This is a genomic window from Nocardia sp. NPDC055321 (assembly GCF_053645575.1).
On sequence record NZ_JBSHMS010000011.1, the window covers coordinates 191739 to 249057 of the forward strand.

The window sequence follows — 57319 nt, forward strand, 5'->3', positions numbered from 1 at the left end:
CGCTACACTTCCCCCCTGGTTTGGTTTCGGCCCGCCCGGTCTTGGGCGGGGCGGGCCGCTCCCACGCCGCCGGGACCCGCGCTGCCTGGGGGAAAACGATGTGAAGTGGGCTGAGTACAACGACTACGATTCGACCAGCAAGAATGGGGGCGGCAAACCGCCCGACCCGTACCAGCCAGGGGAGTGACGAACCATCGTGGCCGACGACATCGACCGTGCCGAGCAGAGTGTGGCGTTGACCGAGGAATCCCTCGCCGCCGCCGCGGAGGCCGCTGAGAAGGCGTTCGCCGCTGCCGCCGACCTGGAGGCGCTCGCGAGCGCCAAGACCGAGCACATGGGCGGCAAGTCGCCGATCTCGCTGGCGCAGCGCTCGCTGGGCACGCTGCCCAAGGACCAGAAGGCCGACGCGGGCAAGCTCGTCAACGTCGCCCGTCAGCGGGTGTCGCAGGCGTATGAGGGCCGCAACGCCGAGCTGCTCGCCGAACGCGACGCCGCCGTGCTGGTCGCCGAGGCCATCGACGTGACCGTGACCGCCCGCCGCGCCGCGCCCGGCGCGCGCCACCCCATCGCCGTGCTCTCCGAGCGCGTGGCCGACGTCTTCGTCGGTATGGGCTGGGAGGTCGCCGAGGGTCCCGAGGTCGAGACCGAGCACTTCAACTTCGACGCCCTGAACTTCCTGCCCGACCACCCCGCGCGCACGATGCAGGACACCTTCCACATCGCGCCCGAGGGCTCGCGGCAGGTGCTGCGCACCCACACCTCCCCGGTGCAGGTGCGGTCCATGCTCACGCGCGAGCTGCCGATCTACGTGGTCTGCCCGGGCCGGACCTTCCGCACCGACGAGCTCGACGCCACCCACACCCCGGTCTTCTCGCAGATCGAGGGTCTGGCCATAGACAAGGGCCTGACCATGGCGCACCTCAAGGGCACCCTGGACTCCTTCGCCCGCTCGCTCTTCGGCCCGAACACCACCACCCGCATGCGGCCGAGCTTCTTCCCCTTCACCGAGCCCTCGGCCGAGGTCGACGTGTGGTTCGAGGACAAGAAGGGCGGCCCGGGCTGGGTCGAGTGGGGCGGCTGCGGCATGGTCAACCCGAAGGTGCTCATCGCCAGTGGGATCGATCCGGAGGAGTACTCCGGATTCGCGTTCGGCATGGGTCTGGAGCGCACCCTGCAGTTCCGCAACGGACTGCCGGACATGCGCGACATCGTCGAGGGCGACGTGCGCTTCACGCTGCCCTTCGGCATCCAGTCCTGAGCCCACCATCCCATCCCCTGAACACGGAAAGCGAAACGTCAAGTGCGAGTAGCGCAGTCCTGGCTGACGGAAATCCTGCAGCGCACCACCCCCGAGTGGTCGGTGACGCCGGACGAGCTCGACGCGGGTTTCGTCCGGGTCGGCCTGGAGGTCGAGGAGGTCGCCGCGCTCGAGCGGATCGGCGGCGACATCGAGCGCCCGCTGGTGGTGGGCCGGGTCGCCGAGATCACCGAGCTGACCGAGTTCAAGAAGCCGATCCGTTTCTGCAAGGTCGACGTCGGCAATCCGGAGCTCCAGGAGATCGTCTGCGGCGCAAGTAATTTCGCGGTCGGCGATCTGGTCGTGGTGATCCTGCCGGGTGGCGTGCTGCCCGGCGGTTTCAAGATCACTTCCCGGAAGACCTACGGGCACACCAGCAACGGCATGATCTGCTCGGTCGCCGAACTCGGCATCGGCAAGGACGCCAACGGCATCCTCGTGCTGCGCCCCGGCACCGCCGAACCCGGCGCCGACGCCAACGTGTTGCTGGGCCTGGACGACACCGTCATCGAACTGGCCATCACCCCGGACCGCGGCTACGCCTTCTCCGCGCGCGGTCTCGCCCGGGAACTGGCCTGCGGATTCGATCTGGAGTACGGCGATCCGGCCGTGCGCCTGCTGCCGGACTCCGAGGACCCGGCCTGGCCCGTCACGCTCGAGCCCGAGTCGCTGTGCACCCGTTTCGCGGTGCGCCGGGTGACCGGCGTCGACCCGAAGGCGTTGAGCCCGTGGTGGTTGCAGCGCCGGCTGCTGCTCTCGGGCGTGCGCCCGATCTCCCCGGCGGTCGACGTCACCAACTACGTCATGCTCGAACTGGGCCAGCCGCTGCACGCGTTCGACGCCGCCAAGGTGTCGGGCGGACTCGTGGTTCGCCGTGCCCGCACGGGCGAGACCCTGCGCACCCTGGACGAGGTCGAGCGCACCCTCGACGCCGAGGACGTGGTGATCGCCGACGAGTCCGGCGTCATCTCCCTCGCCGGGATCATGGGCGGCGCGAGCACCGAGGTCGGCGCGGAATCGGTCGACATCGTGCTCGAGGCCGCCACCTGGAACCCGATCGCCGTGGCCCGCACCGCGCGCCGGCACAAGCTGGGCTCGGAGGCGAGCCGTCGCTTCGAGCGCGTGGTCGACCCCGAGATCAACATCGTCGCGCTCGACCGCGCCGCCACCCTGCTCGCCGAGATCGCCGGTGGCACGGTCGAATCCGTGCTCACCGATGTGCGGGTGCCGGTTCCGGCCGCGCCGGTCATCACCATGGACATCGACCTGGCCGACCGCGTCGCGGGCGTGCACTACGAGCCGGGCGCCGCCCTGCGCCGTCTGCAGCAGGTGGGCTGCGCGGTCGAGGTCGGGGTCAGCGACGCCGGCCACCCGCAGCTGGCGGTGACCCCGCCGAGCTGGCGGCCCGACCTCACCCAGCCCGCCGACCTGGTGGAGGAGGTGCTGCGCCTGGAGGGCCTGGACAAGATCCCGTCGGTGCTGCCCGCCGCCCCGGCCGGTCGCGGCCTCACCGCCGAGCAGCGCCGCCGCCGCGCGGTGAGCCGGGCCCTCGCGTTCGAGGGCTGCGTCGAGGTGCCGCCGCCGGTCTTCATGTCCCGCGAGGTCTTCGACACCTGGGGGCTGCCGCAGGACGACGTGCGCCGCCGGACCCTGCGCGTGCTCAACCCGCTGGACGCGGATCGCCCCGAGCTGGCCTCCACCCTGCTGCCCGGACTGCTGGAAGTGGCCGCCCGCAACATCTCTCGCGGTGAGCGCGACCTCGCCATCTACGGCATCGCACAGGTCGTGCGGGCCACGCCGAAGACCGCGCCGGTCGGGCTGCTGCCGGTGGACCGGCGGCCCACCGAGGCGGAGATCGCCGTCCTGGAGGAGTCGCTGCCGCAGCAGCCGGTGCAGATCGCGGTGGTGCTGACCGGCCGCCGGGAGGCGAAGGGCCCGTGGGGTCCGGGCCGGGCCGTCGAGGCGAGCGACGCGTTCGCGCTCGTGGACGCTGTCGCCGACGCCGCCAACGTGGTCATCGAGCGCCGGGCCGCGGCGTACCTGCCCTGGCATCCGGGCCGCTGCGCGGAACTGCTCGTGGACGGCGTCGTGGTCGGTCACGCCGGCGAGCTGCACCCGGCGGTGCTCGAGCGTTCGGGCCTGCCGCCGCGCACCTGCGCCGTGGAGATCGACCTGGACGCCCTGCCGGTGCGCGAATTGCGCCCGGCCCCCGTGGTTTCCGCCTTCCCGGCGGTGCTGCAGGACGTGTCGGTGAGCGTCGCGAAGTCGGTTCCGGCCGCGTCGGTGGAGTCGGCGCTGCGCACCGGCGCGGGCGAGCTGCTCGAGAAGATCTCGCTCTTCGACGTGTACGAGGGCGCGCAGGCCGGTGAGGGCCGCAAGTCCCTGACCTACGCGCTGCGCTTCCGGGCCGGTGACCGGACCCTGACCGAGGACGAGGCCAGCGCGGCCCGCGACGCCGCGGTCGCCGCCGCGGCCGACGCGGTGGGCGCGGTGCTGCGCGGATAGCGTGCCGCGCGGATAGTTCGAACCCGGGCGATGGCCCGTCGCGAGCGCCTTCGGGTGTCGCGGCGGGCCATCACCGTTCGGCGAGGTAGGAAGAGACATGCGACATCCGGCGACCCCCGTGCTCAACGCGCTGACCTATCACCCCGACCGTCGGGTGCTCCTGACGCCCGAGCGGTTCGGGCTGGCGTACGAGGACCTGTACCTGCCGACCGCGGACGGGGAGACGGTCAACGCCTGGTTCGTGCGCGCGGCCGGAGAACCGCTGGGGCACCTGCTGTTCGCGCACGGCAACGCGGGCAACATCGGGGACCGGTCACCGATCCTGGCGATGTTGTCGGCGGCGGGGTTCGACGTGCTGGTGTTCGACTATCGCGGATTCGGGCGCAGCACCGGTCGGCCCGGGGAACGGGGTACGTACCTCGACGCCCGCGCCGCCCGCGAAGCGCTGCTGGCCCGGCCGGGCGTCGATCCCGAAAGGGTTGTGTACCTGGGGAAGTCGCTCGGTGGGGGAGTGCTCCTGGAGTTGGCCACGGCCCATCAGCCCGCCGCCATGGTGCTGATGTCCACCTTCACCGGACTGCGCGACGCCGCCGGGGCGGTGTACCCGTTCCTGCCGAAGATGTTCGTGCCCAACGCCTATCCCAGCATCGAGCGCATCCGCCGGCTGCGCTGTCCGGTGCTGGTCATGCACGGCGACGCCGATGACCTGCTGCCGGTGCGGATGGGGCACGCGCTGTACGCCGCGGCCCCGGAACCCAAGGAGCTCATCATCTATCCGGGCGGCGGCCACAACGACCTGGTCGCGATTCCCGGCTGGTCGGGAGCGTTGGCGCGGTGGGTGCGCGCCACGCTCGGTGCGGCGTAACGGCGTGTGAAGTTCGGCTCGGTTCGTCGGTGCCCGGCATGACACCGCGCCGGGAATCGCGCCCGAAAAGCACCCTGCCGCACTGAATCCCGCGCGATCACGGTGTCGGTTCAGTGGTGGGCGGGATCCACGATCGGCAGCAGATAACGCCGCGCGAACTCCGTGATCTGTTCGCGGCTGTCCAGCGCGATCGTGGCGTGGGGCAGCAGGATCAGCGAATGCACCAGGCGGCACACGATTTCCGCGCGCGTGGTCAGATCGTCGGCGGGGGCGAGCAGTCCGCGTTCCACCGCGTTCTCCAGCAGCGCGGCGGTGGCGCTCACGGCGAGGGTGAACACCTCGCTGCCCTCGACGCTGAGCTTGGTCAGCACGCGGTCGGGTTCGAGGGCGAGCATGCGGGTGGCCACCGGGTGTTCGCGCCAGTGCGTCAGCACCCCGAGGAACAGCTCGACGAGCATCCCGTCGAGGGTGTCGTGGAGTTCGGGGATCCGCGCCAGGTCGGTGAGCACCAGGCCCACCTCGCGATTGAACACCGCCTGCACGAGGTCGTCGCGCGAGCCGATGCGGCGGTAGACCGTCACCCGATCGACGCCGGCTTCGCGGGCGACGTCTTCCAGGGTCGTCTTCTTGACCCCGACGCGTTCGAATTGGCGCAGCGCGGCGTCCAGGATCAGGGTCCGGTCATCGTCCGTAATGCGGCTCGCGGGGGTGTTCGAGGCGTTCGGCACGGTTCAACGCTAGCAAAACCGGGGCGAACTGCAACAATTTGAGGCAATCTGTTGCTGCAACATTGCAATAGAAATTGTTGCACTGTACGGTTCGACACATGGTCGATCAGGACGGCGCGACGAGGCGCCAGTACCGCGACGAAGCACACGCCATCGCCCCGCGAGACGTGCACTTCGACTTCGAATCCGTTCCCATGCACTACATTCCGGGCGAGGCCCTGGCCACGCACATCGTCAATGTGATGCACCTGGTGCTGCCGGAAGGGGAGCGCGCCATGGCCGCCGCGCTCGCCGAAGCACTGCCGTACATCGACGACGAGCGCTTGCGGGAGGAGGTCACCGGGTTCGTCGGCCAGGAATCCATGCACGCCAGTTCGCACGAGGCCGCGCGCAATCACCTGCGTGACATCGGCCTCGACGTCGATACCTACGTCGACGCCATCGCCTGGCTGGTGGACCGGATCCTCGGCGACCACGGACTCGCCGGGCGGGCCAAGCAGGAATGGCTCAAGGAACGGCTCGGGCTGTTCGCCGGCATGGAGCACTACACCGCCGTGCTCGGCGAATGGCTCCTGGAAGCCGACATCCTCGAGGCCAAGGGCATGCACCCGGCCATGCTCGATCTGGTGCGCTGGCACGGCGCGGAAGAGGTCGAGCACCGCAGCGTCGTCTACGACGCCTTCATGCACGTGGACGGGAGTTACGCGCGCAAGGCGCGCACCGCCGTCCTGGCCAGCGCGACCCTGCTGCCGCTGTTCATCGTCTCCGCGGGCTACCTGTACCGCAAGGACCCGACCCCGGACAAGGGCCGCTCCTGGGCCCGGCAGTTCCTCGACGCCACCAAGCGCGGCGTAATCCCCAGCTGGACAGTCTTTTTCACCGAGCTGCCCCGCTACCTCCGCCCCGGCTTCCACCCTTCGCAGCTGGGCCCGATGGACAACGCGCTGCGCTACCTCGCCCACTCGCCCGCGGCCCGGGCGGCCCGGTGATGGCGGGCGCACCCGCGGAGCACGGACTCGACGGTGCGGCCGGGACGGGCGCGAGCGGCGTCGCGACACCGCGAGGCGGTCGCGTGGATGCGATGCGGGGCAGGACCGCGGTCGGTCCCCACGTTCCTGCCGCGGACGGAAGTTGCGGGGCGGCGACGCCGGGTGCGAGCCGTTCCGCGGCGCCTGCCGGATCCGGGCCGGCGGCGCCGAGAACGACGGGTCCGGGGGCCGGGCTCCGGCTGCTCGGCTCGGTGATGGACGCGTACCTGAAGGTCTTCGTCTCCGGCCCCGCCGCCCCCGTGCTCTCGCGCTCGAATCCGGTGCGGCGCGGCGGATTCGACCTGGACATGGTCGTCGGCGCGCGCACGATCGAGGCGGACGGGGTGGTGAGTCTGTCGCTCTACGCCGCCGATCGCCGGCCGCTGCCGAGTTGGCGGCCCGGCGCGCACCTGGATGTCTTTCTGCCCTCGGGTAAGCAGCGGCAGTACTCGCTGTGCGGTGATCCGGCAGACCGCTACCGGTATCGCATCGCGGTGCGGCGGATTCCGGACGGCAGCGGCTCGGCCGAGATCCACGACGCGCTGTGGGTGGGGGACCGGCTGCGAATTCGCGGGCCGCGCAACGCCTTCACCCTCGTGGACGCGCCGTCCTACCTGTTCCTGGCGGGTGGCATCGGTATCACGCCGATCCTGCCGATGGCGCTCGCGGCCGGATCACGGGGGCGGTTGGTCTACACCGGGCGCTCGCTCGACTCCATGCCGTTCCGGGATCTCGTCCCGGACGCGCTGGTGCTCGCGGACGAGGAGCACGGTCCGCCGGACGTGGCCGCCCTGATCGCCACGGCCGCGCCGGGGGCGGCCGTGTACGTGTGCGGACCGCCGCCCATGCTGGCCGCCGCCCAGGCGTGCATGTTCGAACTCAATCCCACCGGTTCGCTGCACACCGAACGCTTTTCGGCGCTCCCGGTGGTCGGCGGCCGGGAATTCGATCTCACCCTGCGTCGCAGCGGGCGGACCCTGCGGGTGGGCGCGGACGAGACCGCGCTGAGCGCGGTCCGGCGGCAGCTGCCCGATGTGGCCTACTCCTGCCAGCAGGGCTTCTGCGGCTCGTGCGAGGTCGGGGTGCTCGCCGGGGCGATCGATCATCGCGATCGGCTGCTCCCGGAATCGGCACGGGCGCGGCGCATGCTGCTGTGCGTCTCGCGCGCGGCCGGCGACGAACTGGTGGTCGATCTGTGAGCGAAGGGAACTCCAAGGCGATGACCTCCACGGTCGAACACACGCCCATCGTCATCATCGGCGCCGGGTTCGGCGGCATCGGGCTGTCGATCAAGCTGCGCGAGGCGGGATTCGAGGATCTGGTGATCCTCGAGCGGGCCGATGACCTCGGTGGCACCTGGCAGGCCAACACCTATCCGGGCGCGGCCTGCGACGTGCCGTCGCACCTGTACAGCTACTCGTTCGCGCCGAACCCCAAGTGGTCGCGCACCTACGGGCAGCAGCGCGAGATCCTGGAGTACCTGCGGGCGGTGGCGACCGAGCACGATGTGCTGCGGCACATGCGCTTCGGCGTCGAGCTGTTGCACGCGCGCTGGGACGAGGACGAGTGCCACTGGCACCTGGCCACCAGTCACGGCCCGCTCACCGCGGACTTCCTGCTCTCGGCCACCGGCATCTTCGCCGAGGCCAAGTACCCCGCGCTGCCGGGCCTGGAGACGTTCGAGGGCAAGGCTTTCCACTCCCTGCACTGGGACCACGACCACGACCTGACCGGCGAGCGGGTCGCGGTCATCGGCACCGGCGCGTCCGCGGTGCAGTTCGTGCCGGAGATCCAGCCCCGCGTGCGTGAGCTGCTGCTGTTCCAGCGGTCCGCGCCCTGGATCGTGCCGCGCATGGACCGGCACACCTCGGGCCTCGAGCGCCTGCTGCTCGAACGTGTTCCGCTGGCCCAGCGCCTGATTCGCGGTGGCTTCTATTCCGCCATCGAGACCTTCGGGCTCATCTCCCTGGTCGATCAGCGGTTCCGTCACCCCTACGAGGCGCTGGGCCGCTGGCAGCTGCAACGCCAGGTCCGCGATCGGGCCCTGCGCGCGAAACTGCTGCCCGACTACGTCATCGGCTGCAAGCGCGCCATATTCTCCGACGCCTACTTCCCGGCCCTGGACCAGCCCAACGTGGAGGTGATCACCACCGGCATCGCCGAGGTGCGCCCGCACTCCATCGTGCTGCGCGACGGCACCGAACACGAGGTCGACACGATCGTGTTCGGCACCGGATTCACCTCCATCCCCACCGCGTACGACAGCTACATCGGAACCGACGGCCGCAGCCTGGCCCAGCTCTACGACAAGCAGCCGCAGAGCTACCTGGGTGTGGCGGTCGCCGGATTCCCGAACTTCTTCTGCACGCTCGGCCCGTTCGGGGCGGCGGGCAACCAGTCCGCCATCTTCATGATCGAGTCCCAGATCGCCTACATCGTCGACGCTCTGAAGCAGTTGCGCGCCACCGGAGCCCGTCGCGTGGAGGTCCGTCCCCGGGTGCAGCAGGCGTTCCTGGCGGAGATGGCGCGCCGCAGCACCGCCACGGTCTGGCTCACCGGCGGCTGCCAGAGCTACTACACCACCGCCGACGGACTCAATGCCGGGCTCTACCCCAACTGGAGCTTCCAATATCGTCGTCGCACAGCCGCATTCGACAGTGAATCCTACGAGGTGAGCACGTGATGTTGTCATTGCTGGGACTGCTGTCCCCCAATTCGCCCGCCGCGAATCGGGTCAACGGGCAGACGGTGCTCATCACCGGGGCGGGCCAGGGCATCGGGCACGACCTGGCCCTGCTGCTGCACGAGCGCGGCGCGCGCGTGGTGCTGGTGGACATCGACCGGCACGCCGTCGATGCCATGGCGCACCGGCTCGGCAAGCGCGCCCTGGCGGTCGCCGCCGACGTGGTTGATCGAGATGCCATGCGCCAGGCCGTGATTCGCGCCGTCGAACACTTCGGCACCCTGGACGTGGTGGTCGCCAACGCCGGCGTGGTGCCGCGCCCGGCCACCCTGCGCACCATGGACGGCGCGGAATTCGATCGGGTGCTCGGGGTGAATCTCACCGGTGTGTTCAACACCGTGCGCCCGGCGCTGGACCACATCGTGAACGCGCGCGGGCACGTGGTGGTGGTGTCCTCGTGCGCCGCCTTCGCCCCCGGCATGGCCGGTGCGCCGTACATGATCAGCAAGGCGGCGGTGGAGCAACTCGGGCGCGCGCTGCGGGTCGAACTCGCGCCCTTCGGCGCGACCGCGGGCATCGCCTACTTCGGCATCGTGCAGACCGAGATGACCCGGGCCACCCTCGATCGCGACGAACTCGGCGCCGAGCTGGACGATCTGCTGCCCTGGCCGCTGAGCGTGCGGATCAGCTCCGAACGCGCGGCCGAGATCATCGCCGACGGCATCGAGAGCCGGGCCCCGCGCACCATCGCGCCGCTGGGCTGGATGCCGTACGCGATGCTGCGCGGCCTGGTGAACGTGGCCCTGGATCGGGCGCTGACCGCCGATCCCCGGGTGCACGATCTGCTGCGCCGGGTCGAACAGCGCCGGGTGCGCTTCTGAGACGCCGCCGGGCCGCGAAACCGCAGGCCCGGCGGATTTCCGGCGAGTGCGCGGCCCGGCTGCGTAGCCTGGTCGATATGAGCGATTCCAGTAATCTGGCGGCGCAATTGGCGGGTCTGAGCGATGCCGAGCTCGCGGCGGTGGTGGGCGCGGCCACCGACGGCCGGGCCGGGCTCGCCGAGCTGCACGCGGTGGCGATCGCGGTGGCCGCGACCGTCGGTCATTCCCCCGGCGTCACCGATGTGACTCCGGACACGGATCTGTCCTCGGACATCCCGCCATCGAGCGCGGGGCCCGCGGTTCCGGATACATTCGGGCAGGTCGAACTGGGTGCGATGGTCACCGGCGGACCGGTACCGCCGACGGGTATGCCCAGCTCACCGGGGATCGGCGGATATACGAACAGTGGTGTCCCTACTTTCGAGTCAGTTCGGGATAAGGTCGAGCAGCGCTACGGCACCGCCCAGGGGATGAACGAACTCGATCGGCAGACACCGGTGGGCCGCAGCGTCGACGAACAGTGGGACGCGCGGGAGAAAGCCGCGCGGGAGCGTCTGGAACAGATTCGAAAGTCGGTGCACGGCAACGATTCCGACTGATTCCGGCCCTCCGCTTCGACACGATGGGTGGAATCGTATGACCGAGCCGCGCGAAATCGCCGAACGGCTGCTGGACCTGCAGGTGGACTTCGTTGTCGCCGAGGTGACCGGGGACCGCTTCGCCGAGGTGATCGCCCGCGACGTGGAGGCGGTGATCGGCGTCGCCGACACCATCGTCTTCCGCGACGTGGTCGAGGTCGAGCAGGCCAAGGAGACCGTCGGCAAGATCGTGGATCTGATCGGCGGCAGCCCCGTGCTCGGGGAGATGGTCGGGGCGCTGGCCCCCGCGCTGTACGACGACATCGCCGCGAACAACGACTACACCCTCGGTGACGTCGTCGATCGCGAGCCGGTCGAGGCGCTGCTGGAGAAGATCTTCGCCATGCACCAGGCCCAGGAACGCATCCTGGAGCGGCTCACCGAGAGCCCGCTGGTCGCGACCGTCGCCTCCAAGTTCGTGGACAAGCTGATCTCGGACTTCATGGAGAGCAACCGGCAGATGGCGAACAAGATCCCGGGCCTGGGCTCGCTGGTCTCGTTCGGCACCTCCGCCGCCAAGTCCGCGGCCAAGGCCGCCGAGAAGGCCACCGGCGACGGCACCTTCCTCGGCGAGATGGCCGGTAAGGGCGCGCAATTCGCGCTCAAGCGGACCAACAACGCCATTCGCGAGATGCTGCGCGACGCGCCCGTGCACGACGCCGCGATGGAGTTCTGGGACCTGCACGCCGGTGAGCCGGTGAGCGGGCTGCGCGACTACCTCACGCAGCAGGATCTGAAGGACCTGGCGCTCATCATCTACCGCATCGCGCTCACCACCCGCGAGAAGGAGTACTTCGGCGTCCTTCTCGATCAGGGCGTCGAGGTCTTCTTCGAGAAGTACGGCGACCACACCCTGGCCGCGATCCTGCCCGAGCTGGGGCTGTCCGGCGACGACATCGCCGGCGAGATCCTGCGCTACGGGCCCGCCGTGGTCGACGCCGCCAAGCGGAACGGCGTGCTGGCCAAGCTCGTTCGCGAGCGGCTCGAGCCCTTCTTCCTCTCCGATCAGGTCATCGGTGTCCTGACGGAGGCGACCAAGTAACCCTGTGCCGCCCCGGCAGCGCCGGGGCGGCCGACCCGCGGGAGGCGACCGATGGACCTGCCGATCACCGGAGAACAGCTACGGGTGCGGTCCTCGGGGCCGCACGTCATCGTGTTGACCGCGGGCGTGTACGAGATTCGCGTGGAGAGCGAGCTGGTGGTGCACCGCGCCGCCGGTTCGGTCTCGCATCGGCTCGCGGGGGAGACCCGGGTCGACGACCTCGCCGAGGCCGTGCACGGCGTGATCGTCACCGCCACCGTCGAATCCGACGGTGAGCTGCGGATCGACCTGGACACCGGGCACCGCCTGGTGGTCGAGCCCGACCGCTTCTTCGAAGCCTGGACCGTCACCGATCCGGGCCGCTATCTGGTGGTGTGCATGCCCGGCGGCGAACTCGCCGTCTGGCCGGGCGCCTGATCCCGGCGGCGCCGGCCGCTGCTCCCCGAGGGCACGTCGGCGGCTCCGGAGCCGTACGCGTCGATCCGCGGTCGGTAGGGCGGCGTTGCACCACCGACCGCGGGTCGATACGCACGGCGGGCCATCCCGGCCCATCGTGTCGGATACCCCGCGGCACGAAACCGGCGCGCATCGTGATCGGCGATGCGCGCGGACCTTCGTGCCGTCCCCTCCGCCGGCATCCGGTGTCGCCGAACAGCACTGCACGGCTCGGAACAGCACTGCACGGCTTGGAGAGCATCGCGATTTCACCGGCCCACCGTCAAGGCGAAGGCCTGTCCCAATTTGTCCCAGTCGCCCAGTTTGGCGTTGCTGCCCGGGGCGGGTAATGCGCGATCCGGAACAGCCGCGGACCGGGCGGTAGATTCTTCGTGGTCGTCGATTTCTGGAGGTAGCGGGTATGGCCGAAGCACACCTGGCGATCGCCGGCTATCTGCGGGAATGCCGCGAGGCCGCGGGCCTGACCCGGGCCGAGCTGGCCAAGCGCGCGGGCGTGTCCGAGGCGCTGCTGCAGAAGCTGGAACAGGGCACCCGCCCGCCCACCTCCACCGCGCTGGGCGCGCTCTTCGAAGCCCTGGACGTGCCGGTGCAGTATCGCGATCACGCCGCCAAGGTGCTGCAACCCGAGCTCACCTCCCAGGTCGACAACGAGGGCACGCCCGACGCGGCCGAGCTGGCGTTCCTGCACAGCCTGCCGTACCCGGCCTGCTACCAGACCATGCCCGCGCTGGACGTGCTGGCCGCCAACGACGCCTACCGCCGCGCCTTCCCCGGCCTGGATCCCGGCGCCAACGTCATGGCGTGGATGCTGCTCGACCCGCGGGCGCGCGAGGTCATCGCCGACTGGGCCCGCGAAACCCATCTCATCGTGCGCGCCTTCCGGTTCACGGCGCCCGGGCTGCTGTCGCCGGAACGGATCGAGGAGCTCACGCGACTGTTCCGGGAGCAATGCCCGGAGTGGGATTACTTCTGGGGCACCGACATTCCGGTGAGCGATATCCCGCGCCGCCCGATCCTGGTCCGCTCACCCGATACCGGCGACTGGGTGCGGATGTCCATCCACATCTTCCGCTTCGAGCTGCCCCGGCGGCACTGGTGCATCTATTCGCTCGTGCCGACCCCGGACGAGGAGTAGCGGCCGCGCTCAGTTCACGCAGGGGATGCCGTCACCGATCGTCGTGGTGACCGGTTTGCCCGCGTCGGGGGTGTCCGAGGTCGTCGTGGTGGACTTCGTGGTCGTGGGCGCGGTGGTCGTCGTGCCGGAGCCGGTCGTGTCCGCCGCCGGGTCCAGGGCCTCGGGGACCTCGAAATCGGCGCCGATGACCAGTCGCACGTGGCCCGGGGCGACGCTGTCCGAAGCGGAAGCTGTTATCCCGCTGAGCATTCGGGCCAGCTGTTCGGCGTCGGTCTGCGCGCCCACGCCGTACAGCACGGCGGTGGAGGTGCCGTCCGCGTAGTCCGCTGTGGAGACCTCACCGGTCGGAAACCCCTTGGCCCCCAGGCTCTTGGAGATCTGCGCGGCCAGGCCGCGGGTGGTACTCGCGTTGACCACGTCCAGGGTGCTCACCGGCATCGTGGTCGGCGCGCTCACCACCGGCGGCTCCTCGACGCCGAACGCGGCCCGGACCTGTTTGCGAATGGCGACCGGGTCGACGATGTTCACGTCCTGGCCGTTGATGTTGTCGTAGCGCAGCACGGGCAGGGTGTTGAACTCCACGGTGGGCGAGCCCGCCCGGCCCAGGGTGGTGATGAACTCGGTCAGGCTCCAGCCGTCCGAGAGCACCACGTCCCGGTGCGCCACATCCATCAGGGCCTTGAGCTTGCCCGGATTGGTCAGCGTGCCTTTGGATTTCAGCGAATTGGCGACCGAGGTGAGGAAGGCCTGCTGCCGGTGCGTGCGATCGAGATCGCCGTTCTCGAGGCCGTGTCGCTGACGGACGAAGGCCAGTGCCTGCCCGGCGTCCAGGTGCTGGCGCCCGGCGGGGAACACCGCGCCGGAGAAGTAGCTGTCGTCGACCGCTTTGTTCAGGCACACGTCCACCCCGCCGAGCGCGTCGGCCAGGTGGTAGAAACCGGCCAGCGACACCTCGGCGAAGCGATTGATCGGCACGCCGGTCAGGGCCTTGACCGTCTGCACGATGGAGGCCCGCCCGGCCTCGCGGCCCTCGCGCTCGAGCTCGACCTTGTCGGTCATGCCCTGCGCCTTCAGCTTCTCCTCCACCGCGTACTTCTTGAGGCCGTACGCCTCCTTGATCTTGACGTTGGTGTAGCCGGGGATGCCGCTGACCGCGACGTAGTCGTCGCGCGGGATGGAGAACGCGGTGATCGTGCGCATATCTTTCGGAATATGCACCAGGATGAGTGAATTGGCGTTGTAGCCGCCCTCGGAGCCGTCGCCCGCGTGCAGTTCGTCGAGGATCGCCTTCGGCAGGTCGTTGCCGTCCAGGTCCTTACGGGTGTCCAGGCCGATGAGCAGGATGTTGATGTCGCCGTCCAGACTGCGATCCTCCTCGGGGATCACATCGGACCGGGCGAAGCCGCCTTCGAGGCTGTTCTCCCCGTACCAGCCGGCCCCGGTGATGCCCATCACCAGCACCGCCGCGAGCGCGGCCAGGACCCGCCCGGCCGTCCGTAGCCCGCGTCCCGCGCCGGGCCCGCGGTGCGCTGCGGGGCGGGCATGGCGGGAGCGCCGGGATTCGGAGCGCCGGGGGGCGCGGCGGCGGGATTCGGCGGCGGGCCGGGCGCGCGAGTAGGGGCGGACGGCCGGGATGGGGGCGGTGTCGTCGTCGTACATGGCCCCATCGAGTGTGCCGGAACGTGCGGAAACTGTCAGAATCCGGGGTGAATCGGGCACGGAATGGCACCCCGACTGTGAATGAGCTTGCACAGTCGTGCATAATCATCACATGGCGGATACCTCTGGTGGGCCCACGGTGCGGGTCGCGGTCGCTGGTGCGAGTGGGTACGCGGGTGGTGAGGTCCTGCGACTGCTGCTCGGTCACCCGGCCTACCGCGCCGGACGACTCGAGATCGGCGCGCTGACCGCCGGATCCAACGCGGGCACCGCGCTCGGCGAACTGCAGCCGCATCTGCTGCCCCTGGCCGATCGCATTCTGGGACCGACCACGGTCGACGAGCTCGCCGGCCACGACGTGGTGTTCCTCGGCCTGCCGCACGGGCAGTCCGCCGCGATCGCGCAGGCTCTGCCCGAATCCACCGTCATCATCGACTGCGGCGCGGACTTCCGGCTCACCGACGGCGCGGCCTGGGAGAAGTACTACGGCACCCCCCACGCCGGCACCTGGCCCTACGGCCTGCCCGAACTCCCCGGCGGTCGCGACGCGCTGCGCGGCGCCACCCGGATCGCGGTCCCGGGCTGCTATCCGACCGTCGCCAGCCTCGCGCTGGCCCCGGCGATCGCCGCCGGGATCATCGAACCCACCGTGAATGTGGTTGCGGTGAGCGGAACCTCGGGCGCGGGACGCAAACTCGACGTGGGCCTGCTCGGCTCGGAGGTGATGGGCTCGCTGCGCGCGTACGGCATCGCCGGCGCGCACCGGCACACCCCGGAGATCGTGCAGAACCTGACGGCCGCGGGCGGACAGGACGTGGCGGTGTCCTTCACCCCCGTGCTGGCCCCGCTGCCGCGCGGCATCCTGGCCACCTGCACCGCGCCGATCCGCGTGGACGCCGCCGCGGCGCGCGCGGTGTACGAGAAGGCCTACGCGGATGAGCCTTTCGTGCACCTGCTGCCCGAAGGCGTATTGCCGCAGACCGGTTCGGTGCTCGGCTCCAACGCCGTCACCCTGCAGGTCGCGGTGGACGAGGCCGCGGGACTGCTGGTCGTCATCGCCGCCATCGACAACCTGGCCAAGGGCACCGCGGGCGCGGCCGTCCAATCCATGAATCTGGCTCTCGGAATCGACGAGACCGCAGGACTTTCCACCGTAGGAGTGGCACCGTGACATCGAGCAACGACGGCAAGCTGGTCCGGACCCAGGGCGTCACCGCGCCGCTGGGCTTCCGCGCGGCGGGCATCACGGCGGGAATCAAGGTCAGCGGCAAACCGGATCTGGCGCTGGTGTTCAGCGAGGGACCCGAGTACGCCGCGGCGGGCGTGTTCACCCGCAACAAGGTCAAGGCCGCACCGGTGCTGTGGTCGCAGCAGGTGCTGCGCGACGGTCACCTGCGCGCGGTCATCCTCAATTCCGGTGGGGCCAACGCCTGTACGGGCCCGGGCGGATTCCAGGACACCCACGCCACCGCCGAGGAACTCGCGAAAGCCCTGAGCAACTGGGGAACCGAGACCGGCGCGGGCGAGATCGCGGTCTGCTCCACGGGTCTCATCGGCGACCGGCTGCCCATGGACAAGCTCATCCCCGCGGTCACCGAGATCGTGCACGAGATGGGCGGCGGCCTGCAGGGCGGCGCGGAGGCCGCGCGCGCCATCATGACCACCGACACCGTGCCGAAGGAAGCCGCCTTCCACCACACCGACAAGTGGAACGTGGGCGGTATGGCCAAGGGCGCGGGCATGCTCGCGCCGTCGCTGGCCACCATGCTCGTGGTGCTCACCACCGACGCGGTCGCCACCCCCGAACAGCTCGACAGCGCGCTGCGCAACGCCACCCGTCTGAGCTTCGACCGCCTGGACGTGGACGGCTCCTGCTCCACCAACGACACCGTGCTGCTGCTGGCCAACGGCGCCAGCGGCGTCGCCCCGTCGCAGGCGGAGCTGGACGCGGCCGTGCTCGCGGTCTGCGACGATCTGGCTGAACAGCTCATGGCCGACGCCGAGGGCGTCACCAAGCGCGTGCACATCACCGTCACCGGCGCGATCAGCGAGGACGAGGCGCTCATCGGCGCGCGCGTCATCGCCCGCGACAGCCTGGTCAAGACCGCGTTCTTCGGTTCGGACCCGAACTGGGGCCGCGTGCTGGCCACCATCGGCATCGCGCCCATCGAGCTCGACGCCGACAGGATCTCGGTGTCGTTCAACGGAAAGCCGGTGTGCGTCAACGGTATGGGCGCGCCGGGCGCCCGCGAGGTGGACCTGTCCGGTCCCGACATCACCGTGCTGGTCGACCTCGGCCTCGGCGACGGCACCGCCACCATCCGCACCACCGACCTGTCCATCGGGTACGTGGTGGAGAACTCGGCGTACAGCTCATGACCGCGGCGCACGAACAACTCTCGGCGCTGGACAAGGCGCACGTGCTGGCGGACGCGCTGCCCTGGCTGCAGCGCTTCCGGGACAAGGTCGTGGTCGTCAAGTACGGCGGCAACGCCATGATCGACGACGAGCTGAAGCGGGCGTTCGCCGCCGACATGGCGTTCCTGCGCACCGTCGGCGTGCACCCGGTCGTAGTGCACGGCGGCGGGCCGCAGATCAGCGCCATGCTGAAAAGGCTGGGGCTGCAGGGGGAATTCCGCGGCGGGTTCCGCGTCACCACGCCCGAGGTCATGGACGTGGTCCGCATGGTGCTGTTCGGCCAGGTCGGGCGCGAGCTGGTCGGGCTGATCAACGCGCACGGGCCCTACGCGGTCGGCATCTCCGGTGAGGACGCCGGACTGTTCACCGCCACCCGGCGCACCGTGGACGTGGACGGCGAGGCCACCGACATCGGCCTGGTCGGCGACGTCACCGAGGTGAACCCGGACGCGGTGCTGGATCTCATTGCCGCGGGCCGCATTCCGGTGGTCTCCACCATCGCCCCCGACGCGGACGGCGTGGTGCACAACATCAACGCCGACACCGCCGCGGCCGCCCTCGCCCAGGGCATCGGCGCGGAGAAACTCGTCATCCTCACCGATGTCGAAGGGCTGTACACCAATTGGCCCGACCGCTCCTCGCTGACCACCCGCATCGACACCGACGAGCTCGCCAAGTTGCTGCCGAGCCTGGATGCGGGCATGGTCCCCAAGATGGAAGCCTGCCTGCGCGCGGTCGAGGCCGGGGTGCCCACCGCGCACGTGATCGACGGGCGCGTACCGCATTCGGTGTTGCTGGAGCTGTTCACCGGCGAGGGCATCGGCACGATGGTCACGCCCGCTGAGGGAAGTTCGAACGGAGTGAACCCATGAGCACAGCCGGGATTCAGCATCGGTGGAACGCCGCGCTGATGAACAACTACGGCACCCCGAAGGTCGCGCTGGTGCGCGGCGCGGGCGCGGTCGTCTACGACGCCGACGGCAAGCGCTACCTGGACTTCCTCGGCGGCATCGCGGTCAACAGCCTCGGGCACGCGCACCCGGCCATCCTGGCCGCGGTCACCGCCCAGCTCGGCACCCTCGGGCACGTGTCGAACCTGTACGCCAGCGAGCCGGCCATCGAACTGGCCGAGCGGCTGCTGGCGCACTTCGGCGACGGGCAGGGGAAGGCGTTCTTCTGCAACTCGGGCACCGAGGCCAACGAGGCCGCGTTCAAGATGGCGCGCCTGACCGGCAAGACCAAGATCGTGGCCTGCGAGGAGGCGTTCCACGGGCGGACCATGGGCGCGCTCGCGCTCACCGGGCAGCCCGCCAAGCGCACGCCGTTCGAGCCCATGCCCGCCGGGGTCGTGCACGTGCCCTTCGGTGACGCTGCCGCGCTGGCCGCCGCTGTCGACGATCAGACAGCGGCGGTGTTCCTCGAACCCATCCTGGGCGAGAGCGGCGTCGTGGTGCCGCCCGCGGACTACCTGGCCCAGGCCCGCGCGATCACCAAAGAGCATGGGGCGCTGCTGATCCTGGACGAGGTGCAGACCGGTATCGGGCGCACCGGCGCGTTCTACGCCCATCAGGCCGCGGGCATCGTGCCCGATGTCATCACCCTGGCCAAGGGCCTGGGCGGCGGGCTGCCCATCGGCGCGGTGCTCGCGCAGGGGCCGGCCGCGGAGCTGTTGCAGCCGGGTATGCACGGCACCACCTTCGGCGGCAATCCCGTCTGTGCCGCCGCGGCGCTGGCGGTCCTGCGCACCATCGACGAAGAAGGTCTGCTCGCGCACGTGGAGACCGTGGGCAAGATCCTCGTCGACGGAATCGACGCGCTGGATCATCCGCTGGTCGACCACGTGCGGGGCGCCGGTCTGCTCATCGGGATCCAGCTCACCGCCGATATCTCCGCGCAGGTGGACGAGGCGGCGCGGGAGTCCGGCTACCTGCTCAATCCCGCCAAGCCCAACGTGATCCGGCTGGCGCCGCCGCTGGTGCTCACCGAAACCCAGGCCGACAACTTCCTGTCCGACCTCCCCGGCATCCTCGATGCCGCGCAGACCAAGGCCGAGAAGGAGAACAACCGGTGACGATCCGGCATTTTCTGCGCGATGACGATGTGAGCCCGGCCGAACAGGCCGAGATCCTCGGTATCGCAGCCGAACTCAAGAAGGCTCCGCTCTCCGCCCGGCCCCTGGAGGGTCCGCGCGGCGTGGCGGTCATGTTCGAGAAGAACTCCACGCGTACGCGTTTCTCCTTCGAGATGGGCATCGCCCAGCTCGGCGGGCACGCGGTGGTCGTGGACGGGCGCGACACCCAGCTCGGGCGCGAGGAGACCCTCGCCGATACCGGGCGGGTGCTCTCGCGGTACGTGGACGCCATCGTGTGGCGTACCTTCGGGCAGGACCGGCTCGACGAGATGGCCGGTGCGGCAACGGTTCCCGTGGTCAACGCGCTGTCGAACGAATTCCATCCGTGCCAGGTGCTCGCGGATCTGCAGACCCTGCGCGAGCGCAAGGGCGATCTCGCCGGGCGCAATCTGACGTTCCTGGGCGACGGCGCGAACAACATGTCGCACTCGCTGCTGCTGGGCGGCGTCACCGCCGGGCTGAACGTGACCATCGCCGCCCCCGCGGGTTTCGAGCCGTTCGGCTGGATCGTGGAACTGGCGCAGAAGCGGGCCGCCGAAACCGGCGCGAAGATCACCTTCACCAACGACCCGCTCGCGGCGGCCGAGGGCGCGGACGCGCTGGTCACCGACACCTGGATGTCCATGGGCCAGGAGGGTGACGGTCGCGACCGCGTCGCGCCGTTCCGCCCGTTCCAGGTCAACGCCGACCTGCTGGCGCGCGCGGCCTCGGATGTGACCGTGCTGCACTGTCTTCCGGCGCATCGCGGCGAGGAGATCACCGACGAGGTGCTCGACGGTCCGCACAGCGCGGTGTGGGACGAGGCCGAGAACCGCCTGCACGCGCAGAAGGCGCTGCTGGTCTGGTTGCTGGCCAAGCACGGTGTCGCGTGACGACCGAGCGCCGCTCGACCGCCCCGGCCGGCAGATCGGGTGCGGCGATCGCCCGCACCCGCGCCGGCCGGCAGGCCCGGATCATCGCGATCCTGTCCCAGCACGAGGTGCGCAGCCAGTCCGAGCTCGCGGCGCTGCTCTCGGGTGAGGGCATCGACACCACGCAGGCCACGCTCTCGCGTGACCTGGACGAACTCGGCGCGGTGAAACTCCGTGCCGCCGACGGCGGGGCGGGCGTCTACGTCGTGCCCGAGGACGGCAGCCCCGTGCGCGGGGTCACCGGCGGCACCGAGCGCCTGTCCAAGCTGCTCGGCGATCTGCTGGTGTCCACCGACGCCAGCGGCAACATCGCGGTGCTGCGGACTCCGCCGGGCGCGGCGCATTTCCTGGCCAGCGCGCTGGACCGCGCCGCGCTGCCCGAGATCGTCGGCACGATCGCCGGTGACGACACCATCGCCGTCATCGCCCGAGAACCCATGACCGGCGCCGAATTGGCCGCCAAGATAGAGCAACTCGCGTAACGGCACCCGATCCCCGGATCGGCCGCTCGATTCGCCGCCCCGGGCCCGCGACCCCCGAAAAGGCAGCGTACGCATGGAGACGAGCCCCACCCCCGACTCCACCCTGGGCACCGCCCTGACCCGCTCGCACCACCCCGCCACCCGCCTGTCCTCGATCCCCGCCCTGGCGGCCCACATCCACCTCGCGGCCGCCCGTCGTCGCCTGGAAGAGCTCCTGGACGACTTCTCGATCCCCGTCCAGGCCGACGCCGCCCTGGCGTTGGTCCGCCACGGCGGCGCCCCCGGCCGCGCCGCGGTCCAGGCGACGGTCCAGCGCCGCCTCGTGGACCCGGACATCACCTACGTCGCCTACGCCCTCGAATCCCGCTGCCCGGCAACGGCTCCCGGCTCCCGCGAACCGTCGCGCTGAATCGCCGCCCGTTCCGCGGCGGGAAGCATTCTCGAGCGACCCCGAAACGACCACAAGGTCGACCCGATCGAGACGCCGGTCGGCAGGGCGCCCGCCAGGCTCGTCGCCGCGCCCGATCCTCGGGCGGCGGGGCGAGGATGCGGACCGCCTGGCCTGCAAACCACCGGAACTGGACTGCGGCGTCTATCCCATACTGCTGCAGGCGATCCCGACCCCCGGAGTTCTCCCCGCGGTCAGGATCGGCCTGCGCGACCTCAGCACCAGCATGGGCGGATGACGCGGGCATCGTCGTGACTCGGCCCGGCAGCGCTGGACGCGGCAGCCCATGCACGGGACGCGGGCCTCGGTGGTAGGGCGTTGCCCCCGAACCTGGACCAGCTGCGCCGGGCCGGGGTGCGGGCCGCCATCGCCGGCCGCCCGGACACGGACTCGCTCGTGCGCTCGAAACCTCCGGCCCGGCAACGATGTGCGCGTCGCAGGTCGACTGCCGAGTCCGGGCCACGACAGCCGTCGCGCTACTTCATGAGGCGGAGCAGGCCGAGCTCGGGGTGGAGGGCGCCATCTTGGGCGAGGGCTTGAAAATCGGCTTCGACGGCGTCGCGGGAGAGGGCTCCGGCGCGGACCGCCGCGTAGCGGACGTAGGACCAGAGGAAGACGTCCAGGTTGTCGAAGCGGGTCTCGGCCTCGATCACCTCCTCCTCGTGGAACCACACGGCCACCTGGCCGTTGGTCAGCACCACGTAGAGGTTGCCGCCGCCGTCCGCGCCGATCGGGTACACGTCCTCGTCGCTCAGTTCGGTGCTGTAGTCCGAATCCAGGATGGTGCAGTCGTTCTCGGCGAACTCGAAACCGTAGGACCAGTCGTACATGTCGAGGAACTGGGGGAGGCGGCCGGAGCGGACGCGGTCGTCGAGGGCGCCGAGGGCGGCGGCGTCCGCGGGCGCGAGCCGGTCGAGAAACGCCGCGACCGGGCGGGTTTCGTCTGGAACGTCGACGAGTGGGGCGTCGGGGAACCAGCGGGCGAGATCGGTGTCGAGGGCGCGGTCGGTATAGCCGATCAGATCGGCGGCAGAGAGTGGCACGGCGGGATTGTAGGGGCCGCGGGCGACAAGTCGGCGGGCAGCCGGAGTCGGTTCGACGCCGCAAGCGCCCTGCGCCGTACATCTTTCGTGGATGACGCCCGCGGCCGCGCCGAGCCCGAACCCGACTTCCGAGGGACGGGTCGGCGGCCGGCGTCCGGGTGACGTGGCCGATCCGCTGTGTCGTGAACCGGCCGAGGCGTCAGCTGACCAGACAGGCGCTGCCGAGGTTGGTGCCGGTGCCGACTTCGAGTGTCGCCCAATGGGATCCGTTGTAGGACCAGGCCTGGACGTAGTGGGTGCCGGTGGACGACGGGGTCCAGGTCGAGGCGCCCGTGCCGGTGGAATCCAGGACCAGTTGCTGGGGGGGCGAAGCTCGAGGCCGCGCTGTCGTAGAGCCAGACGTTCTCGTTCGCGCTGCCCTTGATGGTGACCTGGTAGGGGCAGCCGGTGCCGTACTTGCCGCCGCCGGTGGAGGTTACGGTCACGCTGGTGACGTAGGCCGAGGCGTGCGGTGCGGTGCACAGCAGCGCCGCGGCGGACGCGGTGAGCGCGGTGGCGGCGAACGCCGACCGTCGAAGTGTGAACATGGCCGATCATCTCCCTGTGGACAGGCGTACGGGCGCGCGGCGAACGCGCGTGCCCACCAGTGTCGGTGTTTCCGGAATGCGACACGCCAGCATTTCGAACGCCGGTGAGCGCTCGATGGCGTGCCGCCCGGGCCGAACCACCGCGGTCCGGGACGCGGCCGAACCGCGGAGCCGATCATGCCCGGTGTGTGACCATGACGGCGTGCCCGATTGGACTTATCACCCGCTGCGACCGGTGGCGAACGCGGTGGCGGGGGAGCGGCGTACCCAACGAGCCGCCCTGCGGTTTCTGGCGGCGTTGATCGCCCTGCCCGGTGGAGCGCGCGCGATCCCGCGGGTGTTCGGGCATGCCCACGCCCCGCCGGAGTGGGACGGGCGGCTGGGAGCCGCGGTGCCGGTATCGGTGGCGCGGGAGGCCGTGCCGGTGCTGGCCGTTCAAGGCGCGAACGTGATCGAGATCGGTCCGGTGGCGGCCGGTGACGTCGACGCGGTGCGGGCGGCGGCGCGGGGGCGGCGCTGCCGGGTCGTCGCGCGGGTGACGGACGCGGCGGTGGGCGAAGCGCTGGCGGGCTCGGTCGATGAGATCGTCCTCGAGCATCGCGGAGCCGCCCGGGCCATCGACGTCCCGGATGGTCCGGCGCCGGACCCGGCCGGGGGCAGCGCGTGGGGCGGGGAGATCGAGTCCGGTCCGGGCCGGAGATATGTCGACGACCCCGATGTCGCGCAAGTAGTTGCGGCGCTGCGGGATTCGAACGACGTGATCCTGGCCACCCCCGCCCTGCTGATCGCGGCGGGGCCGAACTGGTTCAACCGGGTCATCGACGCCGCTGTCGAGACCGTACCGCCGCCGGCGCTGCGCGACGTGCCCCCGGATCCGCGGCGCTGGCCGGGCTGGTTCTGGGGAACACTGGTCGGACTGGGCATGGTGGCGGGCGGGCTCGGGGCCGCGCTGATCACCGTCGGGCCGGTGCTGCTCTGGTACGACCGCGACTACCTCGGGACGGACGTCGAGGGCCTGCACCGGATCAACCACCACCTGGTTCACTTCCTGCAGCACGACCGAATCACCATGGCGGGCAACATGATCGCCATCGGATCGCTGTACATCGGGCTGGCCTGGGGCGGGATGCGGCGGGGCCGGGTGTGGGCGCGCGACGCGCTGCTGCTGTCGGGGCTGATCGGGTTTCCGACGCTGTTCTATTTCCTCGGAACGGGTTTCGTCGAACCCCTGCACGTAGCCGTTGCCGCGCTGCTGTTTCCGATGTTCGTGCTCGCGGTGCGCGCGCGGCCCGGCCCGCCGAGCTGGGAGCCGGTACCCGACGGCCCCGAACCGCTGCGGCTGCGCGCCCTGCTCGGCCAGCTGATCATGATCGCCACCGGCATCGGCGTGATCTTCGGCGGCATCGTCATCTCCTACGTGGGCCTCACCGACGTGTTCGTCCCCACCGATCTGGCCTTCCTCGACACCGACGCCGCCACCCTGCGCGCCGCCAACCCGAAGCTGCTGCCCTTCATCGCCCACGATCGCGCGGGCTTCGGCGGCGCGCTCATCGCCACCGGCGTCGCCATCACACTGATCGGCCTGTGGGGCTGGCGGCGCGGGGAACGCTGGGTGTGGTGGGCGCTGGCGGGCGCGGCGTTCGCGGGCTCGGCCAGCGCGCTGATCATCCACTTCCTCATTCACTACACCGCGTTCATCCACCTGCTGCCGGTGTATATCGGCACCGCGCTGCTGGTCTCCGCACTGGTCCTGGCCAGGCCGTTCCTGTTTGCCCACCCCCGGTTATGAATGGGCTTGCATCATCATGCATAATCATTTGTAGGACGACGGAGCGGGCACGCGGCGCGTGAACATACCGAGCTCGCCCGCACTGCCCCGCAGCGGGCGCGACCGACCTACACGTACTAATCGAGGAGCACACGGACTATGACCAAGCGCGTCGTACTCGCCTACTCCGGCGGGCTGGACACCTCAGTCGCCATCAGCTGGATCGGTAAGGAGACCGGCGCCGAGGTCGTCGCCGTCGCCATCGATCTCGGCCAGGGCGGCGAGGACATGAACGATGTGCGCCAGCGCGCGCTCGACTGCGGCGCGGTCGAGTCCATCGTGGTGGACGCGCGCGACGAGTTCGCCAACGAGTACTGCCTGCCGACCATCCAGTCGAACGCGCTGTACATGGGCCGCTACCCGCTCGTCTCGGCCATCTCCCGGCCGCTGATCGTCAAGCACCTCGTCGAGGCCGCCGAGTACCACGGCGCCGACACCGTCTCGCACGGCTGCACCGGCAAGGGCAACGACCAGGTCCGCTTCGAGGTCGGCATCGGCGCCCTCGCGCCCGACCTGAAGGTCATCGCACCGGTTCGCGACTACGCCTGGACCCGTGAGAAGGCCATCGAGTTCGCCGGCGAGAACAACCTGCCGATCAACGTCTCCAAGAAGTCGCCGTTCTCGGTCGACCAGAACCTGTGGGGCCGCGCGGTCGAGACCGGCTTCCTCGAGGATCTGTGGAACGCCCCGACCAAGGACGTCTACGACTACACCGTGGACCCGACCGTCAACTTCGAGGCGCCCGACGAGCTCATCATCACCTTCGACAAGGGTGTCCCGGTCGCCATCGACGGCCGCCCGGTGTCGATGTACGAGGCCATCCTGGAACTGAACCAGCGCGCCGGCCGGCAGGGCGTCGGCCGTCTCGACATGGTCGAGGATCGTCTGGTCGGCATCAAGAGCCGCGAGATCTACGAGGCGCCCGGCGCCATCGCGCTCATCACCGCGCACCAGGAGATCGAAGCGGTCACCATCGAGCGCGAGCTGGGCCGCTACAAGCGTCAGGTCGAGCAGCGCTGGGGCGAGCTGGTGTACGACGGCCTGTGGTTCTCCCCGCTCAAGCGCGCGCTGGACGCGTTCGTGCAGGACACCCAGCAGCACGTCTCCGGCGAGGTCCGCATGGTCCTGCACGGCGGCAACGTGGTCGTGAACGGCCGCCGCTCGGACGAGTCGCTGTACGACTTCAACCTGGCCACCTACGACGCGGGCGACACCTTCGACCAGTCCCTGGCCAAGGGCTTCGTGCAGATCCACGGCCTGTCCTCGAAGGTCGCGGCCCGTCGCGATCTGAGCAGCAAGAAGTAAGACCCCGCACCACATAGGCATCACCCACGCTCGGCGTCCTACCCATCGCGATCACCGCGGGTAGGACGCCGATAGTGTGCATACCGGACCCACCCCGAGGACAGGAGAGATCCACATGACCGAGCAGCACGGCACCAATGAGGGCGCGCTGTGGGGTGGGCGTTTCGCCTCCGGTCCGGCCGCGGCCATGGCGGCGCTGAGCAAGTCGACGCATTTCGACTGGGTCCTGGCGCCCTACGACATTCGCGCTTCCAAGGCGCACGCGCGCGTGCTGCACAAGGCCGGTCTGCTGTCCGCCGGTGATCTCGACGCGATGCTCGCCGGACTCGACGCCCTGGCCGCCGACGTGGCCTCGGGCGCGTACGGTCCCGCCGACTCCGACGAGGACGTGCACGGCGCGCTCGAGCGCGGGCTCATCGAGCGCGTCGGCGCCGAACTCGGTGGCCGCCTGCGTGCGGGCCGGTCCCGGAACGACCAGGTGGCAACGCTTTTCCGGATGTGGCTGCGGGACGCGGTGCGCCGGATCGCCGCGGGCATGCTGGACGTGGTCGACGCGCTCGTCGCCCAGGCCGCCGCGCATCCGGACGCCGTCATGCCGGGCAAGACGCACCTGCAGGCCGCCCAGCCCGTGCTGCTCGCGCATCACCTGCTCGCGCACGCGCATCCGCTGCTGCGCGACATCGACCGCCTGCGCGACTTCGACAAGCGCGCCGCGATCTCCCCGTACGGTTCCGGCGCGCTCGCGGGCTCCTCGCTGGGCCTGGATCCCGAGGCGATCGCCGCGGACCTGAATTTCGATGCGGCCGCGTCCAATTCGATCGACGCCACCTCCTCGCGCGATTTCGCCGCCGAGGCCGCGTTCGTGCTGGCGATGACCGCCGTCGACCTCTCGCGCATGGCCGAAGAGGTGATCATCTGGAGCACACCGGAATTCGGCTATATCACCCTGGCCGACGCCTGGTCCACCGGCTCCTCGATCATGCCGCAGAAGAAGAATCCCGACGTCTCGGAGCTGACCCGCGGCAAGGCCGGTCGCCTGATCGGCAACCTCACCGGCCTGCTCGCGACCCTGAAGGCCCAGCCCCTGGCCTACAACCGCGACCTGCAGGAGGACAAGGAACCGGTCTTCGACTCGGTGGCCCAGCTCGAGCTCCTGCTCCCCGCGATCGCCGGCCTGGTGGCGACCCTGACCTTCCACACCGACCGCATGGCCGAGCTGGCCCCGGCGGGCTTCACCCTCGCCACCGACATCGCCGAATGGCTTGTCCGCCAGGGCGTCCCGTTCCGCGTGGCCCACGAGGCCGCCGGCGGCTGCGTCCGCGCCGCCGAAGCCCGCGGCGTGGGCCTGGACGAACTGACCGACGCCGAGTTCGCCGCCGTAGACCCCGCCCTGACCCCCCAGGTGCGCGAGGTCCTGACCGTCGAGGGCTCGATCGCCTCCCGCAACTCCCGCGGCGGCACCGCCGGCGTCCAGGTGGCGAAGCAGCTCGACGAGGTCCGCGCGGCCGCCGCCGACCAGCGCACCTGGCTGGCCTGAGACCCGCCCGGGGACATCGCCCACTCGAGTCGAATCCCTGTTCCCCGGACGGCCCGCTTGCCCCCGATATAACGTCCGTGTTATGAATTGGGGAGAGGTGGAGCTGGAATCGGAGATAGACGAGTGGTTCGACTCGCTCGATCAGGACGACCAGGAGACCGCGGCCTTCTACGTCGACCTGCTCGCTGAGCGGGGTGTACTACTCGGCGAGCCCTATACGCGACAGCTACGGGGCAAGCTCCGAGAGCTTCGCTTCTACCCGACCCGAGACGCGGTGCGAATCACCTACTGGATCGCCCCCGGCAGGCGCATCATCCTGCTGACAGCGTTTCGGAAGCATCGCATGCACGAGACCGCCGAGATCGAACGTGCGATGCGGGCGATGCGGCGCTGCGTTGCCGAAGCGCACACCGTGGACGAGGAGTGAATTCCATGGATGAACGCAAGAGCTGGTCGGAGAAGCGGGCCGAGATCATGGACCGCCCGGGGGCCGGGGCGGCGTACGACGCCGCCCGGATTCGGTTCGAGCTCGGAGCGGCGGTGCGTGCGCGACGCGAGTCGCTCGGGCTCACCCAAGCCGAACTCGCCGAGCGGGCCGGTCTGAAACAGCCCGCGGTGGCCCGATTCGAGGCGGGTGGCACCATGCCCACGATTCCGATGCTCGAGCGGTTCGCGGAGGCGCTCGAGTTGCGGTTGCGCGTCGAATTCGATCTGCCGGAAGCGGGTTGAGGGTTCGACCGCGTGATGCCCGCCGCGGGGGCGCGGCGGGCACCTGCTGTTCGCGAACTGTGTTATCCGCGACGGTAATTCATGTGTTTGCTGGCCGGGACGGCCGGGCGGCCGGGGCCGTGTACGCGGCCGGGGATCGTCTGGGGCTTCTCCGGCTTGCCTCGGCGTTCGCGGCGGGAGAGGGGGCGATCGGCGGGCTCGGGGGAGTGGGGCGCGGGTGTGGAAGGCTGATCGGGCATGGTTCCTCCTGCGGACATGTGGGACCGACTCACCGGAAGCGGCCGGTCAGTATCGGAAGCGCCGCGGGGCGGCGGGAGACTCACGCCGGGGGACGCGTCGGGGCGTCGCGGCCGTCAGATCACGCGGGCGCACACGGCGCGGCGTCGGCCATCCGAACGTGAAGCGCGAGAAGCGCTCAGGAGTACAGGGGCATCCACATGCCGGACACCGTAACCGGACGACGCGATCGCGTGCCACCTATTTTCCGGGCGGCGTCCAAAGGGACGGTCGCGCGGGCGCTCCCGGCGCGCGTGACCACCGTCGATATGCTGCGGGCATGACCCTATTTCTGCTGGCCCTGGCCATCGCGTGCGAGGTGACGGCGACGGTGTCGCTGAAGATCTCCGAAGGATTCACCAAGCTGGTGCCGTCGATCATCGTGGTCATCGGGTACGCCTCGGCGTTCTGGTTCCTGTCGCAGGCACTGAAACGGGGGATGGGGATCGGAGTGGCCTACGGGATCTGGTCGGCGGTCGGCGTGGTCGCCATCGCGATCATCGGGGCGCTGTTCCTGAACGAGACGCTCACACCCGTACAGATGGGCGGGATCGTCCTGGTGATCGCGGGGGTGCTGGCGCTCGAGCTGGGCGGAGCGCACTGAGCCGACACCGCCCGCGCGCCGCACACGGTCAATCCTGTACGCGCACCTCGTATCCCGCGTCGGCGAGCGAGGTCAGCACCTCGTCCCGGTGAGCGGGCCCGCGGGTTTCCAGGGTGAGCAGCACCTCCACCTCGTCGATCGCCAGCCAGGCCCCGGTGCGCGAATGCACGACGTCCAGCACGCTCGCGCCGGTGCGGCCCAGCTCGGCCAGCAGACCGCCGAGACTGCCCGGGCGGTCGGAGATGGTGATGCGCGCGGCCAGGTAGCGGCCCGCCGCGCTGAGCCCGTGCCCGATGACATGGGTCAGCAGCAGCGGGTCGATGTTGCCGCCGGACAGCACCGCGCAGACCTGCCCGCGCAGCGCGAGTTCGTCCGCGGCGCAGGACATGAGCGCGGCCACCGCCGCCGCGCCCGCCGGCTCGACGATGAGTTTGGCGCGCTCCATGCACAGCAGCAGCGCCCGCGAGAGCGCGTCCTCGTCGACGGTGAGAATCGCGGGCGCGCAATCGAGTACGTGCGCGAACGGGACCTCGCCGGGCATTCCCACCGCGATGCCGTCGGCCATGGTGGACATCTGGCCGAGCCGCACCGGTTTTCCGGCCTCGAGCGATCCCGGCCAGGCCGCCGCGTTCGCCGCCTGCACGCCGATCACCCGGACCTCCGGCGCCAGTTCGCGCAGGGTGGCCGCGATGCCCGCGAGCAGCCCGCCCCCGCCGGTGGGCACCAGCACCGTTTCCACCTCGGGCAGCTGCTCCAGGATCTCCAGCGCCACCGTGGCCTGCCCGGCCACGATGTCGGGATGATCGAACGGATGCACCAGGGTCGCCCCGGTCTGCTCCGCGAAAGTCAGTGCGGCCGTGAGCGCCTCGTCGATCGAATCCCCGACCTGGTGCACGGTGGCCCCGTACGCCCTGGTGGCCACCAGTTTCGGCAGGGCCGCGCCCACCGGCATGAACACCGTGGACTCGATACCGAGCGAGGTCGCCGCCCACGCGACGCCCTGCGCGTGATTGCCCGCGCTGGCGGCCACCACCCCGAGTTCGCGCGCCGCCGCGGGCAGGTTCGCGATGCGGTTGTACGCCCCGCGCGGCTTGAACGATCCGGTGCGCTGCAGGTTCTCGCACTTGAGCCACACGTCGTGCCCGGTGCGGTCGGTCAGCGCCCGCGACGCCACCACGGGGGTCCGGCGAATCACCGGTTCCAGCAGGGACGCGGCCGCCTCGACCCGCGCGACGATATTCATGGCGTCATGCTGCCAGGTGTTCGCTGGAGTGTCGCGTAGGACACCATCACCGGTGGATTGTTGCGCCGCGGCGGGGTTGGCGCGATCGTGTTGCATGAGCAATTCCACCGTGATACCCACGGAGGTGGCCGACGTTCTCGAACGCTACTTCTCCGCGGAGTTCGCCACGCGCGCCCGTGATCGCACCCCGATCGCCGTCCCGGTCGCTCCGCTCTGGCTGCCCGAGCGCGGCGCCATCCTGGTGAGCACCGGAATCGGGTTCCCCTACAAGGCTTTCAACGCCCGCCGCGATCCCAAGGTCTCCCTGCTCTACTCCAACCCCACCGCCAGCGGGCTCGAGGACGCACCGGTCGTGCTGGTGCAGGGCAACGCCGTGGTCTCCGAAATCGTCACCTGGGACGAGGAATTGGAGCGCCAGTGGCGCAAGGTGTGGGCGCAGAGTCCCAAGGGCGTCGGCACCGACATGATCAGTCGCCGCCTGTTCTGGTGGTACTACCTGCGTCTCAAGATCACCGTCGAGCCCACCCGCATCCGCTGGTGGCCGGACGGCGACATGACCGCCGTGCCGCGGGAGGTGGCGCTGCCCGGCGTCGAGCCGCTGGTGTATCCCGACGGCCCGCCGCCGCCCCCGGGCGGTCATCCGCCGGGTCCCGGGCCGCGCCCACCGCACGCCGGCCCGCCGCCGCACCCGCCGGGCTCGCACCCGGGCGGCCCGCCGCCGCATCCCGAACGGCCGGAAGGAGCCCGATAATGGGTCTGGTTCAGGACATTCACCACGCGCTGTACCGCTTTCCCGACGGGGTGGTGCTGACCGCCGAGAGCGCGATCGGCTACCCGGTGAGCATGCGCTGCCATCCCGGCCCGCGCGGCGACTCGTGGGTGCTGGCGCGCCCCCGCTGGTTCGACGGCGTCGACGGCCCGGCGACCATGCTCGCGCACAGTCACGACGCCGACGGCTGGAACCTGCGATCGGTCCGGATCCGCGGGACCATTCGCAGCGAGGGCATCGACATCGTCTTCACCCCCACCGGATTCGAGGAGAACACCGGTTCGCCTGCGCAGGCGCTGCGCACGAGCCGGGCGGCCAAGGACTACCTGCGCCGCCGCGGGCTCGCGCGCCCGAAGGTGCCGTGGGCGCGGATCAAGGCCGCGCGATCGGAAGTCACGGGGCGCGACTAGACCGGCGCGAAACGGCACGGGTACACCCGCTCCCGAGTGCGCCACGCGATCGGACCGGCCGCGGCCCGAATACCGGGCCGCGGTTCCGCGGCCCGGTCTACTGTTCGGTCCGAATGCGCGGACCCGCGCTCATCGGGCTCCACCTCCACCATTCCGGAAGAGAGGGAAGCTGTGCCGAACGTCTCGAAAATCAGTGCCGCACTTGCTGTTTCCGCCGCTTTCGCAATGGCTCCCGCGGCACTGCCCACGGCCGCGGCCACCCCCATGGCCAGCTGCTCCGGCGGTGACTTCCGCTGGACCGCCGTCAACGGCGCGATCGACATGACGCCCAAGGACCTGGTCTTCACCTCGGTCGGGCGGCTGTGGGGCTGCACCGGCGCCGACGACATCACCGGCGGCACGTTCACCGGCGTGCACACCGCCGCCTCGGATTGCATGCATCCCGCAAACGGGCCCATCACGGTGCACATCGTCTGGTCGAACGGCGAGCGGAGCACGCTGTGGGGGCACTGGCCGGTGACGATGATGCAGCCCGCGGTCGGGCCGCTCGAGGTCATCAGCGGCGTCGGCGTGGGCGAGCGGGTCACCGTCGTCGCCGAGTACGAGATGATGACGCCGGACATGGTGATGGGCTGTATGGGCCCGGGCGTGCGGACCGGTCCGGGCAGGGTGAGCGCCAGCATGATGTGACCGCCGATCTCACCCCCGAACGCCGCTCGTCCCTTGTCGGGACGGGCGGCGTTCTCGTTTCTCGAATTTGCCACGGGTTGTCCAGTGCATCATTCCGAGCCCTTTTCGCGGGCCGCTAAAAACCGCACGGAATTGCGTATTCAACCCCACACCCGCAAAACATGCTTTGGAAAAGCGGAATTAGTAGCGTGAGGGACATGCAGCTCTCCAGGTTCACCGATCTCGGACTGCGTGCGCTCATGCGATTGGCCGTGAGCGGTGACGCGCAGGAGCGTGTCACCGTCAAACTCATTGCGCGCCAGGTGAACGCGTCCGAGAACTATGTGGCGAAGGCGGTCTCCCGGCTCGTCGAACTGGGCTACGTGCAGTCCCAGCGCGGGCGTACCGGCGGCATCTTCCTGACCGATCGGGGCCGGACCGAGACCGTGGGCACCATGGTCCGCGAACTCGAGGGCGATGCCGAGGTCATCGAGTGCCTGGGCGACAATCCGTGTCCGCTGGCGAGTGCCTGCCGTTTGCGCGGAATTCTCGCGCAGGCGCGGGACGCCTTCTATCGGCAGCTGGACGGCTACACCCTCGCCGATCTGGTGGACCGGCGCACCGTGGAGCTGCTGCACATGCCGGTGATCCCGGCGGCCGCATTCGAAGAACAGGAGTCACCGTCATGACGCTCGCGCCGGAAGCCGTGGTCGAGGCCATCCCCGAACTCGAACCCGAACACGCCGCGGTGATCCGCGCGACGCTGCCGCTGATCGCGGCGAACATCGACGCCATCACCACGCGCTTCTACACCCAGCTGTTCACCGCGCACCCGGAACTGCTGCGGGACCGCTTCAATCGCGGCAACCAGCGCCGGGGTGCGCAGCAGCGGGCGCTCGCGGCCTCGATCGCCACGTACGCGAGCCACCTGGTCGATCCCGCCCTGCCGCATCCGCGTGAGCTGCTCGCCCGGATCGGGCACAAGCACGCCTCGCTCGGGGTCACCGCGCCCGAATACCGCGTCGTGCACGAGCATCTGTTCGCCGCCATCGTGGCGGTGCTCGGCGCCGATGTGGTGACCGCGGACGTCGCGGCCGCCTGGGATCGCGTCTACTGGCTCATGGCCACCGCGCTGATCGACCTGGAGACCGGGTTGTACGAGGGCGCGAGCGTCGCACCGGGCGACGTGTTCCGCGAGACGCGGGTCGTGCGGCGAACCGACGATCCCTCGGGCGTCGCGACGTTCGAGGTGGAATCGGCGGACCCGTCCCGGCCGCTCCCGGATTTCCTTCCGGGGCAATATATTTCGGTGGGCGCCGAGCTGCCCGACGGCGCCCGGCAGTTGCGCCAGTACAGCCTCACCAATCGCTCGGGCGACGGCCGGCTCGCCTTCGCGGTGCGCCGGGTCGCGGCCGGAGTCGACGGTCCCGAGGGTGAGGTCTCGGCCTGGCTGCACGACAACGTCGGCGCGGGGGACCGACTCCAGGTGACCCTGCCCTTCGGCGATCTCACGATCGATCCGGCCGCCGGCACCCCCGTGGTGCTGATCTCCGCGGGCATCGGCATCACCCCGATGGTGGGGATCCTGAATCATCTGAGTGCGTGCGCGCCCGAGCGCCGTGCGCTGGTGCTGCACGCCGATCGTTCGGCCGCGACGCATCCGCTGCGCGAGCAAGCCGGCGAACTCGTCGCCGGCCTGCCCGCCGCGCGGGCGCGCACCTGGTACGAGACCGACGGTCGCATGGACCTGTCCCGCATCGAGCTGCCCGCGGACGCCGACTTCTACCTGTGCGGCGGCGCGGGCTTCCTGCAGGCGCTGCGTGCCCAGCTACTGGCTCTCGGAATCCCGAGTGACCGAGTGCATGTCGAGCTGTTCACGCCCAACGACTGGCTGCTCGACGCCTAGCGGGAACCGCTGTGCCACGCCCGCTCCGCGAGCGCGAGCACCTGCGGCAACCACGGCGTGTACCCGGTCGGTACCAACGACATGTTCGACCGCAGTTCGCCGATGCCGACCCAGGCGAAGTCGTCGACCTCCTCCGGGTTCGGACGCGGCGCGGCCTCGTCACCCCAGCCGATGAGCACGTGGTCGAACTCGTACTCCACGCGCCCGGTGGCCGGATCCGCCGCCTGATAGACGAAGGCTCCGACCTCGGTCAGCCGCGCGGCCATGCCCATTTCCTCGTCCAGGCGCACCGCGGCGGCGTCGGCCACCGGCTGCCCGGGCAGGGGATGCCCGCAACAGGTGTTGGTCCACAGCCGCGGGAAACGGGTCTTGACCCCGGCCCGCTGCTGCAGCAGCACCTGCCCGTCGGCGTCGAAGAGCAGGACCGAGAAGGCGCGATGCAGGCGCCCGGGCGCGGTATGGGCCGCCGCTACCGGCAGCGACCCGGCCGCCCGGCCCTGCTCGTCGACGAGCTCGACGAGCAGGGATTCACGATCGACCGCCGGGGTGGCGTCGGAAGTGTCGAGATAGCCGGTCACCTGCCTACCTTATCGGCGGTGATCATCAGGTACTGGAAGCTGCCCTCCTTGTACGAGGTCAGGAACGGCTTCTCCACGCCGGTGGCCAGCTCGGAATGGGTGCGCAGTTCCCAGTACGGGATGGTCGCCGGGGTCAGGTCGGTAACCGCCACCGGGACCAGGTTATTGGCCGCCAGGGCCTTGAAATACGTGCTGCGCGGGTGGATGTTGCAGCCGTAGTGCGCGTCGATCCAGCTCACCGACGCCGACCGCGCGCCGAAGACGTCGTTGGAGCAGCCGGTGATGCACACGTAGCGCCCGCCCGGCTCGAGCAGCCGCGAGAACTCGGCGAAGAGCTCGAAAAGGTCCACGTACATGGTGGTTTCGTTGGTCCAGATGCCGCGCCGGGAGCCGGTCTCGAAGCCGGTGTCCAGCATGTTCTTGAAATGGAACCGCACCTTGTCGGTGACCCCGCGCTCCACGGCCTGGTCGTTGGCGAAGCCGGCCTGGTACTCGGAAATGGTGACGCCGTCGACGCTGCAGCCGAAGCGCTGATTGGCCATGAAGCTGGTGCCGCCGCGCCCGGATCCGCCGTCCATGAGCCGATCGCCGGGCCGGACGTCGCCGAGCTGATCCAGCAGTGCGTCCGCCTGCGCGGTCTCGAGCCGGTGCAGCTCCTTGACCAGGCGTTCCTGCCGGGTGTCTTCCGGGCCCTCCAGGACCGAGAGGTCGGGTTCGCCGATGCCGTAGTGGTGGTGGTAGAGCCCGTCCACCTCGCCGAGCTTGGTGTTGACCCGATCGTCGTTGGGATTGTTGTTCCAGTACGCGGCGACCGACTTCTGGTATTCGGTGCGCAGGACGCCGTCGGCCTGGGGGTCGATCATGGTCATGGCAGATCATCCTCTCGATCACTGATGTGCAGTAGGAGAACGGGATCCGGTCTCCGAGATCAGGAACGCTCGGCAGGTCGCACCGAGTCGGAACAAGCCTTGGGTTCGGAAAGCCCTGGGGCTCAGGGGTTGTCGCGCCGCGGCGGCGGTACGGATGGCGCGCCGGACGGCGGCCGGCGCGGGGCCACTGTGGTGGCGCGCGCCGGGCCCGCCCGGGACGGCCACCGTAGTGGAACGGCGGCCGTCCCGGGCGGAGTCACCGGGATGTGTTGTCGCGGTGGCGATCGTGCGGCGGGCGGGTGCGGATGGTGCGGTGCGCCGGTGCGCGGATCCCAACCCCAGGGGCCCGAGCAGCCGTTCCGGTGGCCGTCGCGCCCTCGCGTCCGGCCGTTCCACCGCGTCGCCGCGTACCGCGCCCGCCGTGTGCGGACGCGGCGCGCCTCAGTCCGACTGGCGGGCCACCAGCACGTTGTCGAGGATGCCGAGCGCGTCGGGCACCAGGACCGCGGCCGAGTAGTAGCAGCTCACCAGGTACGAGATGATCGACTGATCGTCGATGCCCTTGAAGCGCACGTTCAGGCTGGGCTCGTACTCGTCCGGAATGCCGATCTGGTGCAGGCCGATCACGCCCTGCTCCTTCTCCCCGACGCGCATGGCCATGATCGAGGTGGTCTGCGTGCCGCTGACCGGGATCTTGCCGCACGGGAAGATCGGCACCCCGCGCCAGGCGGGCACCCGCCGGCCGTCGATGTCCACCGGGTCCGGGTACAGGCCGCGTTTGCTGCATTCGCGGCCGAACGCCGCGATGGCCTTGGGGTGCGCGAGGAAGAACGTGGTGCTGCGCCGCATGCTCAGCAGCTCGTCCATGTCGTCCGGGGTCGGCGGGCCGGACTCGGTGTAGATGCGCTGCTTGAGATCGCAATTGTTGATCAGGCCGTAGTCCGGGTTGTTGACCAGGTCGTATTCGCGGCGCTCGTACATGGCCTCGATGGTCAGGCGCAGCTGCTGCTCGACCTGGTCCATCGGGTCGTTGAACAGATCCGCGACGCGGCTGTGCACGCGCAGCACGGACTGCGCGAGGCTGAGCTCGTATTCGCGGGGCTGGGAGTCGTAGTCGACGAAGGTGCCGTCGAGCAGTGGTTCCCCGGAATGGCCCGAGGCGACCACGATTTCGGCCTCGCCGTACTTGTTCTGCGATTTGGGCGGCGCGGAGGCGACGGCGGACAGATGATCCGCGAGCGCGGGAATGTTCTCGCTGAGTTCGCCGAGTCCGGCGCGCGGCAGGACGAGCATGGTGCAGGGGGTGACGGTCTTGACGGTCACCGGCCAGATGCCGGACGGCTCGATCAGCATCTCGTCGCCGAAATAGTCACCGCCGGCCAGCATGCCGAGTTTGGTGACCTCGCCGTATTCGCCGGTGCCGAGTTTGGTGAGCTTGCCGTGCACGATCAGCATGACCTGATCCATCGGGTTGCCGAATTCGGCGACGACGGTGCCCGGCGCGAGGTCGCGCTGTTCGAATCGCGCGGCGATGGCGGCCAGCGCATCTTCGTCGTCGAAGCCACGCAATTGCGGCAATTCCTGCAGCTCGGCCGGAATCACCCGGGCATTGGGGCCGTTGATGATGAATTCCACCTCGCCGTTGCCCACGGTGTGGGTGAGCCGGCGGTTCACGCGGTAGACGCCACCTTTGACCTGCACCCACGGCAGGCTGCGGGTCAACCAGCGCGAGCTGATGCCCTGCATTTGCGGTTCGGATTTGGTGGTGTGCGCCAGCTGGTGGGCGGCGGTGGTACTGAGGGTTTTGCGCTGGCCATTGGTTTCGGCGTGAATGGGCAATTCGATGGTCATGCTGCGGTCCTCACCTCGAAGGGCCACCGGGGACGGCACGCTAGCGCAGGAGTCCACGGCGAAACGGCAGGTCCGATGGGGGCCTGCTGAAATTAGACATGGGGATGAAATGACAAGCGAGACAGTGCGTTCCAGCGATACCGATGGTAGATCGCGAACTTCGGCACGCGCAGGCAAACGCATAAACATGATGACTGGCGCATTGCTATGACCGGCGTGTCCGGGCTTCGCGGACTCGCAGAAACACGGCGTTATTCGGCGTGTCGTGGTTGCGACCCGCAGTGTGACCGGGCGAACTTGTTCGCGGATGGGTGTATTCGCAGGTTTACAGGATCTCGCTGAAAGATTGCTCTGCCGCTAAATAGCGGTCGGTCGGTATTGGTAGCCCGCATGGTGCTGGTCACAGCCGCCACGCGCTAGGGTGGCTCTATGGCAAGCTCATCTGGACGCGTTGGGGCGGATAACGCAGGTCACAAGCAGGATGGGTCTGGGAGCGAAGCCGTGAAATTCAGTACGAAGTCCGTTGTCGGGCCGATGCAGCGCCTGATGGCGACCGCCCAGAACGGGCTGGAGGTGATCCGGTTCGGGGGACTGGTTCACGACATCGAATCGTCGCCGTACGAAATCGTCGAGCGCAAGCGCATGTACCGGCTGCGGCACTACTTCCCGGACGACCTCGGCGCCGATCGGCCCGCGGTGGTGCTGGTGCCCCCGCTCATGGTGACCGCCGAGATCTGGGACGTGAACGGCGTGGACGGGGCCGTGGGCATTCTGCACCAGGCCGGAATCGACTGCTGGGTGGTCGATTTCGGCTCGCCCACCACCGAGGAGGGCGGCTGGGACCGCGACCTCGCCGACCACGTGCTCGCGGTCAGCAGCGCCATCGACACGGTCACCGAATTGACCGGGCGCGGTGTGCATCTCATGGGCTACTCGCAGGGCGGCATGTTCGCCTACCAGACCGCGGCCTACCGGCACGGCAAGGGCGTGGAGTCCATCGTCACCTTCGGCAGCCCGGTGGACGCGGTGGCGGGCATGCCCTTCGGCATCCCGCACGGCCTGGCCTCCGACGCCGCCGACTTCCTGACCGATCACGTCCTGAACCGGCTGCCGATCACCGATTCCATGGTGCGGCTGGGCTTTCAGGCGCTGGATCCGGTCAAGACCGCCAAGGCGCGCCTGGACTTCCTGCGCCAGCTGCACGACCGCGAGGCGCTGCTGCCCAAGGAGCGCCAGCGCCGGTTCCTCGAGACCGACGGCTGGCTCGGGTACCCCGGGCCCGCGCTCACCGACCTGCTGCAGCAGTTCGTCAAGCACAACCGAATGATGCTGGGCGGCTTCGTCATTCGTGACCAGCCCATTTCGTTCGCGGACATCGCGAGCCCGATCCTCGCCTTCGTCGGCGAGGTCGACGACATCGGCCAGCCGGCCGCGGTGCGCGGCATCGTGCGGGCCGCGCCCAACGCCGACGTGTACGAAGCCAGCGTGGTGGCCGGGCATTTCGGCCTCGTGTCGGGCTCCACCGCCACCCGCAACACCTGGCCGCTGGTGCGCGACTGGGTCAACTGGCTCAGCGGGCGCGGCGATCTGCCCGCCCAGATCGACCACATGAGCCAGGAGGTGACGCGCAACGGACCGCGCACCGGGCTCACCCGCGTGGTGCACGCGGTCGGCACGCTCGCCGAGGCGGGCGCCGGGCTCGGCCGGGCCATCGAGGGCGTGGCGGGCCAGACCCTGCGCGGCACCGTCGAACTCGGTGGTGAGGCCGCGCGCGCCCTGCCGCGCCTGACCCGGCTCGGGATGATCCAGCCGCACACCCGGGTCTCGCTGGGCCGCCTGCTCGCCGAACAGGCGCGGCGCGGGCCCGATCGCGAGGCGTTCCTGTTCGAGGATCGCGTGCACACCCATCGCGCGGTCAACACCCGCATCGACAACGTGGTGCGCGGGCTCGTCTCGGCGGGCGTGCGCCCGGCCGGGCGGGTCGGCGTGGTCATGGAGACCCGGCCCAGCGCCATGGTCGCCATCGCGGCGCTGTCGCGCATCGGCGCTGTCGCGGTGCTGCTGGCCCCGGGCAGCGAGCTGTCCAAGGTCGCCGAGCTGACCGGCGCGAAGCTGCTCATCTCCGATCCGGAGAATCTGCCCGCGGCGGCCGAGACCGGCATCCGGGTGCTGGTGCTCGGCGGTGGCGATGCCCGCACGCTGGACGTCCCCGCCGGTCGCGAGGTCGTCGATCTCGAGCAGATCGTGCCCGAGCAGGTGACGCTGCCCGCGTGGTACCGGCCCAACCCCGGCCTCGCACGCGAGCTGGCGTTCATCCTGGTCACCGGTACCGGCGATCGGTTCGACATCAAGTACGTCACCAATCACCGCTGGGCGCTGTCGGCCTTCGGCACCGCCTCGGCGGCGGATCTGGACCGCAAGGACACCGTCTACTGCCTTGCGCCGCTGCATCATTCGTCCGGTTTACTGGTGAGTCTGGGCGGTGCGGTGGCCGGCGGCAGCCGGATCGCGCTGGCCCGCTCGCTCGACCCCGCGCAGTTCGCCGCGGAGGTGCACCGGTACGGCGTCACGGTCGTCACCTACACCTGGACGATGCTGCGCGACATCCTGGACGCGGACACCTTCCCCAAGGGGCATTCGCATCCGATCCGGCTGTTCATCGGTTCGGGTATGCCCGCCGGGTTGTGGCGGCGCACCCAGGACCGCTTCGCCCCGGCGCGGGTGCTCGAGTTCTACGCCTCGATCGAGGGGGATGTGGTGCTGGCCAACGTGTCCGGCGCCAAGGTCGGCAGCAAGGGGCGCCCGGTGCCCGGCACCGCCAAGGTCGAGCTGATCGGCTACGACCCCGAGGGCGAGCAGATCCTGGTCGACGGCGCGGGTTTCGCCCGGCGCTGCGCCGACAACGAGGTGGGCCTGCTCATCGGGACAGCCTCGGACAGTGTGGATCTGTCCGCGGGCGGGCTGCGCGGCGTCTTCGCCCCCGGTGACTCCTGGATGCCGACCGAGAACCTGTTCCGCCGTGACAGCGACGGCGACTACTGGCTCATGGATCGCGTGGACACGGTCATCCGCACCCCGCGCGGCCCGGTGTTCACCCAGCCCATCGTCGATGTCCTCAACGACATCACCGCGGTGGACATGGAGGTGGCCTACCGCCTGCCCGCCGCCGACCGCACCCTCGCGGTCGCCGCGGTGAGTGTCCGCGCCGGCCACCGCCTGACCCCCGCCGACGTCACCGAGGCCCTGCGCGCCCTGGCCCCCGACCAGCGCCCCGACCTCATCCACGTCGTGGACGACATCCCCCGCAGCTCGACGTTCCGCCCCTCGACCCGCGCCGTCCAGGCCGCCGGCCGCCCCGCCCCGGGCGAGGGAACCTGGTGGTACAACCGCGAGTCCGACCAGTACGAGGTCCTGACCCCGGAACTGGCCGAGCGCCTGGGTATCTGAGCGGTCCGGGCCCCGCGCGGGCGTGGTTGCGGACGCGCGTGCGGACGACCCTGCCGGACGAGATCGCGGCGGTAGCATGCGAGAGGTGAATTCCCTTGTCGCGCGTGTGATGTCCACTGTCGCCGGTCAGCTCGGCAATCCGCACGGATTGCTGGGGCGGGGGACCGCCGCCGTCCTGAACCGGGCCAACCGGGTGCTCATCGACGAGGCGGTGATCGCGGCCGACCCGGGGGCGGGGGAGACGGCGGCGGACATCGGGTTCGGCGGCGGGGTCGGGTTGACGCTGCTGGGGGATCGGGTGGGGGACACCGGGCTGGTGTACGGGTTCGAGATCTCCGGGGACATGGTCGCGCGGGGGCGGGCGGGGCACGCGCAGGCGATCGCGGCGGGCACGCTGCGGATCGAGGAGGGGTCGCTGACCGCGCTGCCGGTCGGCGACGGCGTCCTCGACGCGCTGATCACCGTCAACACCGTCTACTTCGTCGCCGAACTGGACCGGGTCGCCGCCGAGTTCGCCCGGGTGCTGAGCCCGGCCGGCCGCGCCGTGATCGGTATCGGCGATCCGGACGAGATGGCGCGAATGCCGTTCACCCAGTACGGGTTCCGGCTGCGCCCGGTCGCCGAGATCGTCGCCATGCTGGAGGCCGCCGGGCTGCGGGTGGAGCACCGGGTGGTCGAGCGCAAGCCGATGAACGGCCACCTGCTGATCGCCCGGCACGCCTAGCCGGGGGTTCGCGCCACCGGGCTAGACGGTGAAGCTGGTGACCCCGTCGATCACGCGCTCGATCTGCGCGGCGGACAGTCCCGGCCACAGCGGCAGGCGCACGACGGTCCCGGAGAACTCGGCGCTGCGCACGCACGGCACCGGGGTTCGGCCGAGCTTGAGCCCGGCGGGGCTCGAGTCCAGCGGGATGTAGTGGAACGGGGCCGAGATACCCAGCGCGCCAAGGTGTTTGATCAGGTCGTCGCGGCGGCTCTCGGTGGGTACGCGCAGGAAGTACAGGTGCGCGGTGTGCTCGCGGTCGTCCGGCACCGTCATGAGCCGCACGTCGTTGCGCGCCGCCCACTCCGGCAGCGCGGCGGCGTAGGAATCCCACACCCGGTGCCGGTTGGCCTGGATGACATCGAACTCGGCCAGCTGCGCGTCCAGCACCGCCGCGTTCAATTCGCTGGGCAGATAACTGGATCCGATGTCCTGCCACGAGTACTTGTCCACCGCGCCGCGCAGGAACCGCGCCCGGTCCGTGCCCTTCTCGCGAATGATCTCCGCACGCGCCATGAGGATCTCGTCGGTGAGCAGCAGCGCCCCGCCCTCGCCGCAGTGCACGTTCTTGGTGTCGTGGAAGCTCAGCGCGCCCACGGTGCCGATACTGCCCAGCGCGCGGCCCCGCCAGCGCCCGCCCAGCCCGTGCGCGTTGTCCTCGATGATCGCGAACCCGTGCGCGTCGGCGAGCTGCCGCAGCCCCTCCATATCGGCGGCCACGCCACCGTAGTGAATGACCACCACGGCCTTGGTGCGCTCGGTGACCGCGGCGGCGACCGCCTCCGGATCGAGATTGCCGGTCGCGGCGTCGATATCGGCGAACACCACCGTCGATCCGCGCAGCGCCATCGAGGTCGCGGTGGAGGTGAAGGCGAAACTCGGGACGATGACCTCGTCCTCGGGCCCGAGTTCCAGTAGCAGCCCGGCCATTTCGAGCGCGTGCGTGCACGAGGTGGTCAGCAGCGCGAACGGCGCCTCGGTGATGGTCCGGAGCGTGGCCGTCGCGCTCGCGGTGAACTGCCCGTCGCCGTGGCTGTGATCGGAGGCGAGCACGGCCTCGAGGTTGCTCAGTTCCCGGCTCGCCCGGTACGGACGGCTGAAGATTACGCGGTCGGCACTCACGCGAGTCGGTCCCCTCTGGCGGTCGGTGGCAGCTCCGGTTCGTCCGGGCGGCGCGACGTCGTGCCGGGGCAGGAGACGGACGGAATCGGCATCGGCTGGATCAGCTTTCGATGCCGGTGTCGGCCGGCACTCCCCGACGGACGGCGGGGCCCGAGCTGTCGAACTCTAGCACGGTGCCCGGACGGCGATTCCGCGCCGCCGGGGGTGGAATCGGCATGGGCATCGCGCCGGTGACGTGCGGGGCGCGGTGTAGTCTCTGGAACTCGTGGTCGACAGTGGAGCTCTCGATAGCCGGCGTGCGGTCTTCCGATGGGGAGCGGTCACCGCGATCGGCGTGCTACTCGGATACGCGGCGGTCCTGCTGGCCGACGCCCGCCACTTCTACACCGACGACACCGAATCCCAGTACGCCCCGATGTGGGTGATGATCGGCAACGCGCTGCGCGAGGGCCGGTTCCCGGTGATGGTGCCCGACCAGTGGATGTCGGGCAACTACACGATGGAGGAAGCGGGCCTGTTCAACCCGCCGCAGCTGCTGATCGATCTGATCGCGCCGTCGGTGCCGAACCTCGCGGTCTACGCCACCATCGTCAAACTTCTCTTCTCGATCATCGCCGGCCTCGGCGTCTACCGGGTGTGCCTGGCCTACGGCTCCCGCCCGGAATGGTCGGCGGTCGCGGGTGTGGCCTTCCCGTTCACCGGCTTCTTCCTGTTCTTCGACACCGCCAGCTGGATGACCGCGCTCACCGGCACGGCGTGGATGCTGCACGCCTGGGCCGCCTCGGTCCGGTACGCGCGCGGCCAGGGCGGCCCGATTCCGGTCTTCGTCTTTCTCTACCTTGCGATTTCGGTCCAGTACATCTTCCCGGCCGTCGAGGCCGTGCTCATGCTGGTCGCGGTCGCCGTCGGCGAGATCGTGACCCGGCGCGCGTGGCCGCAGGTGCTGCGGCTCGCGGCGGCCGCGGGCTGTGCCGGGCTGGCCGGTCTGCTCACCTTCCTGCCGTCGATGCTCTCGGCGAAGGTGAGCTGGCGCGGGACCGCGCAGATCAACAACGACCAGTTCCTGACCGTGCCGTGGTCGGAATCGCTCAATGCCAGTCTGCCGAGCACCTTCCCGGCCTTCAGTTCGTGGTGGGGTTATGTGCAGCCGCTGCCAATGACCTATATCGCCTGGTTCCTGATTCCGGCGCTGGCGTTCGTGGACTGGCGGGCCGCGCGCGAGCATTGGAAGCAGTTCGTCTCCATCGGGCTGTTCGTGATCATGGCGCTGATGTGGACCGCCGGGCCCGGCACCATCGGCCCGCTGCGCTGGCCCGCCCGCGTGCTGCCGATGCTCGCCGTCGGCCTGCTCATCCTGGTGTGCGTCCTGCTGGGCCGGTTCGGCACCGTGCGTGACTGGCGGGGTCGCGGCGCGGCCGCGGGCGTGCTGATCCTGCTGCTGTTCGTGCGGACCTTCTCCGCCGATCCGCGCGACGTGAGCTGGCACGTGCTCTCCGCGGTCGTGGTCGCCGCGCTCACCGCCGGCGCGGTGTGGCTGGGCCGCACCCGGGGCACGGCCGCGGCCTGCCTGCTGACCCTGATCGCGATCTTCCCCATCGCGTACTTCCAGGTCCGCAGCGTGCAGCCCAACCTGATGTCGTGGAATCTGCCCGCGAACCGGGAGGCGGCCAAGGCCGACTTCCCCGACTTCGCGGGCCGCAACATCCAGCTCGGCGACCGCGGGCTGATCGGGCCCGCCGACAAGAGCCTGGACGCCGCGTACGGCTCCCTCGTCTTCGGCAACTACGCCAAGGACCTGGAACTGAACTACGTCCAGGGCTACACCCCCAACGGCCACTTCTACTTCGGTGAGCTGCTGTGCATGCGCTGGGACGGCAGCGTCTGCCCCGACGCCTACCGGCGGATGTTCGCCCCCGAACCCACCACCGGCCGCACGCTGGTCGATCTCATGCTGCTGGACCGGGTGATCCTGCAGCGCGCCATGTTCCCCGACGCCCGCGATCAGCCCGCCCCCGCGGGCTGGCATTTCGCGGACTATCCGGGGCACGAGCGCTGGATCTCGGTGCTCGAGCGCGACGGCGGCCCGATCTCGGGCGTGAACGGCCGCGTCGCCGATGCCCGCGACGCCACCGCCACCTCGCTGTCCGAGACCGACACCACCAGCCGCCTCCGCGTGACCTCGGAGAACGGCGGTCGCGTGGTCTTCGCCCGGCTCGGCTGGCCCGGCTACCGCGCGACCCTGAACGGTCGCGACATCGATTTCACGACCGTCGCCAATTCCTTTGTCGCGGTGGATGTCCCGGCCGGAACCCGGGACGCGGAACTGGTGCTGACCTGGCGGCCGCCGGGCTGGAAGATCGGCATGGGCACCGCCGCCGCCGGACTCGCCGGGCTCGTCGCCCTGCAGTGGTTCCACCTGCGCTCGCGCCGCCCGGACGAGGACGATCCGGCCGGTCCGGACAGCGAATCCGCCCCCGAGGCGGATCGCGAACTGGCAGGCTCGGTTTCGTGAGTACCGCCGACTTCTCGCCGGAAGCGATCGCGACACCGGACCGGGCGCCCGCCGCCGCCGAGCCCGCGCCCCCCGGCCTGCTGCTGCGCCTGGTGCGACGGCAGGAGGTCGCCTTCGCCCTGGTCGGCGGGTTCAATACCGCGCTCGGCATGGTGCTGACCGTGCTGTGGCTGTCGGTGCTGGAGGGTGAGGTCGCCAAGCCCGTCGCGGTGGCGCTGGCCCCCGCCCTGGCCTACGCGGTCAGCATCGTGGTGGCGTTCGTCCTGCATCGCACCCTGGTGTTCCGGGTCCGCGGGCACGCGCTGCGCGATTTCCTCGCTTTCTGCGGGGTGAATTCCGGCGGGCTGCTGTTGAATCTGCTGCTGTTGCAGCTGGCGGTTTCGGTGCTGCACGCGCCCGCCAAACCGGCGGCCGTGGTGGTGATGGGGCTGGTGGCGGTCCTGAGTTTCTTCGGGCACCGGCACATCTCGTTCCGCCGCAGCGAGGATTCCACCGCGTCGCATTCCTGAATTCACCGGGGTTCCACGCTCCAGCGGATGCGCGGATCCGGACAGATGGCTAGTTTGGGACATGGAAGCCGTTGTCCGCCATCAGTTCAGGAAACTCGTGAGTACCAGCTTCATCTATCGGCACGAAACGATCTACGGATTGCTGATGCGGGGGTTGTACGGCCGGCACTACGGTGCCAGGTACCGAGCCATCGCGGCGGCGATTCCCGACGGCGCGCAGGTGCTCGACCTCTGTTGCGGCCCGGCCACGCTCTACACGCGTTATCTGCGCGGAAAATCCGTGCGATACACGGGTTTGGATCTCAACGAGCGTTTCGTCGCCGGGCTCACCGCGGCGGGCGCGGACGGGCAGGTATGGGACCTGCATTCGGCCCTGCCGCTACCGGCCGCCGATTACGTCCTGATGCAGGCGAGCCTGTACCACTTCCTGCCCGAGCCCGAACCCGTCATCGATCGCATGCTGGCGGCCGCGCGGGAACGGGTGATCATCGCTGAGCCGATCAAGAACCTGACCTCGAGCGGCAATCGCGTGCTGGCCGGTCTCGGCGGGCGGTTCACCGATCCGGGTGACGGCGCGGCGGCGCATCGATTCACCGAGGACACCCTGGACGAGCTGTTCCGCGGCTACCCCGAACACGTCGTGGAGCGCACCCTCATCGCGGGCGGGCGCGAGAAGCTGTACGTGCTGCGGCCCTGACCGGGCCGCCGGGGCGTTCAGCTCCCGACCCGCTCGATCTCCCGCTCGGCGGCCGCGCGGGACTCCCGGGTGTGCTCCGGGCGCGGCGTCGGCGAATCCACGGTCAGGTACAGCGGTTTGCCGACCAGGATGTGCAGGGCCACGCCCAGGTACTCGGCGATCAGGCCCAGCGAGAACAGGATCGCGCCCGCGCAGAACAGCAGCACCACGATCATCGAGGTCCAGCCCTCGGGCGCCCAGTCCTCCCGGGTGAGCGACTCGTACACGATGACCACGGTCAGTGCGGCGCCGGCCAGCGCCAGCGTCATACCCAGCATGCTCACCAGGCGCAGGCCGCGAGTTCCGCTGCACAGCACCATCTTCCAGAACAGCGAGAACAGGCGCCGGTAGTTGTAGCCCGACTCCTCGCGGCCCTCGGCGCGCAGCGCTACCGGAACCTGGGCGACGGTGTCGACCACCCAGGTCAGCGCCACGTCGAGGTACACGCCGTTGGAGGCGACCTCGGCGAGCTGGCGGCCGATGTCGCCGCGGATCAGCCGGTAGCTCTCGAAACGGGTGGAGTCGGGGAACGCGAACACCGTGGCCAGTACCAGTTTCGCGCCGCGCGAGGTCAGGTTGCGCAGGAAGCCGTGCGGGCGGGTGTTGGACGGCTTCGAGTAGATCAGGTCCGCGCGCTGCTCGAGCGCGGCGTCCAGGAACGCGCCGATGGCCGCGGGATCGTGCTGACCGTCCTCGTCCATGGTGACGATCCAGTCGCCGCGCGCGGTCGACATGCCCGCGATGGTGGCCGCGTCCTGCCCGAAATTGCGGCTCAGCCAGACCGCGCGCACCTCGGCGTGCTGCTGCAGCAGCTCCTTGATCGCCACATCGGAACGGTCGGGGCCGTGATCGTGCACGAGGATGATCTCCTCGACCACGAAGGGCACGCCCGCGGGCGTCGTGCTCGGCGCGGTCAGCCGGTGCAGTTCGGCGACCAGCGCACCGATGGTGTGTTCACCCCGGTACACCGGCACCACGACGGACACCGCGTGCGGCCGGTCGACGCCGGGCAGCGCGGGTGTATCGGTCGAAGCGTCGACGTCGGAGTGGTACATACGTCGGGAGGGAAGCGGCATCAGCTGAATCGACTTTCGAAGACGGTGCGTGCCGGTGCTCCTCGAGAGGGCGGAGCCCGAGCCGCGTGAACTCTAACACGGTGGGTTATCGGTATTCCCGCTCCGGATATCACCCGCGGCGGGGGCCCGCGCAGCGGCGTTGCTACGGCGATGCCAAGAACCGTATCGCGCTGTAGGGTTGGGAACTCGTGACGGGCAGTACAGATTCAATGGTGGCTTCGACCGGAGGCGCACACGTTCCGGAGGCCGCCGGAGGTGAAGCCGTCGAACGACGAAATGTCTTGCGCTGGGGCGTTATCACCGTGTTCGGCGTGCTGCTCGGTTATGCGGCCGTGCTGCTGGCCAATTCCCGCCATTTCTTCACCGATGACACCGAATCGCAGTACACCGGATTGTGGGTGGCGATGGGCCGCGCCTTGCGCGCCGGTGAATTCCCGGTGCTGTGGCCCGAACAGTGGATGTCCGGCAACAACACGATGGACGATGCGGGACTGTTCAATCCGCCGCAGCTGCTGATCGATCTGCTCGCGCCCTCGTTCGACAATATGGCGCTGTACGCGACCCTGGTGAAACTCGTCTTCGCGATCATCGCCGCTCTCGGGGTGTACCGGATCTGCCTCGCCTACGGCGGCCGCCCGGCCTGGTCCGCGGTCGCGGGCATCGCGTTCCCGCTCTCGGGCTTCTTCCTGTTCTTCGACGAAGCCAGCTGGATGACCGCGCTCACCGGCACCGCGTGGCTGGTGCAGGCCTGGGCCTCCGCGGTGCGCTACTCGCGCGGGCAGAGCGGTCCGATTCCGGTCTTCGTCTTTCTCTACCTGACGATTTCGACCCAGTACATCTTCCCGGCGATCGAGGCGGCGCTCATGCTGTGCGTGGTCGCGGTGGGGGAGATCCTGTACCGGCGGGCGTGGGCGCAGGTGGCGCGGCTGGTCGCGGTCAGCGCCTGCGCCGGGCTCGCGGGCCTGCTGACCTTCCTGCCCAGCATGCTCTCGGCCAAGGTGACCTGGCGCGGGACCGCGCAGATCAACAACGACCAGTTCCTGACCGTGCCGTGGTCGGAGTCGCTGAACGCCAGCCTGCCCAGCACGCTGCCCGCGTTCAACTCGTGGTGGGGCTACATCCAGCCGATGCCCATCACCTATATCGCCTGGTTCCTGATTCCGGCGCTGGCCTTCGTCGATTGGCGGCGGGCGCGCGACGCCTGGCGCGAGCTGAGCGCGCCCGCGCTGTTCGCGATCGTCATGCTCATGTGGGCAGCCGGGCCCGGCACCATCGGTCCGCTGCGCTGGCCCGCGCGCGTGCTGCCGATGATCGCGATCGGCCTGCTGGTGCTGGTGTGCGTGCTGCTCGGGCGGTTCGCGACCGTGCGCGACGTGCGGGCGCGCGGGATCGCCGCGCTGGTGCTGATCCTGGCGCTGTGGGTGCGATCGTTCTCCGCGGATCCGCACAACGTGATCCTGCACGTGCTGGCCGCGGGCATCCTCATCGGCGCGGGCGCGCTGGTGGTGTGGCTGGGCAGCACGCGGGGGACGGCCGCGGCGTGCGCGGTGGTCGTCGCCGTCATGTTCCCCATCGCGTTCTGGCAGGTGAGCGCCGCCCAGCCGACGCCGACCTCCTACAACATGCCCACCAACCGGTCCGAGGCCGGCGCGGTGTTCCCGAAGTTCCCGGGCACCACGATCCAGCTCGCCGATCGCGGCCTGCTGCAGCCGGGCGACCGCGGCCTGGACGAGGCCTACGGCTCCCTGGTTTTCGGCAACTACGCCAAGTCGCTCGAACTCGAGTACGTCAACGGGTACACCCCGACCGGGCACTTCTACTTCGGCGAACTGCTGTGCATGCGCTGGGATTCCAGCGTCTGCCCCGAGGCGTACACGCGCCTGTTCGCCCCCGAGCCGGTCACCGGCACCCCGCTGATCGACCTGCTGAAACTGGACCGGGTCGTGCTGCAGCGGGCGCTGTTCCCGACCGTGCGCGACGAGCCCGCGCCCGCGGGCTGGAAGTGGGTGGATCAGCCCGGCCACGAGAAGTTCATCTGGGTGCTCGAGCGCGAGAACGGCCTCATCTCGACGGTGAACGGCCGCGTCGCCGACGCGCACGACGTGACCGCGACCTCGCTGTCGGAGACCGACACCACGAGCCGGGTCCGGGTGAGCTCGCCCGAGGGCGGCCGCGTGGTGTTCTCCCGCCTGAGCTGGCCCGGCTACCGGGTGACCCTGAACGGCGAGCCCCTGCCCATCACCACGATCGCCAAATCGATTGTCGCGGTGAATATCCCGCCCGGCACCGACAACGCCGAACTGGTCCTGACCTGGCGCCCGCCCGGCTGGAAGATCGGGATCGGCACCGCCGCCGCGGGTCTGGCCGGCCTGGCCGTCCTGCAGTGGATGTACGTGCGCTCCCGCCGCCCCGACGAGGAGCCCGAGGCCGCCGAGCCGTCGGACGAGCCCGAACGCGAGCTGGCGGGTACGCCGTCCTGACCGTCGGCGGAACGCCACCGGAGTCGGGTTCACCGCGTCGGCCGAGCCGCCGGGTTTCGCAGTCGGCGAGCCGGGATTCGATTCGGGCCGGGTGGGCGTCTGTTCGCCGGGACGTCGTCCGGGTAGCGGTCGGCAAGACGCGGGCCGGCGGGCCGTCCCGCCGGCCGATTTCCGGTGCCGGGCCCACCGTGGGCCCGGCATCGTGAGCGCGGTGCCGGGCCCGTCCCGGCCACCCGGTAGGTTGTCGATCATGTCGGAGGAAATCCTGGACGCCACCCTGCTGAGCCTGCTCGCCTGCCCGCAGGACAAGGGCCCCCTGCTGCTGGTCCGCGACGATCAGGGCGACAGCGTCCTCTACAACCCGCGCCTGCAGCGCGCCTACCCGATCGACAACGGCATCCCCGTCCTGCTGGCCGACGAGTCCCGCCCCGTCGACGACGTCGAGCACACCGCGCTGATCGCCCAGGGCTGAGCCGGCCCGGCCCGCCGAACCCGCGACCTGCCGTGATCAGGCTGCTGCACTAGGGTTTCGGTGTGAATAGCTATCCGGAATCCGGTTCATACCCGCACCCCGGTGGCCAGGGGGGATTTCCACACGGCGCGCCCGTGCCATCCGGTTTCGCCCCGCTGCCGCTTCCCGTTCGAACCGCGCGGCGCCGAGATCTGGTGCAGGCCATCCTGTTGGGGCTCGGCGGGGTGCTGCTCGGCGTCGGCTCCTTCCTGCGCTTGCTGACCATAGGGCACAACTCGGCGTATGGGAGCTGGGTGACATCGTGGGCCTACGGCAGCGATCTTGGGGCGGCGAGGGACTTCTCCAGCCTGTACGGCATCATCTTCGTTCTCGCCGTGCTGCTCGCGGTCGGTGCGGTGGCAGTTCTGGCGACCGGCAAAGGCGACCGGCCGCGGGCAAGCGCCTTGGTATCGCTGGCAACGGGAGCGGTTCTCGGCACAGCCCTGGGTGTCGTCCTCAACGTCGGCCTCGCGCCCCTCGTGCAGCGGAACGGCGACCTCGAGTACACCTACGGTGCCGCGTTCTGGCTGTGTGTACTGACTGTGCCGCTGGCACTGCTGGCGACCGCCGCGGCCCCCTCGTCGTCGGGTACCGGATTCAACGTCACTGTGGACTCGTACGGGCGGCCACAGCGCGAACGGTCGACCGGTCTCGACGTGACCGCCGCCGTGCTCCTGATCCTCTACGCGCTCGTCACCGTGGGGATCGCGATCGCAGGGTTCATGTTCGGGTCGGGCGAACGCATGTTTCTCGTGTTCGACGACGAGTATTCGAGCTTGATCGCGGCGGGTGTGAGTGCACTCTCCGCCTTCGTCGGTGCCCTCGTTCTGCTGTTGGCCGGCAGGATTTTCGCCCGTCGGGCCGGTGCCACAGCGGCGGCGCTGGCGTTCACCGTCGGTGCCGGCACCTTGATGCCGAAGATCGATATTGTGCGTGATCAGGATGGGGGCTTCGACTATTTCGGTGGCGACTTCTATGTCCAGGTGTTCGCCACTCTGCTTGTCCCGGTGGCCATGGTGCTGACTGTGCTCGCCGCAGGGTCCGCACCGCGCTACCGCACCCCGTATCCCGCCGCTCCGCCTGTGAACCCGTATGCCCCGATGGGCGGGTTCCCGGCACCGGCGGCGCCCCAGGGTTATGCTCCCGGCTTTCCGCAGCAGGGTGCGGGTATGCCGCACACGCAACCACCCGGTGGATTCGGCGGTGTCCCGGGCGAGTTCGCGCCCGGAGCGGATGGGCAGGGCGGGTTCCCACCCGGTGGAACACATCGGGCGCAGTACGCCCCGAGCCTGCAGAAGCCCGGTCAGATCTCCCCGCCGAAGCAGGGAACGCACTAGCAGCGGTTCTCTCCCGTGGTCTCGACCGCGGCGCGAACTACGAACCCGCCGGCAATTCGCCGGTGAAATAGCGCTGCAGCGTCGGTCCCACGGCCGCCACCAGTTCGTCGATCGGCATCGACGCGATCGGCTCCAGGCGGATGAGTTTGCGGGTTACCAGGAGACCGGTCAGTTGGGAGGCGGCCAGTACCGAGCGTTTCGCGCCGTCGCCGACGGCCGAGTCCAGGCGCAGGCGAACGCCTTTCAGGATCACGTCGAGCAGCAGGGTGCGGGCCAGGGCGGGATCCGAGGTCGTCAGCAGGGTGCGAAATGTGGCAATCGCCGGTATCCCGATCGGGGAGTCCCATACTGTAACTACCGCCCGCACAAGGGTTTCGCCCAATTGATCCAGCGGCGCCGCCGCGATCTGCGACAGCACCACCTCCGGATCGATAGGGAAATCCAGTGCGGCGGTGAACAATTCCTTCTTGGTGCCGAAGTAGTGATGCACCAGGGCGGGATCCACGCTCGCGGCGGTGGCGATCGATCTAATGGACGCCTGGTCGAACCCCACCTCCGCGAACCGCACCCGGGCGGCGTCGAGTATCGCCTCCCGGGTGCCGGAATTTCCGGGCCTGCGCCCGCTGCGCGTGTTCTCGATGCCGCTCACGGGCTCGTCTGTACCACCGCCGGCACCGGCCGCGCCACTTCGGGCGCCGCCGGTGCCGCTCGGGGGGACACTCACGCGGTGCGCCTGCGCAGCGTGGCCGCCCCCAGTGCCAGCGCGACCGCGGCGAATCCGGCCACGATCGCCAGATCCCGCCACATCTGCCCGGTCGCCCCGGTGTGCGTGGCCACCTGCTGCAGCGCGTCCACCGCGTAACTCAGCGGCAGCACGTTGCTGATCGCCTCCAGCCAGCCCGGCAGCTCGCCGCGCGGCACCAGCAGCCCGCACAGGAAGAACTGCGGCAGCACGATCACCGGCATGAACTGCACGGCCTGGAACTCGGTGCGCGCGAACGCACTCGCCAGCAGGCCCAGCGCCACCCCGAGCATCGCGTCCAGCACCGCGATCAGCACCACCAGCAGCGGGGACCCCGCGGCCTCGAGGCCCAGCAGCCAGAACGACACCGCGCACGCGATGATCGCCTGCCCGGCCGCGGCGACCGAGAACGCCGTGCCGTACCCGGCGAGCAGATCGATCTTGGACAGCGGCGTGGTCATGAGTCGTTCCAGCGTGCCCGAGACGCGTTCGCGCTGCATGGCGATGGCGGTGATGAGGAACATGACCACGAATGGCAGGATGCCGAGCATGGTGATGCCGATCCGGTCGAACAGCCGGGGCGCGCCCGGCGCCACCGCGTAGTCCCGGTACACGAAATACAGCAGCGTCATGAGCAGCGCCGGAACGACGAGGATCATGGCCACGGTCCGATGATCGGCGCGCAACTGCTTCAGGATGCGGACCGTGGTGGCGCCGTAGCAACGCAGCGGGTTGCGCCCGGCCGGGCGGGCGAGGGTGGCGGTCACAGCTTTTCTCCCATTCGAATCAGGGCGAGGAAGGCGTTCTCGAGGCTGGATTCGCCGGTGCGGGAACGCAATTCATCCGGGCTGAGCTGAGCGAGCAGTTTGCCCTCCCGCATGAGCAGCAGGTTGTCGCAGTGTTCGGCCTCGTCCATGACGTGGCTCGAGACCAGCAGCGTGCACCCCTGTGCGGCCAGGGCGTGGAACTGCTCCCAGAGGTCGGCCCGCAGCACCGGATCCAGGCCGACGGTCGGCTCGTCCAGTACGAGAATCTGCGGGTTCGCCACCAGCGCGCAGGCCAGCGACACCCGGGTGCGCTGCCCGCCGGAGAGCTGGTTGCCGCGATTGCCGGTGTGCCCGCCGAGTCCGACGGCGTCGATGGCCGCGCGCACGTCCTGCGCCGAAGACCCGTACAGCGCACCGAAATACGCGACGTTGTCGGCGACGGTCAGATCGTCGTAGATGCTGGGCGCCTGGGTGACGTACCCCAGCCGGTGCCGCAGCCCGGCCGAGCCGGCGGGCTCGTTCAGTACCTCTACCGCACCCCCTTCGATGAGCTGGGTACCGACGATGCTGCGCATGAGCGTGGTCTTGCCGCACCCGGACGGCCCCAGCAGCCCGGTGATGCTGCCGCGCGGCACGGTCAGCGAAATGTCATGCAGGACTTGGCGTTCGCCTCGTCGCACCTGCAGGTTCCGGACCGCGATCGCGGGGTCTGCGATGGGTGCCGTCACGGGTCACCTCTCAATTCATCAAGTGTTGAATTCACTACGTGATGAATTATGTGGCCACCGCCTCGGAAAGCACAAGACCCCGGCGCGTGTCGTGTCGGCACGCGCCGGGGTCTGCCCCGAAGAGCGTCAGTGACCTGCGTGCGGAGCGATCTGCCCGGCCTGTCCACCCGGCTCGACAACCACGAACTGGCCCATCATGCCGAGGTCCTCGTGCCACAGCAGGTGGCAGTGGAACATGTACGGCGTGTTCGGATCGGCGGCACCGTCGAACCGCAGCACCAGGTCCACGGTGTCCCCGGGGGCGAGGAAGACGGTGTCCTTGGGCCCGCGCAGTTCGGGCGGCGGCCCGGACCCGTTGATCCGGGCGACGGCGAACCGCACGTCGTGCACGTGGAAGTTGTGCGGCATGCCATCGGAATTGGTGACGGTCCAGGTCTCGGTGCTGCCCCGGGTCACCGCGGCGTCGATGCGATCCATGGCCATGGCGCGGCCGTTGATCTTGGAGAAGCTCAGGTCGAAGTCGCGCCGCAGCACCGAGTCCGACTCCCGCGGCAGTCGCGGATCCACCAGCGCGGCGGGCAGCGCGGGGGAGGGCCGCAGCGTGGCGGCCGCGCGCAGTTCGAGCACGTCGAAGCTGTCGTCGCCGCCGCTGAATCGGCTCCCGAAGAAGTCCAGTCCCAGATCGGGATTCGTGCTGCGCAGCGTCACGCGCTCCCCGGCGCGCACGCGCACGACGATCTCGGCCCGTTCCCCCGGGGACAGCCGTATCCCGTTCAGCTCGGCCGCCCGCTCGAGCAGCCCGTTGTCCGTGCCGACCAGGGTGAAGGCGCGATCGTCGGAGAATCCGAAGTCGTAGACCCGCGCGGTCGAGGCGTTGAGCAGGCGCAGGCGCACCAGTTCGTCACCCACTTCGCGGTACGGCGCGAGCGTGCCGTTGACCAGAATGCGGTCGCCGAGCACGCCGATATCGGCGAACATGCCGCGCCCGCTGTCGAATTCCGCGCCGTCGAACTTCACGTCCTGCACGATGACCGGCAGATCGTCGACCCCGTACGTGCGCGGCAGCGGCAGTGCCGCGGCGGCGTCGTCATCGAGAATGAACATGCCCGCCAGCCCTTTTCGCACGTGCGATTCGGTGGCCCCGTGCGGGTGCGGGTGATACCAGAGCGTGGCCGCGGGCTGATCGACCTGCCACTCGGGTTCCCAGCTCGCGCCCGCGGCCACCATCTGATGCGGACCGCCGTCCATGGCGGCGGGCAGATGCATGCCGTGCCAGTGCACCGTGGACGCCTCGTCCAGGCTGTTGCGCACCCGGACCCGAACCCGCTCACCCCGTGCGGCCCGCAGCGTCGGTCCCAGATAGGAGCCGTTGAACCCCCAGGTCTCCGTCTCCCGGCCCGCCTGGAATTCCGTTGTTCCCGAGCGCATGTCGAGCTCGAACACGCGCGTCCCGTCCGCCTCCACTCGCGAGTCGGCCGGCGGCGGGATCCGGAGTTCGTTCTCGAACCGCACCCGCCCCACCGTCGACACGTCCGCGGTGGTGAACAACCACACCGTGCCCCCGCCGATGACCAGGGTCGCCACCGCCAGGAAACCGGTGAGGGCCAAGAGAATTCGCCGCGTACGCGACCACAGCACTGCCATCCGCCGACAGTAGGAATTCGACCCGCCCGCCCGCATCCGGCAGCACCCCGATCTCGGCCCCCAGCCGTCCCTGATATCGGTCCCGGATGACGGGTTCGAGAATTCCGGGTGAAACGGACCATCCGGGATGGTTGGGGTGCCGGACCACCACTAAAGTCTTCCCGTGACCAGCGATATCCCGAACACGGCCGAGGACGCGGAAGCGGGTGGGCAGCACCGCGCCTCCACCCTGGAACTGTTCTTCGACCTCGTGTTCGTCTTCACCATGACCCAGTTGACCCACGCCTTCACCCACCATCCCGGCTGGGCCGCGCTGGGGCAGGTCGCGCTCATGTTCGGCGTGATCTGGTGGATGTACGCCGGCTACGTCTGGCTCACCAACGAGGTCGCCCCCGACAACTCGAGCCGCCGCACCTGGCTGCTGATCGGCATGTTCGGCTTCTTCGTACTCGCCCTGGCGATTCCGGACGCCTTCACCGGCTCCGGGCTGGCCTTCGGCCTGGCCTACGTTCTGGTCAACACCGTGCACACGCTGCTGTTCGCGAGCGCGGGTGGCGCGTCCGCGGCGCTCGCGATCCGCCGCATCGGCCCGATGAACGCGCTGACCGCGGGGCTGGTGCTGGCCGGCGGCTGCATCCACGGCTGGCCGCGCTATCTGCTGTGGGGCCTGGCCTTCGCGATCCAGATCCTCACGCCCTACCTGGTGGACACCGGCGGCTTCGTGGTGCGCACCGCCCACTTCTGCGAACGGCACGGCCTGGTGCTGATCGTGGCGCTGGGTGAATCGGTGGTGGCCATGGGCGCCGGGCTCGCGGGGCAGGAGATCACCCCCGCCCTCATCGCCATGGTGGCCGTCGGCCTGACCCTGGTCTACGTGCTGTGGTGGGCGTACTTCGGCCTCGACGACGAACGCGGCGAGCACGCCCTCGAGGCGCGTCCCACCGCCGAGCGCGCCCGCCCCGCCGTGGTCGCCTACGACTACGGCTTCTACGTGCTGCTGGTCGGCATCATCCTCACCGCCGCCGGCATCAGCATGAGCATCGCGCACGGCGGCGAACCCGCGAGTACCGCTGCCGCCCTTGCGCTCTCGGGCGGCGTCGCGGTGTTCTTCCTGGGCCAGGCCGGTTTCCGCGCGGTGCTGGGCCTGCCCCGCCCGGGTCTGCGCCTGCTCGGCGCGGCGGCGGTGCTGGCGACCGCGCCGATCGGCATCGTCTGGGTGGCCTGGGCGCAGCTGGTCGTCCTGGTGGTCGTGGCCTACGCCTTCGTCATCGCCGACGACGTGATCAGCGTGCGCGGCGGCGAAGAGGGCAAATACGTCAGCCGCCCCACCTTCGCGGTCCGCCGCCCGCGTGGCTAACCGCACAGGGGTGACCAAACCCTGACGGATCCGCGCCACGCCGCTGTCGCGCGTGCGCCCGGGCGGACCGCGGGCCA

General features: G+C 69.9%; 51 protein-coding genes. 38 read left to right on the forward strand and 13 right to left on the reverse strand.

Going from position 1 to position 57319, the window contains the following annotated elements; translation table 11 throughout:
- Nucleotides 1-196: 196 nt before the first annotated feature.
- From pheS to ACWIGI_RS19715, 3 genes are all read left to right on the forward strand, one after another.
- Complete coding sequence (gene pheS / locus ACWIGI_RS19705) at nt 197-1258, forward strand: phenylalanine--tRNA ligase subunit alpha (protein WP_454203838.1); 1062 nt, start codon at nt 197-199, stop codon at nt 1256-1258.
- A gap of 42 nt (nt 1259-1300) precedes the next feature.
- Entirely contained in the window at nt 1301-3802 is a 2502-nt protein-coding gene (gene pheT / locus ACWIGI_RS19710) for a phenylalanine--tRNA ligase subunit beta (protein ID WP_454203839.1), read from the forward strand.
- 97 nt (nt 3803-3899) lie between these two features.
- The gene (locus tag ACWIGI_RS19715) at nt 3900-4667 is read left to right on the forward strand and encodes an alpha/beta hydrolase (protein ID WP_454203840.1); all 768 of its coding nucleotides are present in this window, start codon (nt 3900-3902) and stop codon (nt 4665-4667) included.
- A gap of 110 nt (nt 4668-4777) precedes the next feature.
- Here the strand turns inward: ACWIGI_RS19715 and ACWIGI_RS19720 are convergent, their stop codons facing one another.
- Nucleotides 4778-5395 (reverse strand): TetR/AcrR family transcriptional regulator, encoded by a 618-nt coding sequence (locus ACWIGI_RS19720; RefSeq protein WP_454203841.1) that lies wholly within the window; start codon nt 5393-5395, stop codon nt 4778-4780.
- A gap of 98 nt (nt 5396-5493) precedes the next feature.
- On the opposite strand from ACWIGI_RS19720, the gene ACWIGI_RS19725 reads away from it, so the two are divergent.
- The 8 genes from ACWIGI_RS19725 (at nt 5494) to ACWIGI_RS19760 (ending at nt 13258) form a co-directional block, all read left to right on the forward strand.
- On the forward strand, nt 5494-6384 hold the full coding sequence (locus tag ACWIGI_RS19725) for a metal-dependent hydrolase (RefSeq protein ID WP_454203842.1): 891 nt from the start codon (nt 5494-5496) through the stop codon (nt 6382-6384).
- Between the two features lie 254 nt (nt 6385-6638).
- A complete protein-coding gene (locus tag ACWIGI_RS19730; protein ID WP_454203843.1) occupies nt 6639-7622 on the forward strand; it encodes a PDR/VanB family oxidoreductase in 984 nt (327 codons plus the stop codon).
- A 20-nt stretch (nt 7623-7642) separates the two neighbouring features.
- The gene (locus ACWIGI_RS19735; protein WP_454203913.1) at nt 7643-9106 is read left to right on the forward strand and encodes a flavin-containing monooxygenase; all 1464 of its coding nucleotides are present in this window, start codon (nt 7643-7645) and stop codon (nt 9104-9106) included.
- The gene (locus ACWIGI_RS19740) at nt 9106-9987 is read left to right on the forward strand and encodes a short-chain dehydrogenase/reductase (protein WP_454203844.1); all 882 of its coding nucleotides are present in this window, start codon (nt 9106-9108) and stop codon (nt 9985-9987) included. Before ACWIGI_RS19735 ends, ACWIGI_RS19740 begins: the two co-directional genes overlap by 1 nt.
- A 77-nt stretch (nt 9988-10064) precedes the next feature.
- The gene (locus tag ACWIGI_RS19745; protein WP_454203845.1) at nt 10065-10586 is read left to right on the forward strand and encodes a PspA/IM30 family protein; all 522 of its coding nucleotides are present in this window, start codon (nt 10065-10067) and stop codon (nt 10584-10586) included.
- 37 nt (nt 10587-10623) lie between these two features.
- A complete protein-coding gene (locus ACWIGI_RS19750; protein ID WP_454203846.1) occupies nt 10624-11667 on the forward strand; it encodes a hypothetical protein in 1044 nt (347 codons plus the stop codon).
- Nucleotides 11668-11718: 51 nt separating this feature from the next.
- Nucleotides 11719-12084: a DUF6188 family protein gene (locus ACWIGI_RS19755; protein ID WP_454203847.1), complete on the forward strand. Its 366-nt coding sequence runs from the start codon at nt 11719-11721 to the stop codon at nt 12082-12084.
- A gap of 439 nt (nt 12085-12523) precedes the next feature.
- Nucleotides 12524-13258, forward strand: a complete 735-nt coding sequence (locus ACWIGI_RS19760) for an MmyB family transcriptional regulator (RefSeq protein ID WP_454203848.1) — start codon at nt 12524-12526, stop codon at nt 13256-13258.
- Nucleotides 13259-13267: 9 nt separating this feature from the next.
- Here ACWIGI_RS19760 and ACWIGI_RS19765 read toward each other — a convergent pair whose 3' ends face one another.
- Nucleotides 13268-14917 (reverse strand): LCP family protein, encoded by a 1650-nt coding sequence (locus ACWIGI_RS19765; RefSeq protein WP_454203849.1) that lies wholly within the window; start codon nt 14915-14917, stop codon nt 13268-13270.
- A gap of 112 nt (nt 14918-15029) precedes the next feature.
- Here ACWIGI_RS19765 and argC point away from each other — a divergent pair, with 112 nt between their 5' ends.
- The 7 genes from argC (at nt 15030) to ACWIGI_RS19800 (ending at nt 21268) form a co-directional block, all read left to right on the forward strand.
- Complete coding sequence (gene argC / locus ACWIGI_RS19770; RefSeq protein WP_454203850.1) at nt 15030-16088, forward strand: N-acetyl-gamma-glutamyl-phosphate reductase; 1059 nt, start codon at nt 15030-15032, stop codon at nt 16086-16088.
- Nucleotides 16085-17296 carry a bifunctional glutamate N-acetyltransferase/amino-acid acetyltransferase ArgJ gene (argJ, locus tag ACWIGI_RS19775; protein ID WP_454203851.1) on the forward strand — a complete coding sequence of 404 codons (1212 nt, stop codon included), beginning with the start codon at nt 16085-16087 and terminating at the stop codon, nt 17294-17296. The genes argC and argJ overlap by 4 nt, the downstream gene beginning before the upstream one ends.
- Nucleotides 17293-18207, forward strand: coding sequence for an acetylglutamate kinase (gene argB, locus ACWIGI_RS19780; protein ID WP_454203852.1), 915 nt, complete (start codon nt 17293-17295; stop codon nt 18205-18207). Before argJ ends, argB begins: the two co-directional genes overlap by 4 nt.
- Entirely contained in the window at nt 18204-19406 is a 1203-nt protein-coding gene (locus tag ACWIGI_RS19785) for an acetylornithine transaminase (RefSeq protein WP_454203853.1), read from the forward strand. The genes argB and ACWIGI_RS19785 overlap by 4 nt, the downstream gene beginning before the upstream one ends.
- The gene (gene argF / locus ACWIGI_RS19790) at nt 19403-20338 is read left to right on the forward strand and encodes an ornithine carbamoyltransferase (protein ID WP_454203854.1); all 936 of its coding nucleotides are present in this window, start codon (nt 19403-19405) and stop codon (nt 20336-20338) included. The genes ACWIGI_RS19785 and argF overlap by 4 nt, the downstream gene beginning before the upstream one ends.
- Nucleotides 20335-20859: an arginine repressor gene (locus ACWIGI_RS19795; RefSeq protein ID WP_454203855.1), complete on the forward strand. Its 525-nt coding sequence runs from the start codon at nt 20335-20337 to the stop codon at nt 20857-20859. The genes argF and ACWIGI_RS19795 overlap by 4 nt, the downstream gene beginning before the upstream one ends.
- A gap of 73 nt (nt 20860-20932) precedes the next feature.
- The gene (locus tag ACWIGI_RS19800; protein WP_454203856.1) at nt 20933-21268 is read left to right on the forward strand and encodes a hypothetical protein; all 336 of its coding nucleotides are present in this window, start codon (nt 20933-20935) and stop codon (nt 21266-21268) included.
- Nucleotides 21269-21783: 515 nt separating this feature from the next.
- Here the strand turns inward: ACWIGI_RS19800 and ACWIGI_RS19805 are convergent.
- Entirely contained in the window at nt 21784-22350 is a 567-nt protein-coding gene (locus tag ACWIGI_RS19805) for a hypothetical protein (RefSeq protein WP_454203857.1), read from the reverse strand.
- 789 nt (nt 22351-23139) lie between these two features.
- Here ACWIGI_RS19805 and ACWIGI_RS19810 point away from each other — a divergent pair.
- The 6 genes from ACWIGI_RS19810 (at nt 23140) to ACWIGI_RS19835 (ending at nt 29216) form a co-directional block, all read left to right on the forward strand.
- Complete coding sequence (locus ACWIGI_RS19810; RefSeq protein ID WP_454203858.1) at nt 23140-24726, forward strand: hypothetical protein; 1587 nt, start codon at nt 23140-23142, stop codon at nt 24724-24726.
- A gap of 138 nt (nt 24727-24864) precedes the next feature.
- The gene (locus tag ACWIGI_RS19815) at nt 24865-26070 is read left to right on the forward strand and encodes an argininosuccinate synthase (protein ID WP_454203859.1); all 1206 of its coding nucleotides are present in this window, start codon (nt 24865-24867) and stop codon (nt 26068-26070) included.
- 115 nt (nt 26071-26185) lie between these two features.
- Nucleotides 26186-27607 (forward strand): argininosuccinate lyase, encoded by a 1422-nt coding sequence (gene argH / locus ACWIGI_RS19820; RefSeq protein ID WP_454203860.1) that lies wholly within the window; start codon nt 26186-26188, stop codon nt 27605-27607.
- Nucleotides 27608-27689: 82 nt separating this feature from the next.
- Complete coding sequence (locus ACWIGI_RS19825; protein WP_454203861.1) at nt 27690-28034, forward strand: type II toxin-antitoxin system RelE/ParE family toxin; 345 nt, start codon at nt 27690-27692, stop codon at nt 28032-28034.
- Nucleotides 28035-28039: 5 nt separating this feature from the next.
- A complete protein-coding gene (locus ACWIGI_RS19830; protein ID WP_454203862.1) occupies nt 28040-28336 on the forward strand; it encodes a helix-turn-helix domain-containing protein in 297 nt (98 codons plus the stop codon).
- 556 nt (nt 28337-28892) lie between these two features.
- The gene (locus tag ACWIGI_RS19835; RefSeq protein WP_454203863.1) at nt 28893-29216 is read left to right on the forward strand and encodes a DMT family transporter; all 324 of its coding nucleotides are present in this window, start codon (nt 28893-28895) and stop codon (nt 29214-29216) included.
- Nucleotides 29217-29244: 28 nt separating this feature from the next.
- Here the strand turns inward: ACWIGI_RS19835 and ilvA are convergent, their stop codons facing one another.
- Nucleotides 29245-30459 (reverse strand): threonine ammonia-lyase, encoded by a 1215-nt coding sequence (gene ilvA, locus ACWIGI_RS19840; protein ID WP_454203864.1) that lies wholly within the window; start codon nt 30457-30459, stop codon nt 29245-29247.
- Between the two features lie 94 nt (nt 30460-30553).
- Between ilvA and ACWIGI_RS19845 the strand changes: the two genes are divergently transcribed.
- From ACWIGI_RS19845 to ACWIGI_RS19865, 5 genes are all read left to right on the forward strand, one after another.
- On the forward strand, nt 30554-31210 hold the full coding sequence (locus ACWIGI_RS19845) for a pyridoxamine 5'-phosphate oxidase family protein (RefSeq protein WP_454203865.1): 657 nt from the start codon (nt 30554-30556) through the stop codon (nt 31208-31210).
- The gene (locus tag ACWIGI_RS19850; protein WP_454203866.1) at nt 31210-31638 is read left to right on the forward strand and encodes a hypothetical protein; all 429 of its coding nucleotides are present in this window, start codon (nt 31210-31212) and stop codon (nt 31636-31638) included. Before ACWIGI_RS19845 ends, ACWIGI_RS19850 begins: the two co-directional genes overlap by 1 nt.
- Nucleotides 31639-31863: 225 nt before the next feature.
- Nucleotides 31864-32328, forward strand: a complete 465-nt coding sequence (locus ACWIGI_RS19855) for a hypothetical protein (RefSeq protein WP_454203867.1) — start codon at nt 31864-31866, stop codon at nt 32326-32328.
- A gap of 197 nt (nt 32329-32525) precedes the next feature.
- Nucleotides 32526-32996, forward strand: a complete 471-nt coding sequence (locus tag ACWIGI_RS19860) for an RrF2 family transcriptional regulator (protein WP_454203868.1) — start codon at nt 32526-32528, stop codon at nt 32994-32996.
- Nucleotides 32993-34213 (forward strand): globin domain-containing protein, encoded by a 1221-nt coding sequence (locus tag ACWIGI_RS19865; protein ID WP_454203869.1) that lies wholly within the window; start codon nt 32993-32995, stop codon nt 34211-34213. The genes ACWIGI_RS19860 and ACWIGI_RS19865 overlap by 4 nt, the downstream gene beginning before the upstream one ends.
- On the opposite strand, the gene idi is transcribed toward ACWIGI_RS19865, so the two are convergent.
- The 3 genes from idi to ACWIGI_RS19880 form a co-directional block, all read right to left on the reverse strand.
- Nucleotides 34210-34791, reverse strand: a complete 582-nt coding sequence (gene idi, locus ACWIGI_RS19870) for an isopentenyl-diphosphate Delta-isomerase (protein WP_454203870.1) — start codon at nt 34789-34791, stop codon at nt 34210-34212. The two genes, ACWIGI_RS19865 and idi, sit on opposite strands and share 4 nt — an antisense overlap.
- Entirely contained in the window at nt 34788-35660 is an 873-nt protein-coding gene (locus ACWIGI_RS19875; RefSeq protein WP_454203871.1) for a geranyl diphosphate 2-C-methyltransferase, read from the reverse strand. The genes idi and ACWIGI_RS19875 overlap by 4 nt, the downstream gene beginning before the upstream one ends.
- Nucleotides 35661-36101: 441 nt before the next feature.
- Nucleotides 36102-37511 carry a family 2B encapsulin nanocompartment shell protein gene (locus ACWIGI_RS19880; RefSeq protein ID WP_454203872.1) on the reverse strand — a complete coding sequence of 470 codons (1410 nt, stop codon included), beginning with the start codon at nt 37509-37511 and terminating at the stop codon, nt 36102-36104.
- Between the two features lie 534 nt (nt 37512-38045).
- Here ACWIGI_RS19880 and ACWIGI_RS19885 point away from each other — a divergent pair.
- Both ACWIGI_RS19885 and ACWIGI_RS19890 read left to right on the forward strand, forming a co-directional pair.
- Nucleotides 38046-40958 (forward strand): AMP-binding protein, encoded by a 2913-nt coding sequence (locus ACWIGI_RS19885; RefSeq protein WP_454203914.1) that lies wholly within the window; start codon nt 38046-38048, stop codon nt 40956-40958.
- 76 nt (nt 40959-41034) lie between these two features.
- A complete protein-coding gene (locus ACWIGI_RS19890) occupies nt 41035-41682 on the forward strand; it encodes a methyltransferase domain-containing protein (protein WP_454203873.1) in 648 nt (215 codons plus the stop codon).
- A 21-nt stretch (nt 41683-41703) separates the two neighbouring features.
- Here ACWIGI_RS19890 and rffA read toward each other — a convergent pair whose 3' ends face one another.
- The gene (gene rffA, locus ACWIGI_RS19895) at nt 41704-42843 is read right to left on the reverse strand and encodes a dTDP-4-amino-4,6-dideoxygalactose transaminase (protein WP_454203874.1); all 1140 of its coding nucleotides are present in this window, start codon (nt 42841-42843) and stop codon (nt 41704-41706) included.
- Nucleotides 42844-43108: 265 nt separating this feature from the next.
- Here rffA and ACWIGI_RS19900 point away from each other — a divergent pair, with 265 nt between their 5' ends.
- The 3 genes from ACWIGI_RS19900 to ACWIGI_RS19910 all read left to right on the forward strand — a co-directional run bounded on the left by ACWIGI_RS19900 (nt 43109) and on the right by ACWIGI_RS19910 (nt 46561).
- Nucleotides 43109-45355 (forward strand): hypothetical protein, encoded by a 2247-nt coding sequence (locus tag ACWIGI_RS19900; protein WP_454203875.1) that lies wholly within the window; start codon nt 43109-43111, stop codon nt 45353-45355.
- Nucleotides 45352-45864: a GtrA family protein gene (locus ACWIGI_RS19905; protein ID WP_454203876.1), complete on the forward strand. Its 513-nt coding sequence runs from the start codon at nt 45352-45354 to the stop codon at nt 45862-45864. The genes ACWIGI_RS19900 and ACWIGI_RS19905 overlap by 4 nt, the downstream gene beginning before the upstream one ends.
- Nucleotides 45865-45961: 97 nt before the next feature.
- Complete coding sequence (locus ACWIGI_RS19910; RefSeq protein WP_454203877.1) at nt 45962-46561, forward strand: class I SAM-dependent methyltransferase; 600 nt, start codon at nt 45962-45964, stop codon at nt 46559-46561.
- 17 nt (nt 46562-46578) lie between these two features.
- Here ACWIGI_RS19910 and ACWIGI_RS19915 read toward each other — a convergent pair whose 3' ends face one another.
- Nucleotides 46579-47676 (reverse strand): glycosyltransferase family 2 protein, encoded by a 1098-nt coding sequence (locus tag ACWIGI_RS19915; protein ID WP_454203878.1) that lies wholly within the window; start codon nt 47674-47676, stop codon nt 46579-46581.
- A gap of 311 nt (nt 47677-47987) precedes the next feature.
- On the opposite strand from ACWIGI_RS19915, the gene ACWIGI_RS19920 reads away from it, so the two are divergent.
- The 3 genes from ACWIGI_RS19920 (at nt 47988) to ACWIGI_RS19930 (ending at nt 52004) form a co-directional block, all read left to right on the forward strand.
- A complete protein-coding gene (locus tag ACWIGI_RS19920) occupies nt 47988-50156 on the forward strand; it encodes a hypothetical protein (protein ID WP_454203915.1) in 2169 nt (722 codons plus the stop codon).
- A 250-nt stretch (nt 50157-50406) separates the two neighbouring features.
- Nucleotides 50407-50628, forward strand: coding sequence for a Trm112 family protein (locus tag ACWIGI_RS19925; RefSeq protein ID WP_454203879.1), 222 nt, complete (start codon nt 50407-50409; stop codon nt 50626-50628).
- 62 nt (nt 50629-50690) lie between these two features.
- Complete coding sequence (locus tag ACWIGI_RS19930; protein WP_454203880.1) at nt 50691-52004, forward strand: hypothetical protein; 1314 nt, start codon at nt 50691-50693, stop codon at nt 52002-52004.
- Between the two features lie 37 nt (nt 52005-52041).
- Here ACWIGI_RS19930 and ACWIGI_RS19935 read toward each other — a convergent pair whose 3' ends face one another.
- From ACWIGI_RS19935 to ACWIGI_RS19950, 4 genes are all read right to left on the reverse strand, one after another.
- On the reverse strand, nt 52042-52653 hold the full coding sequence (locus tag ACWIGI_RS19935) for a TetR/AcrR family transcriptional regulator (RefSeq protein ID WP_454203881.1): 612 nt from the start codon (nt 52651-52653) through the stop codon (nt 52042-52044).
- Between the two features lie 71 nt (nt 52654-52724).
- Complete coding sequence (locus ACWIGI_RS19940) at nt 52725-53513, reverse strand: ABC transporter permease (RefSeq protein ID WP_454203882.1); 789 nt, start codon at nt 53511-53513, stop codon at nt 52725-52727.
- Entirely contained in the window at nt 53510-54241 is a 732-nt protein-coding gene (locus ACWIGI_RS19945; RefSeq protein ID WP_454203883.1) for an ABC transporter ATP-binding protein, read from the reverse strand. Before ACWIGI_RS19945 ends, ACWIGI_RS19940 begins: the two co-directional genes overlap by 4 nt.
- A gap of 126 nt (nt 54242-54367) precedes the next feature.
- Complete coding sequence (locus tag ACWIGI_RS19950; protein ID WP_454203884.1) at nt 54368-55885, reverse strand: multicopper oxidase family protein; 1518 nt, start codon at nt 55883-55885, stop codon at nt 54368-54370.
- Between the two features lie 163 nt (nt 55886-56048).
- Between ACWIGI_RS19950 and ACWIGI_RS19955 the strand changes: the two genes are divergently transcribed.
- Nucleotides 56049-57242: a low temperature requirement protein A gene (locus ACWIGI_RS19955; protein WP_454203885.1), complete on the forward strand. Its 1194-nt coding sequence runs from the start codon at nt 56049-56051 to the stop codon at nt 57240-57242.
- Nucleotides 57243-57319 lie beyond the last annotated feature (77 nt).

What these genes read in the sequence shown, in the direction of transcription:
- ACWIGI_RS19715 (WP_454203840.1), top strand. Translation starts at nt 3,900, where the DNA reads ATGCGACATCCGGCGACCCCCGTGCTCAACGCGCTGACCTATCACCCC.
- ACWIGI_RS19725 (WP_454203842.1), top strand. Translation starts at nt 5,494, where the DNA reads ATGGTCGATCAGGACGGCGCGACGAGGCGCCAGTACCGCGACGAAGCA.
- ACWIGI_RS19730 (WP_454203843.1), top strand. Translation starts at nt 6,639, where the DNA reads ATGGACGCGTACCTGAAGGTCTTCGTCTCCGGCCCCGCCGCCCCCGTG.
- ACWIGI_RS19735 (WP_454203913.1), top strand. Translation starts at nt 7,643, where the DNA reads ATGACCTCCACGGTCGAACACACGCCCATCGTCATCATCGGCGCCGGG.
- ACWIGI_RS19740 (WP_454203844.1), top strand. Translation starts at nt 9,106, where the DNA reads ATGTTGTCATTGCTGGGACTGCTGTCCCCCAATTCGCCCGCCGCGAAT.
- ACWIGI_RS19745 (WP_454203845.1), top strand. Translation starts at nt 10,065, where the DNA reads ATGAGCGATTCCAGTAATCTGGCGGCGCAATTGGCGGGTCTGAGCGAT.
- ACWIGI_RS19750 (WP_454203846.1), top strand. Translation starts at nt 10,624, where the DNA reads ATGACCGAGCCGCGCGAAATCGCCGAACGGCTGCTGGACCTGCAGGTG.
- ACWIGI_RS19755 (WP_454203847.1), top strand. Translation starts at nt 11,719, where the DNA reads ATGGACCTGCCGATCACCGGAGAACAGCTACGGGTGCGGTCCTCGGGG.
- ACWIGI_RS19760 (WP_454203848.1), top strand. Translation starts at nt 12,524, where the DNA reads ATGGCCGAAGCACACCTGGCGATCGCCGGCTATCTGCGGGAATGCCGC.
- ACWIGI_RS19765 (WP_454203849.1), bottom strand. Translation starts at nt 14,917, where the DNA reads ATGTACGACGACGACACCGCCCCCATCCCGGCCGTCCGCCCCTACTCG.
- argC (WP_454203850.1), top strand. Translation starts at nt 15,030, where the DNA reads ATGGCGGATACCTCTGGTGGGCCCACGGTGCGGGTCGCGGTCGCTGGT.
- argB (WP_454203852.1), top strand. Translation starts at nt 17,293, where the DNA reads ATGACCGCGGCGCACGAACAACTCTCGGCGCTGGACAAGGCGCACGTG.
- ACWIGI_RS19785 (WP_454203853.1), top strand. Translation starts at nt 18,204, where the DNA reads ATGAGCACAGCCGGGATTCAGCATCGGTGGAACGCCGCGCTGATGAAC.
- ACWIGI_RS19800 (WP_454203856.1), top strand. Translation starts at nt 20,933, where the DNA reads ATGGAGACGAGCCCCACCCCCGACTCCACCCTGGGCACCGCCCTGACC.
- ACWIGI_RS19815 (WP_454203859.1), top strand. Translation starts at nt 24,865, where the DNA reads ATGACCAAGCGCGTCGTACTCGCCTACTCCGGCGGGCTGGACACCTCA.
- argH (WP_454203860.1), top strand. Translation starts at nt 26,186, where the DNA reads ATGACCGAGCAGCACGGCACCAATGAGGGCGCGCTGTGGGGTGGGCGT.
- ACWIGI_RS19825 (WP_454203861.1), top strand. Translation starts at nt 27,690, where the DNA reads ATGAATTGGGGAGAGGTGGAGCTGGAATCGGAGATAGACGAGTGGTTC.
- ACWIGI_RS19830 (WP_454203862.1), top strand. Translation starts at nt 28,040, where the DNA reads ATGGATGAACGCAAGAGCTGGTCGGAGAAGCGGGCCGAGATCATGGAC.
- ACWIGI_RS19835 (WP_454203863.1), top strand. Translation starts at nt 28,893, where the DNA reads ATGACCCTATTTCTGCTGGCCCTGGCCATCGCGTGCGAGGTGACGGCG.
- ilvA (WP_454203864.1), bottom strand. Translation starts at nt 30,459, where the DNA reads ATGAATATCGTCGCGCGGGTCGAGGCGGCCGCGTCCCTGCTGGAACCG.
- ACWIGI_RS19845 (WP_454203865.1), top strand. Translation starts at nt 30,554, where the DNA reads ATGAGCAATTCCACCGTGATACCCACGGAGGTGGCCGACGTTCTCGAA.
- ACWIGI_RS19850 (WP_454203866.1), top strand. Translation starts at nt 31,210, where the DNA reads ATGGGTCTGGTTCAGGACATTCACCACGCGCTGTACCGCTTTCCCGAC.
- ACWIGI_RS19855 (WP_454203867.1), top strand. Translation starts at nt 31,864, where the DNA reads ATGGCTCCCGCGGCACTGCCCACGGCCGCGGCCACCCCCATGGCCAGC.
- ACWIGI_RS19860 (WP_454203868.1), top strand. Translation starts at nt 32,526, where the DNA reads ATGCAGCTCTCCAGGTTCACCGATCTCGGACTGCGTGCGCTCATGCGA.
- ACWIGI_RS19865 (WP_454203869.1), top strand. Translation starts at nt 32,993, where the DNA reads ATGACGCTCGCGCCGGAAGCCGTGGTCGAGGCCATCCCCGAACTCGAA.
- ACWIGI_RS19875 (WP_454203871.1), bottom strand. Translation starts at nt 35,660, where the DNA reads ATGACCATGATCGACCCCCAGGCCGACGGCGTCCTGCGCACCGAATAC.
- ACWIGI_RS19880 (WP_454203872.1), bottom strand. Translation starts at nt 37,511, where the DNA reads ATGACCATCGAATTGCCCATTCACGCCGAAACCAATGGCCAGCGCAAA.
- ACWIGI_RS19885 (WP_454203914.1), top strand. Translation starts at nt 38,046, where the DNA reads ATGCAGCGCCTGATGGCGACCGCCCAGAACGGGCTGGAGGTGATCCGG.
- ACWIGI_RS19890 (WP_454203873.1), top strand. Translation starts at nt 41,035, where the DNA reads ATGCGAGAGGTGAATTCCCTTGTCGCGCGTGTGATGTCCACTGTCGCC.
- ACWIGI_RS19915 (WP_454203878.1), bottom strand. Translation starts at nt 47,676, where the DNA reads ATGCCGCTTCCCTCCCGACGTATGTACCACTCCGACGTCGACGCTTCG.
- ACWIGI_RS19925 (WP_454203879.1), top strand. Translation starts at nt 50,407, where the DNA reads ATGTCGGAGGAAATCCTGGACGCCACCCTGCTGAGCCTGCTCGCCTGC.
- ACWIGI_RS19950 (WP_454203884.1), bottom strand. Translation starts at nt 55,885, where the DNA reads ATGGCAGTGCTGTGGTCGCGTACGCGGCGAATTCTCTTGGCCCTCACC.